Raw genomic sequence first — 57,239 nt, 5'->3', positions numbered from 1 at the left:
CCGGCGGTCGCCAGCAGGGGGCGCAGCGGGTGCGCGGCGGCCGTCCACACCTTGCCGGTGTGCCCGGTCAGCCGGTGGGCGACCGTCCCGTCCCGCCAGATCACCGCCTGCCCGTCCCAGGAGGCGCTGGCCAGCCAGGAGCCGTCGGGCGCGAACGCGACCGCGTACACCCGGTCGGCGTGCCCGTCGAGGACGGCGGTGACGCGGCGGGCGGCCAGGTCCCAGATCCGCACCTTGCGGTCGTCGCAGCCGGTGGCGAGGACCGCCCCGTCGGGCCGGAAGGCGATGGAGCGGACCCGGCCGTAGTGCTCGGTGACGGTGACGACGTGGGCGCCGGTGGCCCGGTACCAGAGCCGTACGGTGTCGTCGTCGTTGGCGGTGGCCACCAGCCTGCCGTCCGCGCTGAACGCCTCGGCCCACACATGGTCCGTCTCGACGTCCATCTCGCGCTGGTACTCGCCGGTCCCGGCGTTCCACAGGTACAGGTCGCCGTCGCTGCTCGCGGTGGCCAGCAGGGCGGGATCGGCCGGGCTGAACGCGGCGGAGACCAGGCGGTCGCTGTGCCCGGTCAGTTCCCGCAGCCGCCGCCCGGTGCCGGCGTGCCAGATCCGGACGTGGCCGTCGTTGCCGCCGGCCGCCAGCAGGGAGCCGTCGGCGTTGAAGGACAGGCTGCCGATCCGCCGCCCGTGGCCGCGCAGGATGCGCCGGCCCTGGCCGGTGGCCGGGTCCCACAGGCGTACGACGCCGTCGTTGGCGCCGGTCACCAGCAGGGAGGCGGCCTCCGGGGCGGGCGCGTCGCCGTGCGGGCGGAACTTGCACACCCAGACCGAGCCCCGGTGCTCCGCGGGCTGCCGGCCGAGGGGCACGGCGACCGGGTCGGCGTCCGGCGCGACGCGCCACAGCCGGACGACGCCCTGGCTGTCCCCGGCGGCGAGCAGTGTCCCGTCGGGGTCGAACAGCACCTGGTACACCGCGCCCCGGCAGCCGCCGAGCAGCCCCGCGCCGGCCCCGGCGGCCAGGTCCCACAGCCGCACCTCGCCCTCGGTGTCGCCGCTCACCAGGAACCGGCCGCCGGGATGGAAGTCCAGCGTGTAGACGCGCCCCGCGTGTCCGGTGAACGTGTGCAGCACCCGCCGCCCGGCCACGTCCCACACCCGCACCGTGCCGGCCCGCCCGGTGCCCATGTCGCCGGTGGCGAGCAGGGTGCCGTCCGGGCTGAACCGGGCCCGGAACACCGCGCCCCGGTGGCCGGGCAGTTCCCCGGCCGGCCGGCCGTCGGCGAGGTTCCACAGCCGTACGGTGGCGGAGGCGTCGCCGGTGACCAGGGTGGCGCCGTCCGGCCCGAAGGCGACCGTGTAGACGGGCGCGGCGTGCCCGGGCAGCCGGTGCAGCGGTTCGCCCGTGGCCGTGTCCCACAGGGTGACCACGCCGTCGGCGTCGCCGGTCGCCAGCAGCGCCCCCTCGGCGTCGAGGACGACCGGCCAGACGCCCGCCGGGTGGATCTCCAGCCGGTGCCGGCACACGCCGGACACCGGGTCCCAGAGCCGTACGGTCCCGTCGGCGCTGCCGGTGGCCAGCACCCGCTCGCGGAACTTGACGGCGTAGACGCGGTCGGTGTGGCCCTTCAGGGTGCGCAGGGCGGTGCCGGTGACGGCGTCGCAGACCAGCACTCCGCCGTCCTCGCTGCCGACGGCGAGGAGTTCGCCGTCGGGGCTGTAGGAGATGGGTTCCGGCAGCCGGCTGGTGCGCATGTCGAAGCCGTACGGCACGCCGACCGCGGAGGGCCGGAAGCCGGAGTCGACGGCCATGCCGGGGGCGAGGGCGGCGGCCGCCAGTTCGGGGGTGCCGGGCAGGCCGGGGCCGCAGGTCGCCGCGACGAGCGCCGCCCGCCGCCACCGGCCGCCCTCGACCCGGGCGCCGGTCAGGTCGGTGCGGATCAGCCGGGCCCGCCGCAGGTCGGCGCCGCGCAGGTCGGCGCCGGTGAGGTCGGCGCCGTCGAGGCGGGCGCCGGTCAGCCGGGCGTCGCGCAGCACGGCGCCGGAGAGGTTGGCGCCGACCAGGCGGGCGTCGGTGAGGTCGGCGCGGGTGAGGTCGACGCCGGAGAAGTCGCGGTAGGACAGGTCCTCGCCGGCGAGGGCGGCGCCGCGCAGGTCGGTGTGGGCGGGGACGCGCAGCCGGGCGAGGATCTTCACCGCGTTGGCGCGGGCGGTCTCCTCGCCCTCGTCGCCGCCCAGGGCCCGTTCGGCCCACTCCTGGCAGGCGCGGTGGTCGGCGAGGTCGCACAGGAACTCCACGGCCAGCCGGCTCAGCGGCCGCCTCGCCAGCAGCGCGGGGTCCCCGGCGGCCAGCCGCAGCGCGCAGGCGCGGGCGACGAGCCACTCCGTCACCGAGCCGTGGATGAACCGGAACACCCCCTCGTCGCTGCGCACCAGCAGGCTGCCGGAGCCGACCGCGTGGGCGGCCTGCGGCACGGACAGCCGGCTGTCGGTGAGCCCGCCGAGGGTCTCGGCGACATCGGTGAGCTCGTCCAGGCGCAGCGAGTCCTGGCCGCTCTCCCACAGGCGCAGGGCGAGCGCGGTGACCGCGCTCCACAGCTGGTCCAGGCCGAGTCCGGGGGCCCGGCCGGGGCCGCCGGCGCGCTGGGCCTCGAAGCCGAGCCAGGCGGTGAGGACCTCCTCGTACAGGCCGGCGGGGCTGAGCGCCCGGCCGGCTCCGGCGACCGCGCGGAGCTGGTCGTCGTCGAGGTCGGCGACGAAGCCGAGCAGCCGGGGGTTGCGGCACAGGGCGAGCAGGTCGGGGATGGCGTCGAGGAGCCGCACCCGGCGGTCGGCGGCGCGTTCGTCGCCGTCGTAGCGGTTGACCAGGTAGGCGTGGATCTGGCGCGGGGTGAACTCCTGGACGGCCAGCACCCTGCGGTGCGGCAGGAGGCCGACGCGTTCGCCGAGGGCGGTCAGCACCTGGCCCTGGGAGCGGAAGTGCTGGGTGCGGCTGCTGACGACGATCTTCGCGCTGTCGACGGCGGAGTCCAGCAGGACCTGGAGCCGTTCGGCGGCGCGGTCGTAGGTGACCTGGGTGACCAGTTCGTCGAAGCCGTCGAAGAGCAGCACGATCCGGCCCTGCTGGAGCATGTAGCGGAAGGCGCGCAGGTCGATGGTGTCGACGCCGTGGGCGGCGAGGTGCGCGGCGACCAGGCCCTCGAAGGAGTAGGCCCGGTCCAGCGCGTTCAGCTCCACCAGCAGCGGGACCAGGTGGGGCAGTTCGGCCGGGACGCGGCGGGCCAGCTCGCGCAGCGCGAAGGTCTTGCCGTGTCCGAAGTCGCCGAGGAGCAGCAGGAAGCGGCCCTGGTCGGAGTCGAGGAGGCGGAGCATGGCGTCGACCAGGCCGTCGTGCTCCTCGGAGCCGAGGCGCTCCACCTCCCGGTACCGCTGCGGCAGGTACATGCCCGGGGGGTAGCGGGGGTCGGTGCGCAGCCGCTCGCTCTGGGCGGCGACGTAGCCGCGCAGGTCGAGCAGGCCCTGGAACTCGGTGAAGCTGCGGACCCGGACGCCTCTGCGGCGGGCCTGGTCGCGCAGTTCGCGGGCGGGCGGCGGGCCGTCGTGGACGAGTTCGGCCTCGGTCTCGGAGTCCGCCGCGTGGACCAGGGCGACGACCCGGTCGACGTCCTCGGCGGTCGGGGTGCCGGTGTGCACGGCGACCCGCTGCTGGCGGACGAAGCCCGACTGCTCCCAGGTGACGAGGAGTTGGGGCACGGCTCCGGCCACCGGGCGGATCTGGGCGCCCTCGTGCCGGGTGCGGCAGACCTCGGCGACGCGGTCGAGCAGCAGCTCGGCCGGGGACTGGAGGGCGCGCGGCTCGGGGTCGGCGGGGAGGTCCGGGTCCGCCGGGAGGTCCGGTCCCGGTACCTGGCCGTCGGGGCTCGGCCGGTCCGGTCCGGCGCCGAACACGCCGTGGGCCCGCCGCCACCGCGTCTCGCGCCGTTCCGGCTCGCGGGGTCCGTCCCAGAGGACCAGCGCGTCGCCGCCGATGTGCAGCAGCCGGTGCCGGCCGGGTCCGGCGGCGCCGAGGAGCGGCGGTTCGCCGGAGGAGGTGGTGAGGCCGGGGCGGGTGCCGGGGTCCGCCGGGCCGTGCAGGAGCAGGTGCAGCCGGGGCGCGGTGAGCCGGGCGAGGACGTCGGTGTCGCGCAGCGGGCCGTCCCCGTCGGCGGCGCCGCCCCGCGCCGTTCCGGGCGGGTGCCGCAGCGCCCCGATGCGCAGCCACCCCTCCTCCTCGTACGGGCGCAGCGCCTGGGCGAACCAGGCGGCCTGCTCGGGTCCGACCAGGCCGTACCGGTCGTCGAGGCGGTGGCTGTGGGCCATGGACGAGTTGAGCCCGGCGACGACGGTGCGCAGTTCGGGCACGGGGAACAGGGTCCAGGGCTGGTCGCTGTCGAAGACGGTGTCGAGGCCCTGGTACAGCTCCTGGAAGAGCCGGGCGAAGTGCCGCCACTTGGGCCAGTACGGCGGCCGGGGCGGCATCTCGTCGGCCTCGCAGGTGCTGAAGTAGGCCTGGCAGGCGGCCTGGTTGACGTCCCGGCCGCCGGGGACGACGGCGACCCGGTGCGGTTCGAGGCCGAGGAGCGCGCGCAGACCGGTGAGGAAGGCGAGCGCCTGGTCGACCTCGCGGGGGCTGCCGGAGGCGGTCAGGTCGCCGGTCACCACCAGCAGGTCGGGGGCGGGGGCGCCGGCGTCGGTCAGCTCGACGAGGTCGCCCCAGATCGCCGCCTGGAGTTCGGCCGGGTCCTGGCCGCGTCCGAAGGCGGGGCCGGCCAGGTGGAGCACGGTGACCGCCTCGCGCCCCCGGGCGCCCTCGGCCGCCGGCGGGTACGCCGGTGGCGCCGCCGGTCTGCGCCGGCCGGCCCAGCCGGGCCGCCCGAGGGGCCGGCCCGGCGGCGGGGCGGACGGCGCCGGGGCGGCCGGGGACGACGGACCGTTCCCGCCCGGGTAGTCCGGCCGCAGGCTGGGCCGGGCGCGGCCGTCGAGGGCCTGGCGGACCCGGGTGAGGAGCAGCTCGCGGGCGGCCGCCGGATCGGTGACGGGCACCAGGTCGACGTAGGTGATGGTGGCGAGCAGGCCCTCCACCGGGATGTCCTCGACCCGTACGGTGAGCAGCCGGCGCTCGGGGACGTCGGGGTCGGCGCGCAGGGCCGCCTGCCACTCCATCCGGCCGTAGCGGGACCGCTCGTAGTTGCGCGAGAGGACGGCGATGACGGCGGCCGACTCGCTCACGCCCCGGTCCATGAAGTCCACGAAGTTGGTGCCGGGGACGAAGTCCCACGCCTGGAGGACCGTGCGGTAGCCGGCCTCCTCCAGGGTCCAGGCGATCCAGGACGCCCAGCGTTCGTCGGCGGGCGAATAGCTGACGAAGAAGTCCAACGGCGCTGTCGGTGCGGTGCTCTGACGCTCCCCCATGTATTCATAGTGCAGTGAGTGAGCGTCGATATGCACCGGTTTCCCGGTCAGAGTACCGGCCGGAGTACCGGCCGGAATCCCGGCCGGGGGACTCCGGTGGCGGAACCGCCGGGAAGGGGGCCCCGGTCACAGGGGGGCACGAGTGTGCGAACCTGTCCCCCGTGCGTGGTCTTCGACGTCTGCATGTGCTGGACCGGCTGGCGATCGGCCTGCTCGCGACCGGACTGGTGTGCCTGGCCACAGGGCTGCTGCCCACCGCTTCGGCGGCCGACGCGACGGCCCGTGTCGCCCCGCTGCTGGCGTTCCTCGGCACGGTGATCGTGCTGGCCGAACTGACCAGCAGGGCCGAGGTGTTCGACGTGGTGGCGGCCCGGGTCGCGCGCGCCGGCCGGGGCAGCTACCCGCTGCTCTTCCTCCTCTGCGTGGCCTTCGCCTCGCTCACCACGATCGCCCTGAACCTGGACACCACGGCGGTCCTGCTGACCCCGGTGATGCTGGCCCTCGCCTCCCGCGTCGGCATCGCGGCCGTCCCCCTGGCGATGACGACGGTCTGGCTGGCCAACACGGCGAGCCTGCTGCTGCCGGTCTCCAACCTGACGAACCTGCTCGCCGCCGACCGGGTGGCGCTGTCCCCGCTGGGCCTGGCGGGCCGCATGTGGGCGCCGCAGCTGGCGGCGATCGCGGTGACCATGGCCTGTCTGTGGGTCTTCTACTGGCGCCGGGGCCGGCGGGGCGCCGGCCCGTCCGCCCCGGCGGGCCCGCACGGCGTGGGCGGCGGCCCGGGGGCGGCGCGCGAGGGGGACCTGCGGGGGCCGGCGGACGTACGGGAACGGGACGCCGTACGGGAACGCGCGGACGTGCGGGGGCCGGAGAGCGCCCCGGCGGGGAGCACCGCGGGGGCACCGGCGCACGGCCTGTCAGGGGACGCCGTAAGGGGGCCGCAGGACGGCCCGGCGGGGAAGGACGTCCGGGCGGTGGACGCCGACCGCTACGTGCCGCCCGGTCCGCACCGGCCCGCCGACCCGGTGCTGTTCCGGGCCTGTGCCCTGGCCTGCGGCGGCTTCCTGCTGGCGATCCTGGTCGCGGACGTCGAGCTGTGGATCGCGTCCGCGACGGCCACGGCGGTGGTGGTCGCCGCGTACGCGGTCCGCGACCGCTCCGCGCTGCGGCTCTCGCTCGTGCCGTGGCGGCTGCTGGTCATGGTCCCCGGCATGTTCCTGGTGGTCGAGACGGTCAACGCCAACGGCCTGCACGACCTGCTGGCCGCCGCGGTCGGCGACGACGACGGCCTCGTGGGCATGCTCCGCGCGGCGGGGGTGGGCGCCGGCCTGTCGAACGCCCTGAACAACCTCCCCGTCTACCTGGCCGGCGAGTCCGCCGTCCCGCTCGGCCACCACGACCAGCTGCTCGCGCTCCTCGTGGGCACCAACGTCGGCCCGGTGGTCACCCCGTGGGCCTCGCTGGCCACGCTGCTGTGGTACGAGCGGTGCCACGCGTACGGGGTACGGGTGCCGGTGGCCCGGCTCATGGGGACGGGCGCCGTCCTCGCGGTGGCGGCGGTCACGGCGTCGGTGGCGGCGCTGGCGGTGACGGGCTGAGGCCGGTCGCGGTCACCGCCCGGCCCTCCCCGGCGCCCGCGCCCGCCGCCAGCTCCAGCAGGTACGGCAGGGTCTCCGGCCGTCCCGCGACGAAGGAGCGCTCCGTGTCCGGCGCCCGGAAGTCCCCGCCGAACTCGCGCCCGTCGAGGTGCCGTACGGCGACCCCGGCCTCGCGGGCCAGGAGCGCCCCCGCCGGCAGGTCGATCGCCTCGGCGCGGTAGCCGACGAAGCCGTCGATGTCCCCGCGGGCCAGCAGGGTCCAGGCCAGCAGCGGCGCCCAGAGCTGGAGCAGCCGCCGGGAGCCGAGTTCCAGGGTGTGCCGCAGGGTGCGGGCGGCGCGGTCGTCGCGGCGGACCGCGTGTCCCTGGGTCCAGGCCAGCACCGGCCCGGCGGCGGACGGCGGCCGGCCGCGGCCGGCCGGCGCGAGCCGTCCGCGCGGCCCGTACGCGCCGCACCCCAGCCGCGCCGACCAGGTCCGCCCGCTCACCGGTTCGTGCACCACCCCCACCACCGGCGCCCCGTCGACGCACAGGGCGACGCCGACCACGTAGACGGGCAGCCCGATCACCACGTTGTTGCTGCCGTCGAGCGGGTCCACCAGCCAGGTGCGGCCGCCGCCGTCGCCGCCCGGCTCCCCGGCGGCGGCCTCCCCCGACTCCTCGGCGAGGATCCGGTCGTGCGGGAACCGCTCCCGGATGCGGCCCACCACGATCCGCTCGGCCAGCAGGTCCAGGTCGGTGACGACGTCGCCGAGTCCGCCCTTGGGACGGGCGGCGAAACCGTCCGGGAAGCGGGACCGCAGCAGCGTCCCGGCCTCCTCGGCGGCCGCCACCGCCGTACGGCACTCGCGGGCGTAGGGGGCCGCGGGGTCAGTCGGGCGGGTCGGGTTCTGGCTCATGGATCCTCCTGAGGGCGGCCCGGGCGATCCGGGCGGTCTGGGCCGCGTCGCAGGTCCTGCGGACCATGCGGCGGCCCGGGGCCCGCAGCGGGCCCAGGGAGAGGTCCGCCCGGCCGGGCAGTGTCCGCCCCAGCACCAGGGTGGCGGCCGGACGTCCGTCCGGCACCACGGTGGTGTGGAACTCGCCCGCCGGAAGGTCGTACGTCTGGCCGCGCGCGCTGGTCTGCTCGACGCCCGGCAGACAGCGCACCAGCCGGTCGGTGGGCCGCAGTTCGTCCACGCCCGAGGGGTCGCTGCGCACCTCGAACACCCGGTGGGTGGGGTGCGCGGTCTCGTCGTGGACGCGTATCCGCCGGTTGCCCAGCCGCCCGTACAGCACGGTGCTCGTCAGGTTCCAGCTGTGCGAGTGCACCTGATGGTCCGTCGGGCCCGGGTCGGCCGGGCCGAAGACGTGCACGCACACGCCGTCCGCGCCGTCCCGCAGGACGGGCAGGCAGACGAAGCCCAGCGGATGGCACACCGCGCGCAGCGCCCGCCGGCCGGTGACGACCTCTTCCAGCTCCGCCGCGGCCTGCCGCATCACCTCGCCGGCGGCGCCCCGCCGGGCGGCCCGTTCCAGGGCCGGGTAGTCCATCGTTCCCCCCTCGCCCACAACAGCGGCGCTACCGTCGGTACGGGTCCTCCGCCCGCAGCGCCTTGTCGATGATGTCGCCGACGTCACGGTCGGTGAAACTCGCCGGCAGCGGCAGTCCGAGCCGGTCGAGCAGGCGTCTGACCTCGTCGACGGTCGGCTCGTCGCTCAGCGCGGTGGCCTCCCGCAGATCCAGCTTGACCGCCTGTTCCCGGCTCTGGTGCAGCTCGGTGACGTAGTAGTCGTACAGCGGCCGTCCCCGCTCCACGCAGAGGCTGACGCGGCGCGGGTCGTCCTGGGTGATGATCAGGCAGGTGTCGGACAGGTCGAAGCGCAGGGTCGGCGCCACCGACGACAGGTGGACGTCGATCTCCAGCGTGTCCAGCCGCTGCCGGTGCCAGGCGGCGGCGACCACGGTGGCGTAGGACTCCTTCCGGGTGCGCTCGGGGGTCCACGCCGTGTACGCGCCGCCCTCCTGCCGGTGGCCGAAGGTGCGCCGGAAGCGGGCGTAGGCCGCGCAGACCCGGTCGTCGGCCGGGTTCACGATGTCGATCTTCACACTGAGGGAGCGCCGCTGCCGCCGCGCCTCCAGCACGCACTCCGGCAGGGTGACGGCGCGCAGATAGGTGCCCGTGCCGCCCTTGAACACCCAGCGGGCGGTGGAGCGCCGGGCCTGCTCGTGCGCGAGCCCCACCTCGGGACCGGCCAGGGTGCGCACCATGGAGAGGTCCTCGATCGCCCGGCTCGTGCCCGCGGTCGCGTCCCTGATGTCGGCCAGCCGCCGCCGTCGCTCCGCCAGCGAGCCGTAGACCAGCGCCGCGAGAACCAGCAGGATGGAGCCGGTGACGATGTTGTTCTCGAAGTCCTTGTCCAGGATGTCCATCAGGCCGACGACCAGGGCGACCCCGATGGCCACCACACCGTCGGCGTTCCTGACCGCCCAGGCGATCGATTCCTCCAGGCGGCGCCCGGACGGCTGTTGCGGTGCGGTGCGGCTCACGTCCACCCTCCCCCGACGGCGGCTTCCAGAGTAGGAGCAACGGGCCTTCCGCAGCTACGGGGCGAGATCCGGCCTCATGGCCGCCGGCCGGTCGGCGCCGCCGGCAGGCCGGCCGCGGGCGGGGCGAATGGGGCCGGCGGCCGCGGGCGGGGCGAGCGGGGTTGTCGGCCGCGGACTACAGTCGGCGCCGCCGCACACGCCGCCGGCCCGCGGCGCCGCACGAGGGGAGCCGTCATGCCGCCGTACAGCCTCGAGAACCGCCTGGTCATCGGGATCGCCTCCAGCGCGCTGTTCGACCTGGCGGAGTCCGACGCCGTGTTCCGGCGGGAGGGCGAGGAGAGTTACCGCACCTACCAGCGCGACAACGTGGACAACACACTGCGTCCCGGCGTCGCGTTCCCCTTCATCCGCCGCATCCTGTCCCTGAACGACCTGGCCCCCGAGGACGACCCGCTGGTCGAGGTGATCATCCTCTCCCGCAACGACCCCGACACGGGCCTGCGGGTCATGCGGTCCATCAAGGCGCACGGACTGCCCATCAGCCGGGCCGTCTTCATGCAGGGGCGGGCGCCGTACCGGTTCATGCGGGCGCTGCACATGTCGCTGTTCCTGTCGGCGGACGAGAACGACGTCCGGGAGGCCGTGGCGTCGGGGCTGCCGGCGGGCCGGGTCCTCGGCTCCGCCGTGGCCGACGACCCCGAGGACCAGGACCTGCGGATCGCGTTCGACTTCGACGGCGTCCTCGCGAGCGACGAGTCGGAGCGCGTCTTCCAGCAGGACGGCCTGGAGGGCTTCCGCGCCCACGAGTCCCTGAACGTCGCCACCCCGCACGACGCGGGCCCCCTACGGGACTTCCTGCGCGAGATCAACACGCTCCAGCGCCGGGAGGAGGAACGGCGCCGGGAGGACCCGGACTACGCGATCCGCGTGCACGTCTCCATCGTCACCGCCCGCAACGCCCCCGCGCACGAACGCGCCGTCCTGAGCCTGAACAACTGGGGGGTGACCGTCAACGACGCCTTCTTCCTCGGCGGCGTCGACAAGAGCTCGGTCATGGACGTGCTGCGCCCGCACATCTTCTTCGACGACCAGGTGAGCCACCTGGAGGGCACCTCCCGGACCACCCCGAGCGTCCACATCCCGTTCGGGGTCGTCAACCAGGGGGAGCTGCCGGGCGTTCCGTAGGGGCGAGGTCGGTGCTCGCCGCCGGGTATCTCCCGGGTCGGCCCGCAAGCGGTCCGGCACCGAATTCGTTACCGAAGCAGAACGCGGAAGCCGTTCCGACGGACGTGCCGTGGTCGCCATAGCACGCGAAGTGGTGGCCGCTACCGGGTGGCTGCCGAGCGCCTCCGGCTAGGTTCTCCGCCGCTCAGTGTCGGGTGCGGATGAGGACGGCAGCGAGGTGGGGTGCCGCCCGGTAGGCGATGGCGAGCTTGTCTGTTCGCAAGGCCGGCCCGCGCCACTGCTTGAGCCGGACGCTCTGTCCGGTGCGGCCGGTTCTTCCCGGAGAGGCCGAGGGGCATGCCGACGACCGCCGGCCTACGCACCATCGCGCGGCACCGCCGGCCCACGGGGACGACGGCACCCCACCGTCACAACCCCACGATCCCGTTCCACCGCCTGGCGAACTCCAGCCGCTCCGTCGACGTGATGTCCCGTGCGACCGCGAGCCGTTGCCGCATGCCGGCGTCGGGGAAGATCAGCGGGTTCTCGGCGAGCGCGGCGGTCTCCTCGTCGTCGGAGTCGGCGAGGACGGCCTGCGCCGCGGGCACCGGGCAGACGTAGTTGACCCAGGCGGCGAGTTCGGCGGCGGCCTCGGGCTCGTAGTAGTAGTCGATCAGCCGCTCGGCGTTGGCCTTGTGCCCGGCGAGGTCGGGGACCATCAGGGAGTCCGACCACAGCTCCGCGCCCTCCTCGGGCACGACGAAGCGGATGTCGGGGTTGTCCGCCTGGAGCTGGATGACGTCGCCGGAGTACGCCTGGCACGCCAGGACGTCGCCGCTGACCAGGTCCTTGGTGTAGTCGTTGCCGGTGAAGCGGCGGATGTGGCCGGAGTGGACCTGCCGTTCCACCTGATCGCACACGGTGTGGAAGTCGTCCGCCGTCCAGCGGGTGATGTCGACGCCGTTGCCCTGCATCAGCAGCGCGAACGCCTCGTCCAGGCCTGACAGGAGGGTGACCCGCCCCTTCAGGTCGTCGGCCCACAGCTCGGAGACGTGCCGTATCTCGCGGCCCAGCCGGCGCCGGTCGTAGGCGATGCCGGTGATGCCGGACTGCCAGGGCACGGTGTACCGGCGGCCCGGGTCGAAGGCGGGCGAACGCAGCAGCGGGTCCAGGTACTTCGCCACGTGGGGCTGGCGGGCCCGGTCCATCTCCTGCACCCAGCCGAGCCGCACGAACCGCGCGCACATCCAGTCGCTGATGACGATCAGGTCGCGGCCGGTCGGCTGGTGGTTCATCAGCGCGGGGCTGATCTTGCCGAAGAACTCGTCGTTGTCGTTGATCTCCTCGGTGTAGCCGACGGAGATGCCGGTGCTCTCGGCGAAGGCGTCCAGCGTCGGCCGCCGTGTCGGGTCGTCGTCGTCCGTGTCGATGTAGAGCGGCCAGTTCGCCCAGGTCAGCCGCTTGTCGGAGGCGGAGAGGTCGGTGGCGGCGCGGTCGCCGGGCTGGACGTAGGCGGGTTGCACCCCGCACCCGGCGAGCACGCCGAGCGCGGCGCCGAGACCGGACGCGCGCAGCACGGAGCGACGGGACGGCGAGGGGGGCTTCGCGGGAAGCGGGACGGGGAGGGGCATGGGCGCAGCCTGCCCCGCCCCGCCGTGCGCGGGCAATCGACGTCACGTCGAGCGTGGCGGGCCGGCCACGACACCCTGTCGACCTCCGCGCGGACGCCGGCACCCGATCAGCCTCCACGCGGACGGCGACACACCCGGCCGGCCTCCGCACGGACGCCGGCACCCGGCCGGCCTCCGCACGGACGACGACACACCCGAACGGCCTCCGCACGGACGGCGACACCCGATCGACCTCCGCGCGGACGGCAGGCCCTTTCGGCGTCGACTGCCCGCGCCCACCGCGTGGTTACGCGTCCAGCGACGTCATCACGTGCTTGATCCGCGTGTAGTCGTCGAAGCCGTACGCCGAGAGGTCCTTGCCGTAGCCGGACTTCTTGAAGCCGCCGTGGGGCATCTCGGCGACCAGCGGGATGTGGGTGTTGATCCACACGCAGCCGAAGTCGAGCTTCTTGGACATGCGCATCGCGCGGCCGTGGTCCTTGGTCCACACCGAGGAGGCGAGGGCGTACTCGACGCCGTTGGCCCACTCGACCGCCTGGTCCTCGTCGGTGAAGGACTGCACGGTGATGACCGGGCCGAAGACCTCCTTCTGGATGATCTCGTCGTCCTGCTTCAGGCCGGAGACGACGGTCGGGGCGTAGAAGTAGCCCTTGTCGCCGACCCGGTGGCCGCCCGCCTCGACCTTGGCGTGGGCGGGGAGGCGCTCGATGAATCCGGAGACCTGCTGGAGCTGGTTGGGGTTGTTCAGCGGGCCGAACAGCACGTCCTCGTCGTCCGGCTGGCCCGTCTTCGTCTCGGACGCGGCCTTGGCGAGCGCCGCCACGAACTCGTCGTGGACGGCCTCCTGGACGAGGACGCGGGTGGCGGCCGTACAGTCCTGGCCGGCGTTGAAGAAGCCCGCGACGGAGATGTCCTCGACGGCCTTGGCGATGTCGGTGTCGTCGAACACGACGACCGGGGCCTTGCCGCCGAGCTCCAGGTGGACCCGCTTGAGGTCCTTGGACGCCGACTCGGCGACCGACATGCCGGCGCGTACCGAACCGGTGATGGAGGCCATCGCGGGGACGGGGTGCTCGACCATCAGGCGGCCGGTGTCGCGGTCGCCGGTGATGACGTTGAAGACGCCCTTGGGCAGGATCGAGCCGATGATCTCGGCGATCAGGACGGTGGAGGCGGGGGTGGTGTCCGACGGCTTGAGGACCACCGTGTTGCCCGCCGCGATCGCCGGGGCGAACTTCCACACGGCCATCATCATCGGGTAGTTCCACGGCGCGACCTGCGCGCAGACGCCGACCGGCTCACGGCGCACGATCGAGGTCAGCCCCTCCATGTACTCGCCGGCGCTGCGCCCCTCCAGCATCCGGGCCGCGCCCGCGAAGAAGCGGATCTGGTCGACCATCGGAGGGATCTCCTCGGTGCGGGTCAGCCCGACCGGCTTGCCCGTGTTCTCCACCTCCGCGGCGATCAGGTCCTCGGCGCGCTCCTCGAACGCGTCCGCGATCTTCAGCAGGGCCTTCTGACGCTCGGCCGGGGTGGTGTCCCGCCAGCCCGGGAAGGCCGCGGCGGCGGCCCGCATGGCGGCGTCGACGTCCGCCTGCCCGGACAGCGGCGCGGTCGCGTACGCCTCGCCGGTCGCGGGGTTGACCACCTCGGTGGTCCGTCCGTCGACGGCGTCCCGGAACTCACCGTCGATGTAATTGCGCAGACGACGCAGCTCGGTGCTCACTGCCGGCCTCCTGTCAAGGTCGAACTGTCCAATCGCTGAGACACCCACCCTAATCGGCGACGCGACGTTTTCAACACCCCCGGTCGCACAGTTACTGCGAAATCCGCAGGATGCGATCACGTAAACAACGGATTTCATCGCACCGGCCTTGCGGAACCATCGATCCGTCGTGCACAGTGAGGCCGTGGCCAGTCGAAGCGCAGAGCACCGGGACTCCCGCGAGTCCAAGAACGGCACCCCGCACCTGGATGCCGTCAGCCTCGCCATCATCGAGCAGCTCCAGGAGGACGGCCGCCGGCCGTACGCCGCGATCGGCAAGGCCGTCGGCCTGTCCGAGGCGGCCGTGCGCCAGCGCGTCCAGAAGCTGCTCGACCAGGGCGTGATGCAGATCGTCGCCGTCACGGACCCGCTCACCGTGGGCTTCCGCCGGCAGGCGATGGTCGGGATCAACGTCGAGGGCGACGTGGAGTCCATAGCGGACGCGCTCACCGACATGCCGGAGGTCGAGTACGTGGTGATGACCGCGGGCTCGTTCGACGTCCTCGCCGAGATCGTCTGCGAGGACGACGACCACCTGCTGGACGTCATCAACAAACGCATCCGTGCCCTGCCCGGCGTGCGCTCCACCGAGAGCTTCGTCTACCTGAAGCTGAAGAAGCAGACCTACATGTGGGGAACCCGATAACCGTGAGGACCCGATAACCGTGAGCACCAAGGACCTCAGCCGCAGCGCGTACGACCACCTGTGGATGCACTTCACCCGCATGTCGTCGTACGAGAACTCCCCGGTCCCCACCATCGTCCGGGGCGAGGGCACCTACATATACGACGACAAGGGCAAGCGCTACCTCGACGGTCTCGCCGGCCTGTTCGTGGTCCAGGCCGGCCACGGCCGCACGGAACTGGCGGAGACGGCCTTCAAGCAGGCCCAGGAGCTGGCGTTCTTCCCGGTCTGGTCCTACGCCCACCCCAAGGCCGTGGAGCTGGCGGAGCGCCTCGCGCACCACGCCCCGGGCGACCTGAACAAGGTCTTCTTCACCACCGGCGGCGGTGAGGCGGTCGAGACCGCCTGGAAGCTCGCCAAGCAGTACTTCAAGCTGGTCGGCAAGCCCACCAAGTACAAGGTCATCTCCCGCGCGGTCGCCTACCACGGCACCCCGCAGGGCGCCCTGTCCATCACCGGCCTGCCGGGGCTGAAGGCCCCCTTCGAGCCGCTGGTCCCGGGCGCGCACAAGGTCCCGAACACCAACATCTACCGCGCCCCGATCCACGGCGACGACCCCGAGGCCTTCGGCCGCTGGGCCGCCGACCAGATCGAGCAGCAGATCCTCTTCGAGGGCCCGGACACGGTCGCCGCGGTCTTCCTGGAGCCGGTGCAGAACGCCGGCGGCTGCTTCCCGCCCCCGCCCGGCTACTTCCAGCGGGTCCGCGAGATCTGCGACCAGTACGACGTGCTGCTCGTGTCGGACGAGGTCATCTGCGCCTTCGGCCGCCTCGGCACGATGTTCGCCTGCGACAAGTTCGACTACGTGCCGGACATGATCACCTGCGCCAAGGGCATGACCTCGGGCTACTCCCCGATCGGCGCCTGCATCGTCTCCGACCGCCTGGCCGAGCCGTTCTACAAGGGCGACAACACCTTCCTGCACGGCTACACCTTCGGCGGCCACCCGGTCTCCGCGGCCGTGGGCCTCGCCAACCTCGACCTGTTCGAGCGCGAGAACCTCACCCAGCACGTCCTGGACAACGAGGGCGCCTTCCTGTCCACGCTCCAGAAGCTGCACGACCTGCCGATCGTCGGCGACGTCCGCGGCAACGGCTTCTTCTACGGCATCGAGCTGGTCAAGGACAAGGCGACGAAGGAGTCCTTCAACGACGAGGAGACCGAGCGCGTCCTGTACGGCTTCCTGTCCAAGGCCCTCTTCGACAACGGCCTGTACTGCCGTGCGGACGACAGGGGTGACCCGGTCGTCCAGCTCGCCCCGCCGCTGATCTCCGACCAGAAGACGTTCGACGAGATCGAGCAGATCCTGCGCGCGACCCTGACGGAGGCGTGGACGAAGCTGTGACCTCCGGGCGGACCCGCCTCCCCGCGGTCCGCCCCACGGTCCGCTTCCCGCAGTGACCGACACCGGCCCCGGCGCCGCCCGTTCGAGTGAGAAACGGGCGCCCGGGGCCGTGTGCTGTCCGGATGCCCGTCATGAGCTGCCTAGCGTGCCAGTGACCGATCGGCCCTGCCTTCGTTCCCCCGGACGGGGGAAAGCGCACGGGAACCACAGATCTGAACCGAGGTGTACGCCCATGGAGGCCCCGCCGGACAACGACGTGCTGTGGGCACGGTCCCTGCACTTCACGCACCACGACGGCTCCCCCGCCCTGGGCGGGGTCTCGCTCGGTGTGCGGGAGGGCGAGATCCTCGCCGTGACCGGCCCGCGCGGCAGCGGCAAGACGACCCTGCTGCACTGCCTGTCCGGCCTCGCGCCCGCCCAGCGCGGCGAGGTCTGGTTCAACAGCGTCCCCGTGCACACGATGGGCCCGATGGCCCGGGAACGGCTGCGCCGCGACCGCTTCTCCTGGATCGACCCGGCCCCCGTGCTCGTCCCCGAACTCACCGTCTGGGAGAACACGGCCCTCCCCCTGATGCTGCGCGGCACCAGCCGCCGCCGCGCCAAGGCCTCCGCCCTGGAGTGGCTGGACCGTCTCGACGTGGGCGAGCGGGCCGGCCGCCGGCCGCACGAGCTGACCCAGGCCGAACGCCAGCGCGTCTGCATCACCCGCGCCCTGGCCCCCGCCCCCTCGGTCCTCTTCGCCGACGAGCCGACCGCCCCCCTGCACCGCGCGGACCGCTCCCACGTCCTGCGCACCCTGACGACGGCGGCCCGCTCGCACGGCATCACCGTCGTCCTGGCCACCCACGACGCGGAGACGGCGGCCCTCGCCGACCGCACGGTGTCCCTCCTGGACGGCCGGCGGGTGAACACGGTCCACCTGCCGCCCGTCACCGCCGAGACGGAAGGCCGGGCGGCGTGCTCGCTCTCCGCCTGACCCGCAGCGCCCACCCCGCCGTCCAACTGCGCCGCCTGCTGGTGGCGACGGCCTCGGCGGGCACGGGCTTCCTCCTGCTGTGCACCCTCGGCAACGCCCTCGTCCACCCCGGTACCCCGGCCGCCTCCACCCTCCGGCTGGCCTGGTGCGTGGTCCCCGTCGCGGCGACGGTCCAGCTCGCCCTGGCGGTGGCCCGCACGGACCCCGGCACCCGCCCCCGCCCCGGGCTGGCGGCCGCCGGCCTCGGTCCCGCCCGGCTGATGGCCGTCTCCGCGACGACGACCGCCCTGTCCACCACCGTCGGCTCCCTGCTGGCCCTGCTGGTCTTCCTCCACCTCCGCGGCGACCTCACCGGCATGCCCTTCGACCGGGCGGCCGCGGGCTTCCTGGCCGCGGGGGTCCCCCTCCCGCTCCCGGCGGCCCTGACCCTGCTGGCCCTGGTCCCGGCGACGGCCTCCTCGGCGGTGGCGTGGTCCCTGCGCCCCCGGGACGCCCGGCCGGCGAACCCCCGGGGCGCGGTGCGGGCGCTGCGGCGGTTCGCGACGGGCGCGCGCACGCCCGGCGAGACGTTCGGAGCCTACGGACGGTTCCGGGCGCGGGCGACGGTCCGCCCCGCCGCCGACGGCCGGCCGTCCCGCCCGGCCACCCCCGCCGCCACGGTCACCACGGGCGGCCGCGCCACCGCCGTGACGGCGATCCCCCCGCTCCGGCTGAACCGGACACCGGCGAGGACGGACGGCACGACGGGCGGCCCGCACGACGGTCCCCCGGCGCCGGACGGCACGGCCGCCGCCCCGCCGGCTCCGGACGGGGCCACCCCCGCCCCGGCCGCAGCCGACGCCCCGGCCGACGCGCCCGGTCAGGTCCCCGAGCCCCCGGCTCCGCACCCCACCGCCCTGCCCTGGGGCGCGGCCCTCCTCGCCACCGGCCTCGCCGTGGAGGCCTACGCCACCCAGACCACGGACGGCACCCGCCTCGCCCTCCCCGGCGGCCCCACCGGTCCCGCCGCGGTCCTCGTGGGCTGGGCCCTCACCGCCGTCGGCCTCGCCCTCGCGGGCCCCGGCCTCACCCACCTCTGCGGCCGGCTGCTGCAAGCCGTCCGCCCCGGCGCCCTGCGCCTGCTGGCCGGCCGCGGCCTGATGCAGGAGGCCTCCCGCATCGGCCGCCCGCTGGGCATCGTCAGCGCGGTGGCCTCGGGCGCGTACGCCCTGGCCGCCCTGGACCACCCGGCCGACCCGGCCGCCGGACCGCTCACCACCCTCGGCGCGCTCCTGGTCGCCGGCTGCGCCCTCGCCACCCTGCTCACCGCGGCCGTGGAGGCACGTCAGGCGCGCGCCGAGACCACCGCGGCCCTGCTCCGCCTCGGCGCCCCGACGACGGTGCTGCGCAGCGCGGCCGCCCTGCGCGCCGGCGCGCTCGCCGTGCTCTTCGTCCCGCTCACCCTGCTCGTGGCCGCGCTCGCGTCCCTCCCCCTGGACCGCTGAGCCCTCCCGCCGGGAACGCGCGAAAAAAGAGCTCCGGACTCCGATGAGTTCCGCGCGGCCCGCCGGTCAACTTCCACGAACAGCACGCACACCCCGCACGAGCCGCACGCGGGCCCCGCACGGGCCGCGCTCGGACCGCACGCACCGATGGGAGAGACCGATGACCGCCTCCGCCTACCAGCAGATGATCTTCGTCAACCTGCCCGTGGACGACCTCGAGGCCTCGAAGAAGTTCTTCACCGGGCTCGGCTACTCGATCAACCCCCAGTTCAGCGACGAGAACGCGGCCTCCGTGGTGATCAGCGACACGATCGTCGCGATGCTGCTCACCAAGCCGTTCTACGCGACGTTCACCAAGAAGGAGATCGCGGACGCCACGAGGACCAGCGAGGTCCTGGTCGCGCTGAGCGCCGAGAGCCGCGAGAAGGTCGACGAACTGGTCGACCGCGCGCTGGCGTCGGGCGGCACGCCCAGCGGCGACACCCAGGACCACGGCTTCATGTACGGCCGTTCCTTCGACGACCTGGACGGCCACACCTGGGAGGTCGTCTGGATGGACCCGGCGTCGATCGAGGGCTGACCGGCCGCCGGGACGGCGGGCACGGGACCGTAGGCGAGGGGAACGAGGGGGAAGGGAACCGGAGGCGCTGAAACGTATCGCCGGTTAATAAGCGGGCAAAGCCGGGAGTGCCGAACCATCAGCACGTTGACAGTGCTTATGGAACGCTTATAGACCTGTGAGCCTCCCGGGGATGTCGTCGCCCGCCCTGTCAGGGGCGTCAACTCCCCGGCCACCCCCCTCAGTTGCGCATCACGTAAGGACAAACGTGTCCCCATCCCGCCGTACCGCCGCCCGTCCGGTGCGCATGCTCGGTGTCGCCGCCGCGGCGGCCGCCCTCGTCCTCGGGGCGTCCGCCTCCGCGTCGGCCTGCGACATCGCGGACTTCTCCGCCGCGGCCTCCTGCGACGGCGCCGAGGGCGTCATCACGGTCATCGACAAGGACCCGACGGCGACCCCCGCCGTCGTCACCGTCTACCTCCAGAACAACAACGCCGACCTGAGGCAGGTCGGCGAGCAGGAGGTCACCGGCTCGGCCGCGGGCGTCACCGTCACCTTCCCCGAGGACTGGCAGCCGAACGCCGAGTACCGGATCCACGTGACGGCCGGCGACGACGTCAACGCGGACATCACGCCGAACCTGAAGACCCCGGCCAAGGCCTGCACGGCCGACGACACCGCCACCACCCCGACGCCCTCGCCGTCGCCGTCGGACTCCTCCCCCGCCCCGGACGAGTCCGCGTCCGGGGCCGCCACGCCGGCCCCGTCGTCCCCGGCGGCCTCGGCCTCGGCCTCCGGGAGCGAGAGCACCGCGGCCGCGGACTCCGGCGCGAGCAACGCCCCCTCGCCCGCCGTCGGCGAGTCCCACCTCGCCGAGACCGGCGCCGACTCCCACACCGGGCTGATCGTCGGCCTCGCCGTCGTCCTGGTCGCCGTGGGCGGCGGCGCGGTCTTCCTCGGCATGCGCCGCCGGGGCACGAGCCGCTGACCCCGCACGGCCCGCCTCCTCCGGAAACCCCGGCGGAGGCGGGCCGTCGGCGTCCGCGGCCTTCGGAGACCGGCCCGGGTCAGTCGAGCACGACGACGTCGGCCGGGTCGAACACCACGCCCACCACGTCCCCGACCTCCGGCGCCAGCCGCAGCGCGCACGCGGCCTCCAGGCGCGGCGCGTCCTCCGGCTGGAGGTGGACGGCGACATGCGTGCCCTTGAAGGTGCGGGCGGCGACCGTGCAGCGCAGGCCCTCGCCCGCGTCGGCCAGCCGCACCCCGGCCGGCCGGACGAGCAGGGTGCGCGTCCCCTGCGGGGAGCCGGCCGGCACCGGCACCTTGCCCCACGGGGTGACCGCGGCCTCCCCGGCGACGCCCGCCTCCACCACGTTGTCGAAGCCGAGGAAGCGGGCGACGAACGCGTCCGCCGGCCGCTGCCACACCTCCAGCGGCGTACCGGACTGGGCGATGTGTCCTTCCCGCATCACCACGACCCGGTCGGCCAGCGCGAACGCCTCGCCCTGGTCGTGGGTGACCGCCAGCACGGTGGTGCCCAACCGGCCGAACAGCTCCCGCAGTTCGACGACCAGCCGCTCCCGCAGCGACCGGTCGAGCTGCCCGAGCGGCTCGTCCAGCATCAGCAGCCGGGGCCGGGGCGCGAGCGCCCGGGCCAGCGCGACCCGCTGCTGCTCACCGCCGGAGAGCGCGGCGACGGCCCGGCGGGCGTCCCCCGGCAGCCCCACGAGATCGAGCAGCTCCGCCACCCGCTCCCGCTGCTGCCGCCCGGGGACGCCGTGCATCCGCAGCCCGAAGGCCACGTTGCCGCCCACGTCCCGCTGCGGGAAGAGCTGGTGGTCCTGGAACATCAGCCCGAGCTCCCGCCGGTGCGCGGGCACGCCCGCCTGGTCGCGCCCGTCGAGCAGCACCCGCCCGGCGTCCAGGGGCTGGAGCCCGGCCACCGCCCGCAGCAGGGTCGACTTGCCGCTGCCGCTCGGCCCCAGCACACACACCACCTCGTGCTCGGCGACGGCGAGGTCGACGGCGTCCAGCACCGGCCGCCCGCCGCCGAACCGCACGGTCGCACCCTCGAGCCGCAGCAGCATCTAGAACTCCCCCGTCCGGTCGGTCCGCAGCCGCTCCAGCACCAGCAGGGCCACCGCGCACACCAGCATCAGAATCGTCGAAAGGGCCATCGCCTGGCCGTAGTTGAGCTCGCCGGCCCGGCCCAGCAGCCGCGCCACGGCGACCGGCAGCGTCGGGGCGTCGGGCCGCGCGATGAACACCGTCGCCCCGAACTCCCCGAGCGACACCGCGAAGGCGAACCCGGCCGCGACGAGCAGCGCCCGCCGCACCATCGGCAGGTCCACCTCCCGCCACACCCGCCACGGCGACGCCCCCAGCACCGCCGCCGCCTCCCGCAGCCGTCCGTCCACCGCGCGCAGCACCGGCAGCATGGTCCGTACGACGAAGGGGACGCCGACCAGCGCCTGGGCCAGCGGCACCAGGATCCAGGTGCCGCGCAGGTCCAGCGGGGGCTCGTCCAGCGCGATCAGGAACCCGAAGCCGACGGTCACCGCGGAGACGCCGAGCGGCAGCATCAGCAGCGCGTCGAACCCGCGGACGAGGCGTCCGGCGTCCCGGCGGGTCAGCGCGGCGGCCGCCAGAGCACCGATCACCACGGCGATCGCGGTGGCGGCGAGCGCGTACTGGAGGGAGTTGCCGATCGCGTCGATCGGCGGGACGAGGAAGACATGGCCGTCGTCGCCGGTCAGCGCCCGGTAGTAGGCGAAGTCCGGCGCGTCCAGCGAGCGCTGGACCAGGACCGCCAGCGGCAGCAGGATCAGCACGGCGACGGTGGCCAGGACGCCGGCCAGCAGCGTCCACTGCCCGGCCCCGCGGGGCCGCCGCGCCGTCAGGGAGGCGTCCACCAGCCGCAGCGCGCTCTCCCGCCGCCGTACCGTCCAGGCGTGCACGGCGAGGACCGCGCCGACGGCGGTGAACTGGACGATCGTGAGGACGGCCGCCGTGGACAGGTCGAACAGCTCCGACGTCTGCCGGTAGATCTCGACCTCCAGGGTCGAGAAGGCGGGCCCGCCGAGGATCTGCACCACGCCGAAGGAGGTGAAGGTGAACAGGAACACCATGAGCGCGGCCGCGGCCACGGCGGGCGCGAGGGCCGGCAGGGTCACCCGGCGCCACGCCCGCCACGGCGACGCACCCAGCATCCGCGCCGCCTCCTCCTGCCGCGGGTCGAGCTGCGCCCACAGCCCGCCCACCGTCCGCACCACGACCGCGTAGTTGAAGAAGACGTGCGCGGCCAGGATCGCCCACACCGTGGTGTCCAGCCGTACGCCCCACAGCTCGTCGAGGAGTCCGCCGCGCCCGACGAGCGCCAGGAAGGCCGTCCCGACGACGACCGTCGGCAGCACGAACGGGACGGTGACGACGGCCCGCAGGACCTGCTTGCCGGGGAAGGAGAGGCGGGCGAAGACGTAGGCGGCGGGCAGGGCGACCAGCAGGGTGAGCGCGGTGGAGGCGAGCGCCTGCCAGGTGGTGAACCACAGCACGTGCCGGATGCCGGGGTCCCCGAGCACGTCGAGCAGGCGCCCGGCGTGCCACGTCCCGTCGGAGCCGAGCCCGCGCGCGACGATGGCGGCGACGGGGTAGGCGAAGAAGACCCCGAAGAACGCGACGGGCAGGGCCATCAGCCCGAGCCGCGCCGCGCTCCCGGAACGGCCCGTGCGGGCCGCCGCGCCACCCGCCTTCGTCACTTCAGTACGAGTGAGGTCCACGACGTGACCCACTGGTCGCGGTGGGCGGCGATGTCCGCCGGGGCCATGGTCTCGGGGTCCTCGGCGGCGGGCCCGTACGCGGTGAACTCGGCGGGCACGGCCGCGCCCTTCAGCACCGGGTAGACGAACATGTTGAGCGGCATGTCCTCCTGGAAGCGCTTCGAGATCAGGAAGTCGATCAGCGCCTTGCCGCCCGCGCTGTTCTTCGCGTTGCTCAGCAGCCCCGCGAACTCGACCTGCCGGAAGCAGGTGCCGGTCGCGACACCGGTCGGGGCGGTGGTCGGCTTGGGGTCCGCGTAGATCACCTCGGCGGGCGGCGAGGAGGCGTAGGAGACGACGAGCGGCCGGTCGCCGCCGGCCTTCTTCCCGCCGGCCGAGCCGGAGAACTCCTCGTTGTAGGCCTGCTCCCAGCCGTCGACCACCTTCACGCCGTTGGCCTTCAGCTTCTTCCAGTAGGCCTGCCAGTCGTCGCCCCCGTACCTGGCCGCTGTGCCGAGGAGGAAGCCGAGGCCGGGCGAGGAGGTGGAGGCGTTCTCGGTGACGAGGAGGTTCTTGTAGGCGGGCTTCGTCAGGTCGTCGAAGGAGGTGGGCGGGGCCAGCTTGTGGTCGGCGAAGTACTCCTTGTCGTAGTTGACGCAGATGTCGCCGTAGTCGACGGGCGTGACCCGGTGCTTGTCGCCGTCGAGCCGGTAGGCGGCGTCGACCTGGTCGAGCCCCTTCGCCTCGTACGACTGGAAGAGGCCGTTGTCGAGGGCGCGGGACAGGAGCGTGTTGTCGACGCCGAAGAAGACGTCGCCCTGCGGGTTGTCCTTGGTGAGGACGGCCTTGTTCACGGCCTGCCCGGCGTCGCCGTCGGTGAGGACCTTCACCTGGTAGCCGGACTGCTTCTCGAACTCCGCGAGCACGTCCTTGGAGACGGCCCACGAGTCGTGGCTGATCAGGGTGACGGTGGTGGAGCCGGAGCCGGACGCGGAATCGTCCGACGATCCGCACGCCGACAGCGTGACGAGGCCGAGGCCGACGGCCGCGGCGACGAACGTCCTGGTGTGCACTGGTTTTCCTCCTGGGGTTGACCAGGAAGAGACGCGGCCCCGCCCGGCGGACCCGGGCGGGGCACAACAGCTTGAGCGGTGACCGAACTTCCTACCCAGAATGACCTGGGCGAGGTTCAGAGGGTCTGCGGCCTGGTGCCGCACTCTCAGCGCTGTGGCGCTCCCCTGTCGGAATATGAAGATGTCGTCAGATCTACAGATGTCGGATGATGTGAAGATGTCGTACGGCGCTCAGACTACCGCTCGGTGGCCGCGAGCTGACCGCAGGCCCCGTCAATCTCCTGGCCCCGGGTGTCCCGGACGGTCACCGGCACCCCGTGCGCGGCGATGGCCTCGACGAACGCCTTCTCGTCCTCGGGCCGGGACGCGGTCCACTTCGAGCCCGGGGTCGGGTTGAGGGGGATCAGGTTGACGTGCACCGGTCGGCCCTTGAGGAGGCGTCCGAGGCGGTCGCCGCGCCAGGCCTGGTCGTTGATGTCACGGATCAGGGCGTACTCGATGGACAGCCGCCGGCCGGACTTCTCGGCGTACTCGAACCCGGCGTCGAGCACCTCGCGCACCTTCCACCGGGTGTTCACCGGGACGAGGGTGTCGCGCAGCTCGTCGTCCGGGGCGTGCAGCGAGATGGCGAGCCGGCACTTGAAGCCCTCGTCGGCGAACCGGTGGATGGCCGGCACCAGCCCGACGGTCGACACGGTGATCCCGCGCTGCGACAGCCCGAGCCCGTCCGGGGTGGGGTCGGTCAGGGCGCGGACGGCGCCGACGACCCGCTTGTAGTTGGCGAGGGGCTCGCCCATGCCCATGAAGACGATGTTGGACAGCCGGGCCGGCCCGCCGGGGACCTCCCCGTCCCGCAGGGCCCGCATCCCGTCGACGATCTGGTGCACGATCTCGGCGGTCGACAGGTTCCGGTCGAGCCCGGCCTGCCCGGTCGCGCAGAACGGGCAGTTCATCCCGCACCCCGCCTGCGAGCTGATGCACATGGTCACCCGGTCCGGGTAGCGCATCAGCACCGACTCCACGAGCGTGCCGTCGAAGAGCCGCCACAGCGTCTTGCGGGTGGTGCCCTGGTCGGTCGACAGATGCCGCACGACCGTCATCAGCTCCGGCAGCAGCGCCTCGCGCAGCTTCTCGCGGGCCCCCGCGGGGATGTCGGTCCACTCCGCCGGGTCGTGCGCGTACCGCGCGAAGTAGTGCTGCGACAACTGCTTCGCCCGGAACGGCTTCTCCCCGATCCCCGCCACCGCCTCCTTCCGCTCGGCGGGTGAGAGGTCGGCGAGGTGCCGCGGCGGCTTCTTGGCTCCGCGGGGGGCGACGAAAGTGAGTTCTCCGGGCTTAGGCATGGCCTTACCAGTGTCGCAGATCGACTCGGGTGCCCCGGCTCGCCGTCATGGCGCCCCGCCAGGGGCCGTGACGGCGGCGAGCCCCCGTCCGCCGGGGACGGGGGCTCGCTCGACGCGGGTGGGGGTGAGTCCCGTCAGGACGATCCCACGAAGAGCACCAGCAGCAGCCACACCACCGGAGCCGTGGGCAGCAGGGAGTCGAGACGGTCCATGATGCCGCCGTGGCCCGGCAGCAGGGTGCCCATGTCCTTGATGCCGAGGTCCCGCTTGATCATCGACTCGCCGAGGTCGCCGAGCGTGGCGCTGGCGGCGACCGCGAGGCCGAGCAGCAGGCCCTGCCACCAGGTGCCGCCGTCGATGAGGAACTGCATGCACAGCGCGCCCGCGACCATCGCGAACGACACCGCGCCGAGCAGGCCCTCGCGGGTCTTGCCGGGGCTGATGCGCGGGGCGAGCTTGTGCCTGCCGAAGCGCCAGCCGACGGCGTACGCGCCGGTGTCGCTGACCACCGTCAGGAGCAGGAACGTCAGCACGCGCTGCGCCCCGTCCTCGGCCGTGAGCATCATGGCGACGAAGGTGGCCAGGAACGGGACGTAGAAGGCCGCGAAGAGACCGGCCGTGACGTCCTTGAGGTAGCCCTCCGGCGGTTCCGTCATCCGCCAGACGAGGACCGCCAGAGCGGTCAGGGCCATGGCAAGCCAGGCGCCCTCGGCCCCCCGGACGTACCCGGCGACGACCATCGCCGCACCGCCGAGCGCCAGCGGCACCAGGGGCGCCTTGATGCCCTTGCGCTCCTGGAGCCGGCTGGTGAGCTCCCACAGGCCCACCACGACGGCGATCGTTATGACGCCGATGAAGACGGCCTTCACCACGAACAGCGAGGCGACGATCACCGCGCCGAGTCCGACGCCCACCCCTATCGCCGCACCGAGGTCCCGGCCCGCGCTCTTCTTCTGCGGGGCGGGCGCCGGCTGCGGGGCGTCGGGCATGGGATCCGGATTCTGCGGCACCGCCGCAGGGGGCAGCGCCGACGGGGTCTCGTCGTGGAACGGCTCGTTGCGGAACGTCTCCTCGCGGAACCCCCCGCCGGGGGGCATCCCGCCGGGGAACGTCCCGCCCGGGGGCGGCGTCCCCCCGCGGTACGGCTCGCCGTGAGTCGCCTCACCGGGAGCCGGACCGCCGCGGAACGTCTCGTCCCGGAACAGGGGGCCACCCCTCCGAGCGGCCCCCCGGTCGTCATCCTGGTGTCCGTCGTCGGCGGGGACGTCGGGGACGATGGGCATGGGGCGAGTCTGCTGCGCCTCAGGCGCATCGTACGCGGGACCCGCCGGGGAAGCCCCCTGGACAGGCCCCTGGTGAGTGGGCCCCCAGTACCCGGTCGGTGAACCGGCGTGCGGCGGAGCGCCCCAGGAAGAGTCGTTCATCAGACCTCGAGCAGCTCCGATTCCTTGTGCTTGAGGAGCTCGTCCACCTGGGCGACGTACTTCGCGGTGGTGTCGTCGAGCTCCTTCTCCGCACGGCGGCCCTCGTCCTCGCCGACCTCGCCGTCCTTGACGAGCTTGTCGATCGCGTCCTTGGCCTTGCGGCGGACGGAGCGGATGGACACCTTGGCGTCCTCGCCCTTGCCCTTGGCGACCTTGATGTAGTCGCGGCGGCGCTCCTCGGTGAGCTCGGGGAACACCACTCGGATGATGTTGCCGTCGTTGCTCGGGTTGACGCCCAGGTCGGAGTCGCGGATCGCCTGCTCGATGTTGCGCAGCGCGCTCTTGTCGAACGGGGTCACGACCGCCATGCGCGGCTCCGGCACGGAGAACGAAGCCAGCTGGTTGATCGGCGTCGGCGCGCCGTAGTAGTCGGCCACGATCTTGTTGAACATCGCCGGGTGCGCACGGCCGGTGCGGATCGCGGCGAAGTCCTCCTTGGCGACCACGACGGCCTTCTCCATCTTCTCCTCGGCCTCGAGGAGGGTCTCTTCGATCACCACTTGCTCCTGCGTGTCTTGAGTAGGCCCGGCTGCGGTTCCCTGTCGGTGGCGGCGGCCGGCTGCGTCGCGTCTTCTTCCTGCACGGTTCCCGACCGGCAGGACATTGTCCATCCCCCGACCAGGCTCCGTCCCCCGGTCGGATGTTGTCGTACGAACCGGGGCCCTCGACCGTGGGACCGGGGGGTCCTGCGGTCAGGCCCGGCTGACTTCGTCACCCACCAGCGTGCCGATCTTCTCACCCTTGACGGCCCGCGCGATATTGCCCTCGGCGAGAAGCTCGAAGACGACGATGGGGAGCTTGTTGTCGCGGCACAGCGTGACCGCGGTGGCGTCGGCGACCTTCAGCTCGCGGGTGATGACCTCGCCGTAACCGAGGGCGTCGAACTTGACCGCCTCCGGGTTGGTCTTCGGGTCGGAGTCGTAGACGCCGTCCACGCCGTTCTTGCCCATCAGCAGCGCCTCGGCGTCGATCTCCAGGGCGCGCTGCGCGGCGGTGGTGTCGGTGGAGAAGTACGGCATGCCCATGCCCGCGCCGAAGATGACCACGCGGCCCTTCTCCAGGTGGCGCACGGCCCGCAGCGGGATGTACGGCTCGGCGACCTGGCCCATCGTGATGGCGGTCTGGACCCGGCTGTCGATGCCCTCCTTCTCCAGGAAGTCCTGGAGGGCGAGGCAGTTCATCACGGTGCCGAGCATGCCCATGTAGTCCGAGCGGGCCCGGTCCATGCCGCGCACCTGGAGTTCGGCGCCGCGGAAGAAGTTGCCGCCGCCGATGACGACCGCGATCTGCGCGCCGTCGCGCACGACCGCCGCGATCTCGCGGGCGATCTTGTGCACCACGTCGGGATCCACTCCCAGGCCGCCACCGCCGGAGAATGCCTCTCCGGACAGCTTCAGCAGGAACCGGCCGCGTACCTTGCCGTCGTCGCTCTTCTGGGCCTTGGTGGTCATGGGAGATCCCGCCTCTTTCACGTGGTGCACATACGAAGAAGGCCATTGCCGGTGGGGTGTCGTTCGCAACCCGTGCGCGGCAATGGCCTCCTCGTCAGATCTGCTGTCGTCCGTCACACGTCCCGTGACGACGTACGCGGACGACTGCTGCCGACCCTATAGGGGCCGGGCGTCCGTCGCGGTACGGACTCAGATGCCGACCTTGATGCGCGCGAAGCGCTTCAGGCTGACACCGGCCTCGTCCAGGACCTTCTGGACCGACTTCTTGTTGTCGAGCGCGTACGGCTGGCCGAGCAGCGTGGCGTCCTTGAAGAAACCGTTGAGGCGACCCTCGACGATCTTGGCGATCGCGGCCTCGGGCTTGCCCTCGGCGCGGGTGGTCTCCTCGGCGATGCGGCGCTCGGACTCGACGACCTCGGCCGGCACGTCCTCCTTGGAGAGGTACTTCGGCGCGAAGGCGGCGATGTGCTGGGCGACGCCCTTGGCGACCTCGGCGTTCGGCTTGTCCAGCTCGACGAGGACACCGATCTGCGGGGGCAGGTCGGGCATCGTGCGGTGCATGTACGCGATCACGTAGCCGTCGGTGAACTGCGCGAAGCGGTCCAGGACGATCTTCTCGCCGAGGTTGGCGTTGGCCTCGTCCACGAACGCCTGGACGGTCTTGCCGGCCTCGATCTCGGAGGCGAGCAGGGCCTCGATGTCGGCCGGAGAGGTCTTGGCGACGTGCTCGGCGATCGCGGTGGCGACGCTCTGGAACTTCTCGCCCTTGGCGACGAAGTCCGTCTCGCACTTCAGCTCCACCAGGACACCGGAGGAGTTGTCGTCGGCGATGATCGAGACCACGGCGCCGTTCTCGGCGGAGCGGCCCTCGCGCTTGGCGACGCCCTTCTGGCCCTTGATGCGGAGCGCCTCGACGGCCTTGTCGACCTGGCCGTCGGCCTCGTCCAGCGCCTTCTTGCAGTCCATCATGCCGGCGCCGGTGAGCTCACGGAGCTTCTTGACGTCGGCGGCGGTGTAGTTCGCCATGAGTCTGTGAATCTTTCTCGAAGTCTGGAAGATCGGAGATCTGCACGGTCTGCGATCTACATGGAGATGTAGATCTCCGACTCTGCGCTGACCTACGGGTGAACGGCGGGAGCGGATCTCATGTCACCACTCCCGCCGTCGACGCTGACGGGACGGTCAGGCCTGCTCGCCCTCGGCGGCCGGAGCCTCCGCGGCCGGGGCCTCGGCGGCCGGGGCCTCAGCGGCGGGCGCCTCGGCGGCCGGAGCCTCGTCGGCCTTCTTCTCACCCTCGAGCAGGTCGCGCTCCCACTCGGCGAGCGGCTCGCCCGCGGCCTTCTCACCCTTGTCGCCGGTGGCGACGCCGGAGCGGGCGATGAGGCCCTCGGCGACGGCGTCGGCGATCACACGGGTGAGCAGGGTGACGGAGCGGATCGCGTCGTCGTTGCCCGGGATCTTGTAGTCGACCTCGTCGGGGTCGCAGTTGGTGTCGAGGATGGCGACGACCGGGATGTTGAGCTTCCGGGCCTCACCGACCGCGATGTGCTCCTTCTTGGTGTCCACGATCCAGACGGCGCTCGGGACCTTGGACATCTCGCGGATACCGCCGAGGGTCTTCTCCAGCTTGGCCTTCTCGCGGGAGAGGACCAGGAGCTCCTTCTTCGTCAGACCGGACGCGGCGACGTCCTCGAAGTCGATGAGCTCGAGCTCCTTGAGGCGCTGCAGACGCTTGTAGACGGTCGAGAAGTTGGTGAGCATGCCGCCCAGCCAGCGCTGGTTGACGTAGGGCATGCCGACGCGGGTGGCCTGCTCGGCGATGGCCTCCTGCGCCTGCTTCTTCGTACCGACGAACATGACCGTGCCGCCGTGGGCGACGGTCTCCTTGACGAACTCGTAGGCGCGGTCGATGTACGACAGCGACTGGAGCAGGTCGATGATGTAGATGCCGTTGCGCTCGGTGAAGATGAAGCGCTTCATCTTCGGGTTCCAGCGACGGGTCTGGTGACCGAAGTGGACGCCGCTCTCCAGCAGCTCCCGCATCGTGACGACGGCCATGGCCGTTCTCCTTGGGTTTCTCGGTTGTGCCGCGAGAGCCGGACGGCTCCCGCGCCTGACGCCCGCGGTGCGCCGAGCCACGAAGGACCGAGGGGCGCGGGTACCGGCGGACCGAGCGTGTCGGCCCTGGTACCGGGGCGTGCGAAGTCGACCCGGTGACCCGGATCGCCAGAAGAAGTGTACGGGACCCGGGGGGCGCCGGGTGACGCCGCCGTCCACAAGCGGAGGGTTGTCCACAGGTTCCGGCCGTGATCGGCCGCATCACGACACCCTTTCCCCATGCACCCGAAGCGCTGTACGGCCCTGCTGCTGGGGCTCCTGATCACCGTGACGGCCCCCGTGGCGTGGGCGAATCCGCCCCCGCCGCCGCGCGCCGCCCCTCCCCCGCCGGCCCCGGCCCCGCCCATCGGCCGGTCCTGGCCGGTGGGCGCGCGCCCGACGGTGGTACGCGGCTGGGAACCCCCGGCGACGGCGTACACCCGCGGCCACCGGGGCGTGGACCTCACCACGACACCCGGCGCACCGGTGCGCGCGGCGGCGACCGGCCGCGTGTCGTACGCGGGCCGGGTCGCGGGACGGGGCGTGGTGTCCGTGGAACTGACGGGCACGGACCTGCGCACCACGTACGAGCCGGTACGGGCGTCCGTCACCAGGGGCGACGACGTGGCGGCCGGCGAGGTCATCGGCACCGTGGAACCCACCGGCTCACACTGCACGACGCCGTGCCTGCACTGGGGACTGCTGAGGGGCCGGACCTACCTCAACCCGCTCACACTGCTGCCGCCAGAGCTGCTGAGAAAGGGCCCGCCGCGGCTGCTGCCGGTGCTGGGGGTACCGCTTCCGTAGGGGGCGGGCATGGCTGGCGGTTCGGGTGCGGGGCTTTGGGGGGTGGGATGGGAGGAGGGGGTGGGGGGAGGGGAGGGGGGAGGGGGCCCGTGGGCGGGGACAGGGTGCGGTGGCCCCACCGCAAGGGCGTCCCCGCCACCCTGCCCGGCCGTCTCAGCCGGCGACCCCCCGCAGCACCATCGCGACCGCCGCGTCGGTGATCACCGCGGGATCTTCCGCGGCTCCCAGCTCGATCCGGCGCACGGCCGCGTCCACGATGCCCTGGAGCAGCATCGCCGCCAGCCGGGGCTCCGCGTGCCCCATGTCGCCCAGTGCCTCGACGATCATCGCGACGAGTCCGCCGTGGGCGGCGCGGATCTTCTCCCGCGCCCCCGCGTCCAGCTCGCTCGCCGAGATCGCCACGACGGCCCGGTGCCGCCGGTCGCCGACCAGGGCCAGCTGCCGCCGTACGTACGCCTCGACCTTGGCCGCCGGCGTGTCGGCCGCGGCCATCGCCGCCTCGACCTCCGCCGCCCACACGGGGAAGTCGACCTCGCACAGTTCCTCGACCACGGCGGCGCGGGACCGGAAGTACTCGTACACGGACGAACGGGCGAGCCCCGTCCGCTCGGCTAGGGCGGGGAAGGTCAGCGCCTCCGTCCCGCCCTCGGACAGCAGCGAGCGGGCCGCGTCCAGCAGGGCGGCTCGCTGCATCGACCGGTGCTCGGCCACGGAGGCCGCTCGAATCCTTGGCACGTCGACCACTTTACGGACGCCGCACCGCCGACGGGAGTGACTCCGCTCCCACTTCCGTCGTCCGGCCAGGTCAACGACCGAAGCTCGCCAGTTTCGCGCGCAGCTGGAGCACCGATTTGGTGTGGATCTGGCTGACCCGGCTCTCGGTCACCCCCAGTACGTTGCCGATCTCGGCGAGGGTCAGCCCTTCGTAGTAGTAGAGCGTGACCACCGTCTTCTCGCGGTCGGGCAGCGTGTTGATCGCCCGTGCCAGGAATCTGCGCAGCTCCCGGTCCTCGGCCACCTCCACGGGGTTGTCCGCGGCGGTGTCCTCCAGCGTGTCCATGACGCTGAGACCGTCCCCGCTCTCGCCCCCGACGTGCAGCAGCTCCTCGAGCGCCACCACGTTGGCCAGCGACAGCTGGCTGAACACCGTGTGCAGTTCATCGACCGCGATGCCCATCTCGGCGGCGACCTCGCACTCCGTCGGCGTCCGCCGCAGCCGCGCCTCCAGCGTCGCGTACGCCCGCTCCACGTTGCGGGCCTTCTGCCGTACGGACCTCGGGATCCAGTCCAGCGCGCGCAGCTCGTCGATCATCGCGCCCCGGATCCGGGTGATCGCGTACGTCTCGAACTTGATCTCCCGGTCGATGTCGAACTTCTCGATCGCGTCGATCAGCCCGAACACCCCGGACGACACGAAGTCCGCCTGCTCCACGTTGGGCGGCAGGCCCACGCTGACCCGGCCGGCGACGTACTTCACCAGGGGCGAGTAGTGCAGGATCAGCTGCTCCCGCAGCCGGTCGTCCCCCGTCGCCTTGTACGAGCGCCACAGCTCCTCGAGCGTCGAGGGAGCGGGCGGCCGCGCGCTGCCACCGTCGCGGGCGGCTGGGGGGATCGCCGCCCGGTCGGACCCGGAGGTGTGCTGGGGCATTCGTCGCCTTGTGCCGTTCTGCCGTGACGTACGGGGGGTCGGAGGGGTACGGGGTGAGCTGTCGTCGTTGCTCCGTCTGCTGCCGTCTGGTGCCGGGTGGTGCCGAGTGGTGCCGTCCTGCGGGAAGTGGGCGGTGGGTGCCGTTCTGTACCGGAATCCTTGTGAGCGTAGCGTGACTGGAGTGTCGCGGTGCGCGAAGAACCGGGTCGGACCTGTCCGCGGAGGCGTCCCCGGGGGCGGCGGGCCGGGGCGGGACGGTCGCCGCGGCTCACGGCCGGGACGCGTCAACTGCGGTCGTTTGCAAGGGGTTCGGCGTTCCCCCGGACGGCCGAACCCGTCGGTCAACACGGGTGTCGCCCTCCTCGGACGGAGAGCATCGCCTGGCGTGTCAACTTCCAGCCGTCGCCATGTCGTTCGACGTAGCCGAGTGCCCTGAGTTCGTACAGTTTCGCGATCGCGTCGTCCGGGGTGGTCCAGGCCTCGCGGGCGATCTCGTCGGCCGTCGCGGCCCGGTGGCCGGGGAGGGCGGCGAGGATCCGCCGGGCGCCGGCGTGCAGGAGGTCGCGCGGCAGCACCGGCCCGCGCCGCTCCGGCGCCAGTTCGCCCATGTCGCCGACCAGCTCGACGACCTCCGCGGCGTCGGTGACCAGCACCGCTTCCTGCCGCAGGAGCTCGTGCACCCCCGCGGACAGGGCGCTGGTGGCGGGTCCGGGCACTCCCATGGTGTGCCGGCCGAGCCGCAGGGCCGCCCGTGCGGTGACCAGCGAGCCGCTGCGGTGGGCGGCCTCGACCACCACCGTGCCGCGGGTGAGCGCGGCGATCACCCGGTTGCGCTGGACGAACCTGCTCGGTGTCGGGTGGTCGCCCGGTGGCAGTTCTCCCACGACCAGCCCCTGTGCCGCGATCCTGCCGATCAGTTCCGTGTGGCCGCGCGGGTAGGGCCGGTCGACCCCGCAGGCGAGGACGGCCACGGTGGCGCCGCCCGCGCCGAGGGCGCCCCGGTGGGCGGCGCCGTCGACGCCGTACGCGCCGCCGGAGACCACCACCCAGCCGCGTTCGGCGAGACCGGCGGCGAGGGTGACCGCCATGTGGGCGCCGTATGCGGTGCAGGCGCGGGCGCCGACGACCGCGACCGAGCGCAGCGCCCACATCCGCAGGCTGGGCCCGCCGCGGACCCACAGGCCCAGGGGACGGGCGTCGCCGAGGTCGTCCAGGGGGCTGGGCCACTCGACGTCCCCCGGGCACACGAACCGGACGCCGGCGTCCCGGGCGACGGCCAGGTCGCGCTCCGGTTCGGCCCGCGCGGCCCGCGCGAGGAGTCCGGCCCACTTGCGCGCCGTGACGCCGGGCAGGGGTTCTCCGCCGTCCCGGAGCCGCCGGGCCACCTCGGCGGGTCCGCGCTCGCGCACCCACCGCCCGCCGGCCTCGTCACCGGGCTCGACGACCCGGGCCAGGTAGACCCGGGCGAGCCGCTCCTCGTCCGGGTCGCCGGCACCGGTCACGTCGGGGCCCCCAGCGCCATCGGCACCCCGCGCGGCACGCCCGTGCGCAGTTGCAGCGCCAGGGCGACGTCCGAGGCGTCGGGGCGGTCATGGCCGACGAGGTCGGCGACGGTCCAGGCGACGCGCAGGACCCGGTCCAGGCCGCGGGCGGTGAGCACGCCGCGTTCCAGGTTCCGTTCCGCCTCGTCCATCGCCCCGGCCGCGGGGCGGAACCGGCTGCGCAGCTCCCGTCCGGGCACGTCGCCGTTGGTCCGCCAGGGGGTGTCGGCGAGCCGGGTCGTCGCACGCTGCCGGGCGGCTCGCACCCGGTCGGCGACGGTCGCCGTGGATTCGCCCCCGGGACCTCGGTGGGCGAGTTCCGCCCTGCCGACCGGGTCGACCTCGACGCGCAGGTCGACCCGGTCGAGCAGCGGCCCGGAGAGCCGGGCCTGGTAGCGGCGGACCGCTGAGGGCGGGCACTCGCACAGGGTGTCCCGCTGGGAGAAGCGACCGCACGGGCAGGGGTTGGCCGCGAGCACCATGAGGAACCGTGCGGGGAACCGCACCACGCCGGCGCTGCGCGCGATCACGACGTGTCCCGCCTCCAGGGGCTGGCGCAGGGCGTCGAGGGCCCGGCTGCTGAACTCCGGGGTCTCGTCCAGGAAGAGCACCCCTCGGTGCGCCATGGAGACGGCGCCCGGGCGGGCGATGTTCGCGCCGCCCCCGACGAGTGCCTGCATGGTGGCGGAGTGGTGCGGGGCGCAGTAGGGGGGAACGTCGATGAGGGGCTTGCCGGGTGGCAGGAGTCCTGCCACCGAGTGGACGGCCGTGACCTCCAGGGACTCCTCCCGGGTGAGCCGGGGCAGCACGGCGGGGAGGCGTTCGGCGAGCATCGTCTTGCCCGCGCCCGGGGGGCCTTCGAGGAACAGGTGGTGTCCGCCGGCCGCGGCGACCTCCACGGCCGTCCGCGCCGAGCGCTGGCCGACGACGTCGGCGAGGTCGAGGCTGTGGTCGTGCCCGCCCGCGCCGAGCATGCCGGTGGCCGCTGCCGTGCCGGGCATTCGCAGGCCGGCCAGGAGCGGGTCCGGCCGGTCCGGGTCGTCCCGTTCCTCGTCCGGTACGGGCTCGTCGGCCAGGACGGCGATCAGCTGCCGCAGACTGCGTACCCCGAGCACGGAGACCCCCGGCACCAGCGATGCCTCGGCGGCGGCGCACTCCGGCACGACCACCTGCGCGTAGCCGGCCTCGGCGGCGGCCAGTACGGCGGGCAGCACGCCCCGCACCGGCCGTACGCGTCCGTCGAGCCCCAGTTCCCCGATCATCACGATGTCGGCGAGCACGCGGGGGTCGATCCGCTCGCTCGCGCCGAGCACGGCGCTGGCGATGGCGAGGTCGAATCCGCTGCCGCCCTTCGGCACCGAGGCGGGGCTGAGGCCGACGGTGAGTTTCTTCTGCGGCCACTCGGCTCCCGAGTTCACCACCGCCGCCCGCACCCGGTCCCGGCTCTCGGTCAGGCTCTTGTCGGGCAGCCCTACCAGGGTGAAGGCCGCCACTCCGGGCTCCAGGTCCGCCTGGACCTCGACCACGACCCCCTCGACGCCCACCAGTGCGACCGAGCACGTCCGTGCGAACCCCATCTCAGGCCACCCCCCGCGCGTGCTCGACGACGGGGGCTCCGCGGGTCGGCAGGACGACGCCGACCAGGTCGATGCGGACGCCGCCCGGCGGTGCTCCCCCGTGTGCCTGGATCCAGCGTTCGGCGAGGCCGCGCAGGCGCCGGGCCTTGGTGGGTGTCAGGGCCGCCATGGGGTGCTGGAAGCCGCCGTCCCTGCGGGTCTTGACCTCGCAGACGACCAGGACGTCGCCGTCCCGGGCGACGATGTCGATCTCTCCGGTCCTGCCGCAGCGCCAGTTGCGCTCCAGGACCGTCATCCCGGCCTCGGCCAGCCGTCGGGCGGCCAGTTCCTCGCCGTACCTGCCGAGCGCTCCTCGCGCCAGATCCGTGCTCATGTGGGCACCACCTCCGGTGCCCACGTTCACGCGTCCGCGGCGAAGAGATGGATCTTGGTGCGCAACTCGGCGTCTGTGGAAAACCCTGTCACCCACATGAGTGAGCAGCTACCCGTACGGGGGAGCCCGTCACCCGCCCGGGAGCTCCAGGTCGCTCTTGTTCAGCTCCTCGATGTTCACGTCCTTGAACGTAAGGACGCGTACCTGCTTCACGAACCGGGCCGGCCGGTACATGTCCCACACCCAGGCGTCCGCCATCGATACCTCGAAGAACACCTCGCCCTGGACCGAGTGCACCTGCATCTCGTAGTCGTTGGTCAGGTAGAAACGCCGCTCGGTCTCGATCACGTATTTGAACAGACCGACGACGTCGCGGTACTCCCGGTAGAGCTTCAGCTCCATCTCGGTCTCGTACTTCTCGAGGTCCTCGGCGCTCATGGCATGTTCCCCTTCAGCCGTGCGATCTCCCCATTGTGCGCCCGTCCCGTGAGCCGCTAGACGATTTCCGTGTCGAGGGTTTCGGGGCGGGCCGGGGGACCTTCGTCGAGCAGCCGTTGCAGCAGCTCGGCGAGTCTGGTCGGATACACCGTCTCATGTGTCCGGGCGAGTTCCCGACACGTCCACCAGCGCGCTCCGGCGACGCTGCGCCGCTCCAGCTCGGTCAGGGCGGTGGCCCCGGTCACCGTCACGGCCGTACGGGCCAGGTAGTACCACTCGTCCTGGTCCCAGCGGCGGCCCGCGAACGGGAAGGAGCACCTGCGCCGCCACACCACCGGGCCGAGGTCGACGTCGGTGATGCCCGTCTCCTCGGCGAGTTCCCTCAGCGCGGCCTCTTCACGGGTCTCGTCGCCCTCCACTCCACCGCCGGGCGTGAACCACCAGTCGTCGGCCGGATCGTCCGGCTCGTGGCCGTGCAGCAGCAGGATGCGGTCCTCGGGGTCGAGCAGGACCACCCGGGCGACCCTGCGCAGCCCGCCCTGGTACGAGTCGGTGCTCGCGCGGCTCGTCTCAGCGGTCACCGGCGGACTCCGGAGGACTCCGGCCGGGAACGACGGCTGACGCGCTGGGCGATCGGGCCGTACGCGCCGCCGCCGAGGACGAGGGCCGCGCCGACGACGATCAGCCAGCCGATCGTGCTCAGCGGGCCCGGCCGGGAGAGCGCGCCGAGCGGCTCGAAGCCGGTTGGGCGTTCGAGCATGCCCTCCATGGGCCAGACGACGGCGTCGACGCGGGCCTTGACGGCACCGCGCGCGACCGTGCCGGCGGCCGCGTCCGTGAGGTGGGCGGTGGAGTCCAGTGAGCCCTGGCGCTCGTCGCCGAGCAGGAACAGCCGGCCCTCGGGGACCTCCACGGTGGCGAAGTTCTTGATCTCGGCGGGGCTCCCCTCGGGCAGGTAGGACTCCTCGATCTGCCGGCCGTTGACGGTGAGCTTGCCGTCGGTGCAGCAGGAGACCGTGTCACCGCCGACCGCGACGACGCGCTTGACCACGGGCGCGTCGTCCGCCCAGGTCTTGTCGGTGAAGACCACGACGTCCCCGCGCCGTACCTCGTCGCCGTCCACCACCTGGGCCAGCACCCGGTCCCCGGCGTCGATCGTGGGGGCCATGGAACCGGTGGGCACGGTGTACGGCCGGTAGGTCAGCACGGCCCACCCGAAGCCGGCGAGGAACAGCACGAGGCCCAGCGCGACCGCCGCACCGGACAGACGCTGTCCGGTCCGGCTGCCCACCGGGCCACTGCTGGTGCCGCCGCCGCTGTGCGGGGCCGTACGTGTCGTGCTCTCACCGCCCATGGATCCGCACCCTACCCGGCGGTACCGAGCCGGGTCAGCCGTTCGCCCCCGGCCGTGGTCGCAAGCTTGGGAAAGGGTTTGCCGAGCGGGTACGGCGGGGGCGGGCGACGGGTCAGCGGATACGACGGGCCGGGCGGCGGGTCAGCGGGTCCCGGACACCTGTGCGCGCCGGCGCCGCCACAGCGCCAGTGGGACGACGCCGGCGAGGGCGAGGCCCTCCGGGGCGACCGTCAGGGCGGTGGAGGCGGCCGACCGGGCGTCGAGGCCGCTCTGGTCGAAGGTGTCCGGCACGGGCAGCGTGCCCCAGCGGTTGATGGGCCAGGCCTTGACGACGGCGCGGCCGACGACCTCGTCGACGGGGACCATGCCGTGGTGCTTGTCGGACTGGTTGTAGCGGGAGTCCCGCGAGTTCTGGCGGTGGTCGCCCATGACCCAGATGTAGCCCTCGGGGACCTTCACCGTGAACTGGCCGCCCTGGTCGTCCATGCTGCACGGCGTGTTGCCGGGGTACACGTACGGCTCGTCGAGCGCCTTGCCGTTGACCTTCAGCGGGCCGGTCTTGCTACAGGAGACGGTGTCGCCGCCGACGCCGATCACCCGCTTGATGAGGTCCTTCTCCTCCGCGGACGGCATCAGGCCGATCCAGCTGAGGACGGTCTGCACGGCGTTCGGTTCGAGGGTGGGCTCGCCCGCCAGCCAGTTGTCCGGGTCGTGGAAGACCACGACCTCGCCGCGCTCGGGCTCGGAGCCGAACCACGGCGTCAGCTTGTCGACCAGGACGCGGTCACCCTCCTGGAGGGTGTTCTGCATCGAGTCGGAGGGGATCGAGAACGCCTGGACCAGGAACGTCTTGATCAGCAGGGCGAGGACGAGGGCGATGCCGATGAGGATCGGCAGTTCCTTCCAGAAGGAGCGCGGCTTCTTCGCCTGGGGCGCCCCGTCGTCCGGCCCCGGCCCGGTCGTGCGGGGCGGCCCGTCGCCGGGTCCGTCTCCTCCGGCCGCCGGGCCGTCATTGTCCGAGGTCACGATGTCGTCGGACACCGGGTCGGCCGCGTCCACGGGACGTCCGCGGTGCTCCTCGCCGTCGTGCCCGGACCGTGCGCCAACCGCCACATCCCCCACGCCAACTCCTCACTCTGTGCCGCTGCCTGCCCCAGGTACGACGCAGGCCCACCACTCCCATAACGAGCGGGAGTTCCGCAGGGCTCGGGAGTCGGATCGTTCCGTTCGGATCGTCGGGATCAACCCTATGCGACGTCTGGGAGGACGCCGCCGTCCCGGCGACCGCGTCGGTCACCGAAGAGAAGGTTTGCGGTTCCTTGAGGGTGTTCCAGTGGCCCAGCGGCCAGGCGATGACCATGGCCCGCCCGACCACCTCGTCCTCGGAGACGGTGCCGCCGTAGTCGGTGTTCTGGTGGGCTCGGGAGTCCGCGGAGTTGTCCCGGTGGTCGCCCATCACCCACAGCCGTCCCTGGGGGACGGTGATGTCGAACGAGGTGCCGGAGGGGGCGTTGCCGGGGTAGAGGTAGTCCCCCTCGTTCAGGGGAACGCCGTTGACGGTGACCCGCCCTTGCGTGTCGCAGCACTTGACGCGGTCGCCGCCGACGCCGACGACCCGCTTGATGAGGTCCTTCTCGTCGTCGGACGGCAGCAGGCCGATGAAGGTGAGGGCCTCCTTGACCTGTTTGACGCCGACGGGGTCGTCCTTCTTGGCGGTGGTCTGCTCGTCGTTGAGCCAGCCACCGGGGTCCTTGAAGACGACGACGTCGCCGCGCTCCGGCTTGGAGCCGAACCACGGCGTGAACTTGTCGACCAGGACGCGGTCGCCGATCCGGATGGTCTGCTCCATCGAGCCGGACGGGATCACGAAGGCCTGCACGAGGAACGTCTTCAGCACCAGGGCTATCAGGACGGCGACCCCGACGAGGAGCGGGATCTCCCGGACGGCGCCGCGCCTGCGCTTGCGCTTGACCTTGCGCTGGAGCTTGCGCCGCTCCGCGCGGGTGCGGCCGGCCGAGGGGCCGGAGGCGCGCCGGGCTCCGGTGGGCAGGAGGGTGTCCGCGGGGCTGCTGGGGACGCCGCGGGGCTTGCCGCGGTTACCCATGGGCGTCCGCCCTGTCCGCCGGGGTGCCCGCCACGACGGGACGGGCACCTGCTGCGACGGTACGGGTGCCCGCTGCGACGGTACGGGTGCCCGCCGCGTCCGTCCGGCTGATCACCGCGCCCTGGGCGGTGACCACCGCTCCCGCAGGGGTGATCACCACACCCACAGGGGTGATCACCGCACCCTTACGGGTGACCACCGCGCCCGCAGAGGTGACCGCTACGCCCGCAGGGGTGACCGCTCCACCCGCAGAGGTGACCACCGCACCCTCAGAGGTGCCCGCCGCGTCCGTCGGCGCACCCGCCGCCGCGGGCACGCGCGCGTAGGCGTCCGGGCGGTGCAGGCGGGTGACGTCGACGACAGACCGCACGATCCAGTCGGCGCGGCCGATCACGTCGTCGACGGGGATCATGCCGCCGCCCGGCGAGCCCAGGTGGTCGCGGGAGTCGCTGGAGGCACTGCGGTGGTCGCCGAGGACGAACAGGGTGCCGTCGGGCACCTCCACGTCGAAGGGCACCGTGGACGGGCTGTCGCCCGGATACAGGTACGTCGACTCGTCGACCGGCCGGCCGTTCACCTGGATCCTCCCCTCGTCGTCGCAGCAGACCACGTGGTCTCCCCCCACACCCACAACGCGTTTGACGTAGTCGGCGTCCCCGAAATATCCGGTGCCGTCGAACACCACCACGTCACCGCGGCGCGGCTCCGCACCGAAACGGTACGCCAACCTATTTACGAGAACGCGGTCGCCGATCCTCAATCCGTTCTCCATGGATCCGCTGGGTATCTGGAACGGCTTGACCACGAAAGCGTTCAGGAGCAGCAGGAAGAGCAGGCAGATCAGCAGGGTGAGGCTGATCCGGCCGCCCGGGAGCAGGTCGGTGATCCGCGCCGCCAACGCGAAACGCGACCGTCCCTCCGGCCCGTCCGGTCCCACGGCCTGCTGCGAGGCGTCCGTGGTGTCGGAAGGGCGGGAGGAGCGGTCGCGCTCCGTCGACTGTGCTTCGGTGTCCATCGGGGCCAGATGTTATCCGGCCCCGCTCTGAACTCCCGAGCGCGCTCAGTTGTCGCGCTTCTCCTTGATCTTCGCGGCCTTGCCGCGCAGCTCGCGCAGGTAGTACAGCTTGGCGCGACGCACGTCACCGCGGGTCACGAGCTCGATCTTCTCGACGATCGGGGTGTGCACGGGGAAGGTGCGCTCGACGCCGACGGAGAAGGAGACCTTGCGGACCGTGAAGGTCTCGCGGACACCGGCGCCCTGGCGGCGGATGACGACGCCCTTGAACTGCTGCACACGGGAGCGGTTGCCCTCGATGACGCGGACGTGGACGTTGACGGTGTCGCCCGGGCGGAAGGCCGGGACGTCGCTGCGCAGCGACGCGGCGTCGAGGGAGTCGAGCAGGTGGGACATGTCGTCTGCTTTCTTCGCTGATGCCACAGGTCATCAACGGGAACTAGATGTACGGGGAAAGGGGCGTGCGCGTCGGGGCGGGCGTCGTGTCCCCCTGTGGCAGGGGCGCATACCGGACGGCGCACAACAGCGGCCTATTCTTCCACGCTCTCGGTCCTGCGCCAAAATCGGCCGTACGCCTCGCCCTCGGGGTCCGGCGCCCAGCCCAGGATGGAGAGCATCTCGCGGTCCTTCTTGTCGAAGGCCCTGGGGTCGCAGCGCTCGATCAGGTCGGGCCGGTGGGCCGTGGTCCGGCGCAGGGCCTCGTCACGGCGCCAGCGGGCGATCTTCCCGTGGTGGCCGCTGAGCAGCACCTCGGGGATGTCCCGGCCGCGCCAGGCGGGCGGTTTGGTGTAGACGGGGCCTTCGAGGAGGTTGGCCATGGTGCCGGGCGCGAAGGAGTCGTCGCGGTGGGACTCGGCGTTGCCGAGCACGCCGGGCAGCAGCCGGGCCACGGCCTCGGTGACGACCAGGACGGCCGCCTCGCCGCCGGCGAGGACGTAGTCGCCGATGGAGACCTCGTAGACGGGGATCCGGGTGGCGTACTCGTCGACGACGCGACGGTCGATGCCCTCGTAGCGGGCGGGCGTGAAGATCAGCCAGGGGCGCTCGGAGAGTTCGACGGCGAGTTCCTGGGTGAACGGGCGGCCGCTGGGGGTGGGCACGACGAGCGCGGGGGCGTGCGCGCCGGTCTCGTAGCCGTCGGCCAGGACCGAGTCGAGGGCGTCGCCCCACGGCTCGGTCTTCATCACCATGCCGGGGCCGCCGCCGTACGGGGTGTCGTCGACGGTGTTGTGCCGGTCGTAGGTCCAGTGCCGCAGGTCGTGCACGTGGACGTCGAGCTGTCCGCGCGCGCGTGCCTTGCCGACCAGGGAGAGGTGCAGGGGGTCGAGGTACTCGGGGAAGATCGTGACGACGTCGAGGCGCATCAGGCCTCGTCCCCGGACGCGTCGCGCGCGGAGGCGATCTCCGCGCGGTCGTCGATGAGGCCGGGCGGCGGGTCGATGACCGCGCGCTGCTCCTTCAGGTCGATCTCGGTGACGATCTCCTCGACGAAGGGGATCATCACCTCGCTGCCGTCGGCCCGCTCGACGATGAGGAGGTCCTGGGAGGGCAGGTGGGAGATCTCGGTGATCCGGCCGACCTCCACGCCGTCCTCGGTCACCACGTCGAGGTCGATGAGCTGGTGGTCGTAGTACTCGTCCTCGTCCTCGGGGAGTTCCTCGGGATCCACCTCGGCGATCAGGAGGGTGTTGCGCAGGGCCTCGGCCGCGGTGCGGTCGGTGACGCCCGCGAAGCGCAGGAGGAGACGGCCGCTGTGCACCCGGCCGGTCTCGATCGTGAGCGGCCCCGCCGTGGCGGGGTCCGTGGACAGTACGGCGCCGGGGGCGAGCCGCAGTTCCGGCTCGTCGGTGCGGACCTCCACGGTGACCTCGCCCTTGATGCCGTGGGCGCGGCCGATCCGTGCGACTACGAGCTGCACTGTTCGAAGATCTCCTGTCGTCACGACGTCGGGCCGGGGACGGCCCAGTGGCCCTCCCCGGCCCGAGCCGGTGCTGCGAATTGCGTCAGCGGACGTGGTCGACGTCGACGAGGTCGACACGGACTCCACGGCCGCCGATGGCGCCCACGACGGTGCGCAGGGCACGTGCGGTGCGGCCGTTGCGGCCGATCACCTTGCCGAGGTCGTCGGGGTGGACCCGGACCTCGAGCACCCGCCCGCGGCGCAGGTTGCGCGAGGCGACCTGCACATCGTCGGGGTTGTCGACGATGCCCTTCACGAGGTGCTCAAGCGCCTCTTCGAGCATGCTGCTCAGGCCTCGGTCGACTCGGACTCGGCAGCGGCCTCGTCCTTCTTCTCAGCCTTCTTCTTCTGGGTGATGGCCTCACCCTTGCCCTCGTCGTCGCCACCGAGCGCCTCGAACGACACACGTGCCTTCTTCGGCTCGGCCACGAGCAGCGGGGCCGGGGCGGGCTCGCCCTTGAACTTCTGCCAGTCGCCGGTCTTCTTCAGGATGGCGAGCACGGGCTCGGTCGGCTGGGCGCCGACGCCGAGCCAGTAGGCCACGCGGTCGGCGTCGACCTCGATGATCGACGGGTTGTACGTCGGCTGGTACTTGCCGATCTCCTCGATCGCACGACCGTCACGACGGGTACGGGAGTCGGCGACGACGATGCGGTAGTGAGGCGAACGGATCTTGCCCAGACGCTTCAGCTTGATCTTGACTGCCACGGGAGTGGGTTCTCCTGGATTGACGTGGTGGGGCACGGCGGGACGCCGCGTGGGGTTGCGGTACCCGAGTGCCCGATGGACGCGTCAGCCGGAGGAGAGAGGGGTCCTGTGCGGCTGTCGAGTACAGCCAGCCATTCTGCCACACGCTCCGGTCCGCTTCCGGACGAGGGTGCGGGGGGGAGCCGCCCGGGCACGCCTGTGAGGCACCCGGCGGTTCGGGTGCCTCACAGGCGTGCCCGGGAGCGGGGCGCGGGGAAGTGCGCGATCAGTCCCCACGCGCCCGCGGCCGGTGCCGGCCCCCTGCCCCGCGGACCCGGCAGCCACGAGATGCCGGTACACGACGGGCGGGCCGCGACGGCCCTCGGGTCATGCCGCGCCGGCCACCTCGGGGATGCGGAACGGCTTGCCGCACCCTCCGCACACGATGGGGGCCTGGGCGAGGACCGACGGCACCACCCGGACGTTGCGGCCGCAGTCGCAGACCGCCTTGACGCGGACGCCGCCGCCGGAGGAGCCGTGGCGGGCGGCCGGGCCGCGGAAGGCGCGGGTGGTGTCGGCGGAGGTGGCCGCGGTGTGGGCCTTGAGGGCCCGCTGGAGGCGCTCGATCGTCGGACGGTAGCGGCGCTTGGCCTCGGGATTGAGCGTGACCAGCGAGAAGCCGCTGCTGGGATGCGGTTCCTCGGGGTGGTCCAGACCCAGTTCCTCGGCGATCGCGAGGAATCTGCGGTTGTGGTATCGGCCGGCGCGGGAGGTGTCGCGGACGCCGCGCGCGGCGGCGATCCCGTGGACTGCCTCATGGAGCAGTCGCTCGAAGGAGAGCTCGTGACCGCAGGCGGACGACGACTCCCCGATCAGGGACTCTGGCGCGGCAAGGTCCGGCAGCTCGGGGTGGTACCGCTGAATGTCGGCCCACGCCTGCGCCAGCTCTGCGGCGAGAACAGGTGGTGTCTGTGTCGTGCTCACGTAATGACAACGAGCGGGGGTGCCCCTGTGTTCCTATTCCGGGGCATCCCAAATAATTTGCACGTACCCGTCAGTTGCCGCTGATGCGTCCTGACGAGGGCGGGTGCGCTGATCTGCGGAGAAGCCCGCACAGCTCGTGCCAAGGTGGTGCGTAGTCCGCCATACGCCTTGGGGCCGCCCCTTCTGCCCCGGCGCGTAGACGATGCCCGCGCGCCGGGGTGCAGATGTGCGGCGGGGGCGCAAGAGGTGTTTCGGCCGCCGCCTCGCCGGAGGGTGTCGTCTCAGTAAGCGCGCGCGACGATCGCGACGTTACCGGGCGCGTCGCCGTCCTCGGGCACCGACCCGTCCTCGGCGACCAGACACCGTACGGTCACCGCGTGGTCGGCGAGCCTGGCCTCGCCCTCCTCGCCGAGCGTCGCCCACGGGATGCGCGCCCAGCCGCCGGCGGTGGCCGCCTCGACGGCCTCCTCGACCGTGGTCACGTCCGCCGTACGGGACTCGCGGCGCTCGCGGGACTGCCGCAGCAGCAGGGCCTGGTCGTCCTCGAGGACCTTGGGCAGCACGTCGGCCAGCGCGTCCAGGGCCACCGGCTCCTTGCCTCCCGGGATGCGGCGCGCCAGCATCGCGGTGCCGTTCCCCAGGTCACGGGGGCCGATCTCGATACGGACGGGCACGCCCTTGAGCTCCCAGTCGACCGCGCGCCGCCCGAAGGGCACGTCGGTGCGGTCGTCGACCCGGACGCGGATCCCGGCCGCCTCCAGCCGGTCGCCCAGCTCGTGGGCCTTGGCCAGTACCGCCTCGTCGCCCTTGACCGCCAGGACGACGGCCTGGACCTGCGCCAGCCGCGGCGGCACCCGCAGGCCGTCGTCGTCGCCGTGCATCATCACCAGGGCGCCGATCATGCGTGTGGTCGAGCCCCAGGAGGTCTGCCAGACCAGCTCCTGCGTGCCGTCCTTCGACAGGTACGAGGTGTTGAAGGCCCGGGCGAAGTTCTGCCCCAGCTCATGGCTGGTGGCCATCTGGAGGGCCTTGCCGTCGCCCATCATCCCTTCGAGGGTGAGGGTGTTGACCGCTCCGGCGAACCGCTCTCTGGCGGTCTTGCGGCCGGCGACGACGTCCATGGCGAGGACGTCCACCATGAAGTCCTCGTAGACGCGGCGGTGGATGCGGGAGGCGAAGTCGCGCGCGTCCTCGCGGGTGGCGTGCGCGGTGTGGCCCTCCTGCCAGAGGAACTCGGTCGTGCGCAGGAAGAGCCGGGGCCGCAGCTCCCAGCGCACCACGTTCGCCCACTGGTTGATGAGCAGCGGAAGGTCGCGGTAGCTCTGCACCCACTTCGCGAAGGACGCGTTGATGATCATCTCGGAGGTGGGGCGGACCACCGCCGGCTCCTCCAGCTCCTTGCCGCCGCCGTGCGTGACCACCGCCAGCTCGGGCGCGAACCCCTCGACGTGGTCGGCCTCGCGCGTGAGGTACGACTGCGGGATCAGCAGGGGGAAGTACGCGTTCTGGGCGCCCGTCTCCTTGATGCGGGCGTCCATCTCCGCCTGCATCCGCTCCCACAGTCCGTACCCGTACGGTCGGATCACCATGGTGCCGCGCACCGGTCCGTTGTCGGCCAGCTCGGCCTTGGCGATCAGATCCTGGTACCAGCGGGGGAAGTCGTCCGCCCGCGGGGTGAGAACGGGTGCCGTTGCCATGGCGCGATGGTACGGCCCCAGGTTGCCGCCATGTGAAATCTCGCCACTCGCACGGGTGGACCGCACTCCGGGCGCCGCAACCCCTGGACGCGGGGTCGGGTGGGGAGTTACCTGACATACGGGGGGAGTGCGGACGACTGACGGGGGCCATATGCAGAACCGGCACAGCGGCAACTCTCGGCGGATTGGGGCGCTTTTCCATGACACCTACGCTCGTGCGGCAGCACCTTCCTCACACGGGGCCGGTGCCCCGCGCGGATCCGGGTGCCCGCGCGCGTGACTGGTCCGAGATCCAGGAGCGGATGCTGGTCCCGCTCTACGAGGCCGTCCACGAGCGACTGGAAGTGGGCCCCGGCACACGGCTGTTGGGTCTCGGCTGCGGATCCGGGCTGGCCCTGCTGATGGCGTCCTCCAGAGGCGCCGCCCTGACCGGCGTCGAGACCCGGCACCCCGAGCGGCTGGCCCTCGCCCGCCGGCGGCTGCTGCCGGAGACGCCGGGCGGACCCGCACCCGCCGGCATCCGGCTCCTGGACGGCACGCCCGAGGACGCGGCCGGCACCGCCGACGCCGGGGAACCCGCGTACAACCTGGTGACCGCCTTCGAACCCATCGGCTGCCTCGCGGGCGACTCCGAGGGCCTCGGCGACCTGCTCGCGGCCGCCACACCGCTGGCCGAGCGGGGCGCGCCCGTGGTGCTCGTCGGCTGGGGTCCGCCGGAGCGCTGCGCCACCTCCGCCGTGCTGCGGGTCGCCGCCAAGCTGGCCGATCCCCTGCACGCCGGCGGCAGTTGGCGCCCCGCCCGGCGCGACGACCTGGAGGACGTCGCGCAGCGGGCCGGGCTGAAGCCGGACGGTTCCGGACGGGTGGCCTGCCCCTTCGGGTACGCGGGGGTCGACAGCGCCCTGAGGGGTCTGCTGTCCACCGGCCTGTTCGACGCGGCGATCGCCGCGACCGACCAGGTGCAGGTGGAGAAGGAGGTGACCGAGGCGCTGCACCCGCACCGGCGCGAGGACGGCACGGTCTGGATGCCGAACGTGTTCCGGTACCTGATCGCCCGGACTCCCTGAGCGGGAAGCCTGAAGGGGGCCTCTGAGCGGGACCGCTGAGCGGGACCGCTGAGCGGGACCGCTGAGCGGGACCGCTGAGCGAGAGCTCCGAGCGAGAAGCCTGATCGGGACTCATGAGTGAGAGCTCTGAGCGAGACCCCTGCGCGAGACCCCTGACCGGGACCTCCGGCGGGGCTACGCCTCCCTCTCCCCCTCGCCCTTGGTCAGCCGGGTGATCCCCGCGACGCGGTACGCGTGCGCCTCCTCCAGCGTCTCGTGCTCCAGCAGCGCTTCGGCGAGGGCGTCCAACTGGCCGCGGTGGTCGCGGAGTTTGCGGCACGCCTCCTCGTAGCACGCCTCGACGACGCGGCGCATCTCATCGTCGATGACGTCGAGGGTCCGCGGGGCGGCGGCGAGGCCGTACGCCTGCTGGGCGTCGCCGGGCAGCGCGGAGAGGCGGCCCACGCGCTCGCTCATGCCCCACCGCGCGACCATGCCGCGCGCGATGTTGGTGACCTGTTCGAGGTCGTTCTCGGCGCCGGTCGTGACGACCCCGTAGATCACCTGCTCGGCCGCCATCCCGCCGAGGGCGCCGATGATGCGGCCGCGCAGGTACTCCTCGGAGAGCGCGTACCGCTCCACCTCGGGCGTCGACATGGTCACCCCGAGCGCCCGGCCGCGCGGCACGATGGTGACCTTGCGGACCGGGTCGGCGCCGGGCTGCAACATGCCGAGGAGGGCGTGCCCGCTCTCGTGGTAGGCGGTGCGACGGCGGTCCTCCTCGGGCATCACGAGCGTGCGCTCCGCCCCCAGCTGCACCTTCTCCAGCGCCTCCGACAGGTCGGCCGACGTCACCCGCTCCTGCTTGCGCTTGACGGCGAGCAGGGCGGCCTCGTTGGCGAGGTTGGCCAGGTCCGCGCCCGTCATCCCCGGGGTCGTGCGGGCCACCCGGGCCAGGTCGACGTCCGGGGCGAGGGGGATGTCACGCGTGTGGATGCGCAGGATCGCCTCCCGGCCGGCGCGGTCCGGCGGGGACACGTTGACCACCCGGTCGAAGCGGCCGGGCCGGGTCAGTGCCGGGTCGAGGATGTCGGCGCGGTTCGTCGCCGCGATGACGACGACGCCCTCCGAGCCGGTGAAGCCGTCCATCTCGGTGAGGATCTGGTTCAGGGTCTGCTCGCGCTCGTCGTGTCCGCTCACCGACGCGCCGGCGCCGCGGGCCCGCCCGATGGTGTCGATCTCGTCGATGAAGATGATCGACGGCGCGACCTTGCGGGCCTCGGCGAACAACTCACGGACCCGGGACGCGCCGACGCCGACGATCATCTCGATGAACTCGGAGGCGGAGGCCGAGAAGAACGGCACGCCCGCCTCGCCCGCCACCGCGCGCGCCAGCAGCGTCTTGCCGGTGCCGGGCGAGCCCGCCAGCAGCACGCCGCGGGGCATCTTCGCGCCCATCCTGCGGTAGACGTCCGGGTGCTCCAGGAAGTCGACCACGTCGTCGAGCTCCCCCTTGACCTCGTCGATCCCGGCCACGTCGGCGAACGTGGTGCGCCCGGTGCCCGACCGCAGCTCGACCGGCCGGGGCGGCGCCTTGCGGCCGAGCATGCCGCCCGCGCCACCCAGGCCGCCGCGCAGCCGCCGGGCGAAGAACACCCACACCGCGACCAGGACGACGATCGGGACCAGCGAGATCAGCAGGTTGGCCAGCAGACCGCGCTCCTGGACGACCGGCCGCGCGGTCACCGTGACGTCGTGCCTGCTCAGGTTCTGCCAGAGGGCGTCGTCCGCGAAGGCCGGGCGCTGCGTCCGGAACCGGGTGTACTCGCCGCCGCCCTCGGGATTGTCCCGTGCCTGTTTGAGCCGGCCCTGGATCGCGTCGCCCTTGGAGTAGATGGTGTCGACGTTGCCCCGGTCGACCTGCCGGCTGAACTCCGTGTAGGAGATCGTCGGCTCGTTGCCCCGGCCGTAGAAGTGCAGCCCGCCGTAGACCAGCAGGAAGACGATCACGGCGGTGACGGCGAGCGCCCACCAGCGGGCGCGCGGTCTTCTGCCGCCGGACGGCCGTGGTGCCTCGTCCGGGGTGCCCTCGGTGCGCCATGGCTGGTCGGGAGCCCTGCGCCGGGGAGCGGAATCGCTCATATCTGGACGTTACGGCACACCACGGGCCTCGGCACGCGCTGAGGGCGCCCACCCGTGCGGGTGGACGCCCTCGGTGCCGTACGGCTCGGAGCGGGTCAGCCCATGAACTTCTTGAACTCGTCCGGGAGCTCGAAGTCCTGGCCGGCCTGCTGGCCCGGCAGGCCGAAGGCGCCGCCGGGAGCGCCGCCCTGGGCACCGGCCGCGCGGCGGGCGGCCTCCTCCTGCTCCTGCTGCTTGCGCTTCATCGGGTTGCCGGAGCGCTGCTTGCCCTTGGCCTTCTTCGGCTGCTTCTTGGTGCGGCCGGGGCCGCCGCCCATGCCCGGCATGCCCGGCATCCCCGGCATGCCGCCGCCCTGGGCCATGCGGGACATCATCTTGCGGGCCTCGAAGAACCGCTCGACCAGGCCCTTGACCGCGCTGACCTCGACACCGGAGCCCTTGGCGATACGGGCGCGGCGCGAGCCGTTGATGATCGTGGGGTCCTGGCGCTCGCCCGGGGTCATCGACTTGATGATCGCGGCGGTGCGGTCGACGTCCCGCTCGTCGAGGTTGTTGATCTGGTCCTTGATCTGCCCCATGCCCGGCAGCATGCCGAGCAGCTTGGAGATCGACCCCATCTTCCTGACCTGCTCCATCTGGGACAGGAAGTCGTCCAGGGTGAAGTCCTGGCCCTTCTTGGACGCCAGCTTGGAGGCCATTTTCTCGGCCTCTTCCTGGCTGAACGTCTTCTCCGCCTGCTCGATCAGGGTGAGCAGGTCACCCATGTCGAGGATGCGGGAGGCCATCCGGTCGGGATGGAAGGCGTCGAAGTCGTCGAGCTTCTCGCCGTTCGACGCGAACATGATCGGCTTGCCGGTGATCTGGCGGATCGACAGGGCCGCGCCGCCGCGGGCGTCGCCGTCGAGCTTGGAGAGCACCACGCCGTCGAAGCCGACGCCGTCGCGGAAGGCCTCGGCGGTGTTGACCGCGTCCTGGCCGATCATCGCGTCGACGACGAAGAGGATCTCGTCGGGCCGGGTCGCGTCCCTGATGTCCGCGGCCTGCTGCATCATCTCCTGGTCGATGCCGAGGCGGCCGGCGGTGTCGACGACGACGATGTCGTGGACGCGGGACTTCGCGTACTCGATGGAGTCCTTGGCGACCTGCACCGGGTCACCGACGCCGTTGCCCGGCTGCGGGGCGTACACGGCAACGCCGGCACGCTCGGCGACGACGCTGAGCTGGTTGACGGCGTTGGGGCGCTGGAGGTCACAGGCGACGAGCAGCGGCGAGTGGCCCTGCTCCTTCAGCCAGCGGCCCAGCTTGCCCGCGAGGGTGGTCTTACCGGCGCCCTGGAGACCGGCCAGCATGATCACGGTCGGCGGCTGCTTGGCGAAGCGCAGGCGCCGGGTCTCGCCGCCGAGGATCGTGACGAGCTCGTCGTTGACGATCTTCAGGACCTGCTGGGCGGGGTTCAGCGCCCGGGAGACCTCCGCGCCGAGGGCGCGTTCCTTGACGTTCTTGATGAACGTCCGCACGACGGGCAGGGCGACGTCCGCCTCGAGGAGGGCGATGCGGATCTCGCGCGCGGTGGCGTCGATGTCCGCCTCGGAGAGCCGTCCCTTGCCGCGCAGGTTCTTGAAAGTCGCTGAGAGGCGATCGGAGAGAGTATCGAACACGGCGGCGTCGGTCCTCGGGGGTCGGGAGCAGTCTGAGCGTCTTCCAGGGTATCCGGCCGCGCAAGGCATTCGTCCCCGCCTGCTGATTTCGGCGGGCGGGGGCGGCGGAACCCCGGCGTCGGCCGGGGAGCGGCCGGGCCGCCGCGTCGGCGGGGACGGCCGGGCTCGCCGCCACGTCAGCGCGGACAGCCGGACTCGTCGCCACGTCGGCGCGGACGGCCAGGCTCGTCGCCACGTCAGCGCGGACGACCGGGCTCGCCGCCACGTCAGCGCGGACGGCCGGGCTCGCCGCCACGTCGGCGCGCACAGCCGGACTCGCCGCCACGTCAGCGCGCACAGCCGGACTCGCCGCCACGTCGGCGCGCACAGCCGGACTCGTCGCCACGTCGGCGCGGACGGCCGGGCCAGGTGGCACGGCACACGTCCGCCAGGACCGGCCGGGGGGCCACCGGGACCGCCCGGGACCGCCCGGGCCCGGCGGCACCGGACTCGTCGGTGGCCGGATCGCTCCCGCCAGCCGGATCGCTCCCGCCGGGGCGGGGCCGCGAGCCCCGGTCGGCGGGGAGCACGCGGCCTCGCAGAGCCGCCCGTTGCCGCCCGGCGGACCACCCCCGCCACGGCGGGGGAGGACACCGGGTCTACACATGACATGACCGCCAGGTCACGCCCGCAGCATCTCCTCCAGCTTCCGGGCCACCGCCGTGGCCTCGTCCCCCGGCAGTGGCGCGCCCTCCGGCCCGGTGACGTAGAAGGCGTCCACGGCGTTGGCGCCGAGTGTGCTGACGTGCATGCTGCGCACCCGGACCGTCGCGTCCTCCAGCGCGGTCCCGATCCGGAACAGCAGCCCCGGCGCGTCCTGGGCGCGGACCTCGATCACGGTGGCCAGACGGGAGGCCGCCGGGGCCACCGTCACGCGCGGCGGGGGCGCGACCACGCCGCGGCGCCGCGGATAGGCCGCGTCGCGCTCCGCCAGCCGGTTCGCGATGTCCAGGGTGCCGTCCAGGGCGCGGACGAGGTCGGCGCGGAGCCTGGCGGCCTGGGGCAGTGAGCCGTACTCGGCGGCGACCCGCCAGTTCAGCAGCAGGACGGAGCCCTCCACACCGGCCGGCAGGTCCAGGGCCCGCAGTCCGGCGGTGCGCACGGTCAGCCGGTGCATGGCGAGGACGCCGGCCACCGCGGGCAGCACGCCCGCCTGGTCGGGTACGGCGATGAGGAGTTCCACGCCGAGCGGCTCGGGGCCGCCGGCCGGCGCTTCCGCCTCGGGCCCGGGCTGCGGCTCGGTCTGCGCGCGCAGTGCCAGCACCGGGCTGCCGGTCGCGACCGCCTCGATCGCCAGCCGCTCCTGTTCGGCGGTGGCCGCGGCGGCCACCGGCTCCTCGGGGGTCTCCCCGGCGAGCACCGCCGAGACCCGTCGGACCAGGTCGGCGACGAGCGAGCCGCGCCAGGAGGACCAGGCGGCCGGACCGGTGGCCTGGGCGTCCGCCTCGGTGAGCGCGTGCAGCAGCTCCAGCGTCCCCTGCGCGCCGACCGCCTCGGCGACCGACCGCACGGTGGCCGGGTCCTCCAGGTCGCGCCGGGTGGCCGTCTCGACGAGCAGCAGGTGGTGGCGGACGAGGGTGGCGAGGACGGCGACGTCCGCGCGGTCGAAGCCGATGCGGGCGGCCACGTCCCGGGCGATGATCTCGCCGGCCACGGAGTGGTCGCCGGGCCAGCCCTTGCCGATGTCGTGCAGCAGTGCGGCGACCAGGAGGAGGTCGGGCCGGCTGACGCGGCGGGTGAACTCGGAGGCGCGCACGGCGGTCTCGATGAGGTGCCGGTCGACGGTCCAGACGTGCACGGCGTTGCGCTGCGGCCGGCAGCGGACCCGCTCCCAGTCGGGCAGCAGGCGGGTGATCAGGCCCTCGGCCTCCAGTGCCTCCCAGACCTCGATCGTGGGCCGGCCGGAGCCGAGCAGGGTGACGAGTTGTTCGCGGGCCTCGGCGGGCCAGGGGGTGGGCAGGGGGCGCACGGTGGCCGCGAGGCGCCGTACGGCGTACAGGGAGAGCGGGAGGCCGGCCTGGGCGGCGGCGGCCGCGGCGCGCAGGGGGAGCACGGGGTCGCGTTCGGGGCGTGCGGCGCGGGCGAGCACCACCTCGCCGTCCTGCTCCACCACGCCTTCGGCCAGCGGGGAGCGCTCGGCGACCGGCTTTCCGCCGCCCAGCATGGCGCGCAGCCGTGGCCGCACGGCGCGCGACCGGAGCACCCGCCCCACCTCGCGCCAGGTGACGTCACTGGCGTAGGAGACGACGCGGGCGGCCTCGTAGACCTGGCGCAGGAGGGTGTCGGCGTCCAGGAGGCCCAGCTCGGCCGCGACCTGGTCCTGCTCCTGGAGGGCCAGGCGGTCGGTGGCGCGGCCGGTCGCCAGGTGGAGGGCGTCCCGGACGTCGAGCAGCCGGCGGCGGGCGTCGTCGAGGCCCTCGCGCGGGGCGTCGGCGAGCCAGGAGGCGGCGACGGCGCGCAGGGCGGTGGCGTCGCGCAGGCCGCCGCGGGCCTCCTTGAGGTCGGGTTCCAGCAGGTACTGGAGTTCGCCCTGGCGTTCGGCGCGCTCGGCGCAGAGTTCCTGGAGTTCGGGCAGGCGCTTGGGCGCCTGGTTGCGCCAGTCGGCCAGGACGGCCGTACGCAGTCCGGCGGTCAGTGCGAGGTCGCCGGCGAGGTGGCGGGCGTCCAGCAGGCCGAGCTGGACCTTCAGGTCCTCGCCGGCCGTTCTGCGGGCCTCCGCCGGGGTGCGCACGGAGTGGTCGAGCGCGAGGCCGAGGTCCCACACCGGGTACCAGAGGCGGTCGGCGAGGGCGGCGACCGCCTTGGGGTCGGTGCCGTCGTGCAGCAGGAGGAGGTCGAGGTCGCTGCGCGGGGAGAGCTCTCCGCGGCCGTAGCCGCCGACGGCGACCAGGGAGACGCCCTGCGGGACCTCCCGTCGTCCGCCCGCTTCCTGGCGGGGGAGCCGGCCGGCGCCCTCCTCGTCCCGGGCGCCCGCGGTGAACAGGCCGGCGAGCCAGTCGTCGGTCAGTTCGGCGAGGGCCGCACGGCGCGGCGGCCCGGACCGCGCCCCCTCGGTGAGGAGGCGCAGCCGGGCCGCCGCGTAGCCGCTGGGTCCCGAGTCCTCTGCTTCGTTGCGCACGTCCGTACTCGTCACCCAGCGACTCCTGTTCTCTTCTTCGCTCAGAGCGCGTCCGGGCCGCGCTCGCCGGTGCGGACCCGTACGGCGGTCTCGACCGGCAGGGACCAGACCTTGCCGTCACCGATCTTGCCGGTGCGGGCCGCCTTGACGATGACGTCGATCAGCTGCTCGGCGTCGTCGTCCTCGGCCAGCACCTCGATGCGGATCTTGGGGACCAGGTCGACCGTGTACTCGGCACCGCGGTAGACCTCGGTGTGTCCCCGCTGACGACCGTAACCGCTGGCCTCCGTGACCGTCAGGCCGTGGACGCCGAAGGCCTGGAGTGCCTCCTTGATCTCGTCGAGCCGGTGGGGCTTGACGACGGCGGTGATGAGCTTCATGCGTCCACCTTCTTGCTCGCAGTGTCGGCGACCGGGGCCGGGACGGCCGTGGTGCGGGCGGCTCCGCCACCGGCACCACTGAAGTCGTATGCGGTCTCGGCGTGCTCGGCCTGGTCGATGCCGGCCACTTCCTCGTCCTCGGAGACGCGCATCCCGATCGTCTTGTGGAGGACGAAGGCGAGGATCGCGGAGACCACCAGCGAGTAGGCGAGGACCGCGAAGACACCGGCGCACTGCTTCCAGAACTGGTCCAGGCCGCCGCCGTAGAAGAGGCCCGCGACGTCGGACTGGCCCTTGCCGGTGGCGAAGAAGCCGATCAGCAGGGAGCCGACGACACCGCCGACCAGGTGGACGCCGATGACGTCGAGCGAGTCGTCGTAGTTGAACTTGTACTTGAGGCCGACGGCCATGGCGCACAGCAGGCCGGCGATGGCGCCGACGGCGATCGCGCCGAGCGGGGAGACCGCGCCGCCCGCGGGGGTGATGGCGACCAGGCCGGCGACCGCGCCGGAGGCGGCGCCCAGCGTGGTGAACGCGCCGTGGCGGATCTTCTCGTAGACGAGCCAGGCGAGCATGGCGGCGGCGGTGGCGACCTGCGTGTTGACGAACATCAGCGCGCCGACGCCGTCGTCGTTGCCGAGCCACGAGCCGGCGTTGAAGCCGAACCAGCCGAACCACAGCAGGCCCGCGCCGAGCATGACCAGCGGGAGGCTGTGCGGGCGCATCGGGTCCTTCTTGAAGCCGACGCGCTTGCCGATGACCAGGATGACGCCGAGGGCGGCGGCACCGGCGTTGATGTGGACGGCCGTACCACCGGCGAAGTCGATGACGCCGAGCTCGAAGGCCCAGCCGCCGGCACCCCAGACCCAGTGGGCGACGGGGAAGTAGACGACGGTGACCCACAGGGCGATGAACAGCGCCCAGGCGCTGAACTTCACCCGGTCCGCGAGGGCGCCGCTGATCAGGGCGGGCGTGACGATCGCGAACATCAGCTGGAAGACCAGGAAGACGAAGACGGGGATGGTGTAGCCGTCCCACAGCTCCGTCAGGCCGATGTCGCTGAGGCCGACCCAGTCGGAGTTCCATCCGATGATGCTGCCGGAGTCCGTACCGAAGGCCAGGGAGAAGCCGTACAGCACCCACAGGATGGTGACGATGCCCAGGCTGATGAAGCTCATCATCAGCATGTTGAGGGTGCTCTTGACGCGGACCATGCCTCCGTAGAAGAAGGCCAGCGCCGGTGTCATGAGCATCACCAGGGCGGAACAGATGAGCATGAAGCCTGTGTTGGCGGACGACAGCGTGGGTGCGTCCGCCGCAAGCGTGATGGCAGCTGCCATCGGCGTCTCCTCGTCGTAGGTACGGCCCCGTGCGGGCGAAGCCTGAGCGGATTGAGGGGTGGGCCGGTTATGCGCCATGAGATTGGCGCAGCGCGGTTTCCGTCGAAGCCCCTCGTTGTTTCGCGGCCGTGACGAAGGCACCGTGCGTGTTACGCGTCGATGAACTGGCGGATATCGCCCGCGCCGATCGTTATCGTGGCGCAACCTTCACCGGGGGAAGGGAACCGGCCGCGGTCGGCCTTCCGATGACCTGGCTGGGGGAGCCGAGTCGGGCAGTTCGGGAGGGCCGGCCGCGGCCGGGGCTCTGGGGACGCTCGCCGGGTCACACCGCTTCCGCGGTCTCCGGCAGTTCGACGGCGAGCCGGTCGGTGAGATCGACGACCTCGCTGAGGTCCCCGAAGTCGCGTACGGCGGTGTCGACGGTCTTTCGGATACGAGTGTTGACGCGTTCGGAGCGGACCTTCTTGGCTTCTTTCATCGCCTGCGCGGCGAGGACCGCGCTCTGCTCGGGCTCGCGCCGCAGCAGGTGGACGGTGGCCATGCCGATCAGGTTCAGCACGTACGACCGCTGGTGGTCGGGGTCCTCGGCGAACAGGTCGACGGCCCGCTGCATCAGGGGCTGGGCCAGCGAGGCGTAGGTGGGGCTGCGTCCGGCGACGTAGGCGAGGTCGCGGTAGGAGTGGGAGTTCTCGCCGTGGAGTTCGGCCTCGGAGAAGAAGCGGATCCAGTCGGGGTCGGGCTCGTCCCACTCCTCCGCGTCGGCGAAGGTGTCCTCGGCCATCCGTACCGCCCGCTTGCACCGGCCGGGCTGTCCCATGTTGGCGTAGGCGCGGGCCTCCATCGCATACAGCATGGCCTGGGTGCGCGGGCTCGCGCAGTCACGGCTGCCGTACTGGGCGAGGTGGATCAGCTCCAGGGCGTCCTCGGGCCGCCCGAGGTGGA

Annotated in this window: 48 protein-coding genes and 2 pseudogenes (2 of these 50 only partly in view); 10 read left to right on the top strand and 40 right to left on the bottom strand. The window is 72.8% G+C overall.

What is annotated here, in order from left to right:
* Positions 1 to 5,447, bottom strand: partial view of a WD40 domain-containing protein gene (locus tag ACZ3KJ_RS29680; protein ID WP_467531456.1) — the 5' portion only. It extends 367 nt beyond the left edge of the window; 5,447 of the gene's 5,814 nt are visible here — the first part of the coding sequence; it begins with the start codon at positions 5,445 to 5,447; the stop codon falls past the left edge of the window.
* Positions 5,448 to 5,608: 161 nt separating this feature from the next.
* On the opposite strand from ACZ3KJ_RS29680, the gene ACZ3KJ_RS29675 reads away from it, so the two are divergent.
* Positions 5,609 to 7,045 carry an SLC13 family permease gene (locus ACZ3KJ_RS29675; RefSeq protein ID WP_467531454.1) on the top strand — a complete coding sequence of 479 codons (1,437 nt, stop codon included), beginning with the start codon at positions 5,609 to 5,611 and terminating at the stop codon, positions 7,043 to 7,045.
* Here the strand turns inward: ACZ3KJ_RS29675 and ACZ3KJ_RS29670 are convergent.
* Genes ACZ3KJ_RS29670 through ACZ3KJ_RS29660 form a run of 3 tightly spaced genes read right to left on the bottom strand, consistent with a single transcriptional unit; the run spans position 7,008 to position 9,574 of the window.
* Complete coding sequence (locus ACZ3KJ_RS29670) at positions 7,008 to 7,943, bottom strand: inositol monophosphatase family protein (RefSeq protein WP_467531453.1); 936 nt, start codon at positions 7,941 to 7,943, stop codon at positions 7,008 to 7,010. The two genes, ACZ3KJ_RS29675 and ACZ3KJ_RS29670, sit on opposite strands and share 38 nt — an antisense overlap.
* Positions 7,915 to 8,577 (bottom strand): hypothetical protein, encoded by a 663-nt coding sequence (locus tag ACZ3KJ_RS29665; protein ID WP_467531451.1) that lies wholly within the window; start codon positions 8,575 to 8,577, stop codon positions 7,915 to 7,917. Before ACZ3KJ_RS29665 ends, ACZ3KJ_RS29670 begins: the two co-directional genes overlap by 29 nt.
* A 28-nt stretch (positions 8,578 to 8,605) precedes the next feature.
* The gene (locus ACZ3KJ_RS29660; protein ID WP_467531449.1) at positions 8,606 to 9,574 is read right to left on the bottom strand and encodes a hypothetical protein; all 969 of its coding nucleotides are present in this window, start codon (positions 9,572 to 9,574) and stop codon (positions 8,606 to 8,608) included.
* A gap of 234 nt (positions 9,575 to 9,808) precedes the next feature.
* On the opposite strand from ACZ3KJ_RS29660, the gene ACZ3KJ_RS29655 reads away from it, so the two are divergent.
* On the top strand, positions 9,809 to 10,759 hold the full coding sequence (locus ACZ3KJ_RS29655; protein WP_467531447.1) for a 5'-nucleotidase: 951 nt from the start codon (positions 9,809 to 9,811) through the stop codon (positions 10,757 to 10,759).
* A 184-nt stretch (positions 10,760 to 10,943) separates the two neighbouring features.
* Here the strand turns inward: ACZ3KJ_RS29655 and ACZ3KJ_RS29650 are convergent.
* From ACZ3KJ_RS29650 to ACZ3KJ_RS29640, 3 genes and pseudogenes are all read right to left on the bottom strand, one after another.
* Positions 10,944 to 11,048, bottom strand: a pseudogene (locus tag ACZ3KJ_RS29650) (IS5/IS1182 family transposase); the annotation flags it as partial.
* A 118-nt stretch (positions 11,049 to 11,166) separates the two neighbouring features.
* Entirely contained in the window at positions 11,167 to 12,369 is a 1,203-nt protein-coding gene (locus ACZ3KJ_RS29645) for a polyamine ABC transporter substrate-binding protein (protein WP_467531445.1), read from the bottom strand.
* 286 nt (positions 12,370 to 12,655) lie between these two features.
* Entirely contained in the window at positions 12,656 to 14,095 is a 1,440-nt protein-coding gene (locus tag ACZ3KJ_RS29640) for a gamma-aminobutyraldehyde dehydrogenase (protein ID WP_467531443.1), read from the bottom strand.
* 169 nt (positions 14,096 to 14,264) lie between these two features.
* Here ACZ3KJ_RS29640 and ACZ3KJ_RS29635 point away from each other — a divergent pair, with 169 nt between their 5' ends.
* The 6 genes from ACZ3KJ_RS29635 to ACZ3KJ_RS29610 all read left to right on the top strand — a co-directional run bounded on the left by ACZ3KJ_RS29635 (position 14,265) and on the right by ACZ3KJ_RS29610 (position 20,171).
* On the top strand, positions 14,265 to 14,780 hold the full coding sequence (locus tag ACZ3KJ_RS29635; RefSeq protein ID WP_389520219.1) for an Lrp/AsnC family transcriptional regulator: 516 nt from the start codon (positions 14,265 to 14,267) through the stop codon (positions 14,778 to 14,780).
* A 19-nt stretch (positions 14,781 to 14,799) separates the two neighbouring features.
* Positions 14,800 to 16,164, top strand: coding sequence for an aspartate aminotransferase family protein (locus tag ACZ3KJ_RS29630; RefSeq protein ID WP_401691750.1), 1,365 nt, complete (start codon positions 14,800 to 14,802; stop codon positions 16,162 to 16,164).
* Positions 16,165 to 16,396: 232 nt separating this feature from the next.
* A complete protein-coding gene (locus ACZ3KJ_RS29625) occupies positions 16,397 to 17,140 on the top strand; it encodes an ABC transporter ATP-binding protein (protein ID WP_389520223.1) in 744 nt (247 codons plus the stop codon).
* Positions 17,122 to 18,624 (top strand): hypothetical protein, encoded by a 1,503-nt coding sequence (locus tag ACZ3KJ_RS29620; protein ID WP_467531441.1) that lies wholly within the window; start codon positions 17,122 to 17,124, stop codon positions 18,622 to 18,624. Before ACZ3KJ_RS29625 ends, ACZ3KJ_RS29620 begins: the two co-directional genes overlap by 19 nt.
* A 160-nt stretch (positions 18,625 to 18,784) precedes the next feature.
* Positions 18,785 to 19,204: a VOC family protein gene (locus ACZ3KJ_RS29615; protein ID WP_389520226.1), complete on the top strand. Its 420-nt coding sequence runs from the start codon at positions 18,785 to 18,787 to the stop codon at positions 19,202 to 19,204.
* 247 nt (positions 19,205 to 19,451) lie between these two features.
* Positions 19,452 to 20,171 (top strand): LAETG motif-containing sortase-dependent surface protein, encoded by a 720-nt coding sequence (locus ACZ3KJ_RS29610; RefSeq protein ID WP_467531439.1) that lies wholly within the window; start codon positions 19,452 to 19,454, stop codon positions 20,169 to 20,171.
* 79 nt (positions 20,172 to 20,250) lie between these two features.
* On the opposite strand, the gene ACZ3KJ_RS29605 is transcribed toward ACZ3KJ_RS29610, so the two are convergent.
* From ACZ3KJ_RS29605 to rpsB, 9 genes are all read right to left on the bottom strand, one after another.
* Positions 20,251 to 21,273 (bottom strand): ABC transporter ATP-binding protein, encoded by a 1,023-nt coding sequence (locus ACZ3KJ_RS29605; protein WP_467531437.1) that lies wholly within the window; start codon positions 21,271 to 21,273, stop codon positions 20,251 to 20,253.
* The gene (locus ACZ3KJ_RS29600; protein WP_467531511.1) at positions 21,274 to 22,875 is read right to left on the bottom strand and encodes an ABC transporter permease; all 1,602 of its coding nucleotides are present in this window, start codon (positions 22,873 to 22,875) and stop codon (positions 21,274 to 21,276) included.
* 62 nt (positions 22,876 to 22,937) lie between these two features.
* Positions 22,938 to 24,014, bottom strand: coding sequence for a thiamine ABC transporter substrate-binding protein (locus ACZ3KJ_RS29595; protein WP_467531435.1), 1,077 nt, complete (start codon positions 24,012 to 24,014; stop codon positions 22,938 to 22,940).
* A gap of 236 nt (positions 24,015 to 24,250) precedes the next feature.
* Entirely contained in the window at positions 24,251 to 25,357 is a 1,107-nt protein-coding gene (gene rlmN, locus ACZ3KJ_RS29590; RefSeq protein WP_467531433.1) for a dual-specificity RNA methyltransferase RlmN, read from the bottom strand.
* A gap of 134 nt (positions 25,358 to 25,491) precedes the next feature.
* Positions 25,492 to 26,781: a phosphatidate cytidylyltransferase gene (locus ACZ3KJ_RS29585; RefSeq protein ID WP_467531432.1), complete on the bottom strand. Its 1,290-nt coding sequence runs from the start codon at positions 26,779 to 26,781 to the stop codon at positions 25,492 to 25,494.
* Positions 26,781 to 27,338 (bottom strand): ribosome recycling factor, encoded by a 558-nt coding sequence (gene frr / locus ACZ3KJ_RS29580; RefSeq protein WP_389520238.1) that lies wholly within the window; start codon positions 27,336 to 27,338, stop codon positions 26,781 to 26,783. Before frr ends, ACZ3KJ_RS29585 begins: the two co-directional genes overlap by 1 nt.
* Positions 27,339 to 27,533: 195 nt before the next feature.
* On the bottom strand, positions 27,534 to 28,292 hold the full coding sequence (pyrH, locus tag ACZ3KJ_RS29575) for a UMP kinase (protein WP_389520240.1): 759 nt from the start codon (positions 28,290 to 28,292) through the stop codon (positions 27,534 to 27,536).
* A 189-nt stretch (positions 28,293 to 28,481) separates the two neighbouring features.
* Positions 28,482 to 29,318, bottom strand: coding sequence for a translation elongation factor Ts (gene tsf, locus ACZ3KJ_RS29570; RefSeq protein ID WP_467531430.1), 837 nt, complete (start codon positions 29,316 to 29,318; stop codon positions 28,482 to 28,484).
* 156 nt (positions 29,319 to 29,474) lie between these two features.
* Positions 29,475 to 30,350 (bottom strand): 30S ribosomal protein S2, encoded by an 876-nt coding sequence (gene rpsB / locus ACZ3KJ_RS29565; protein WP_467531428.1) that lies wholly within the window; start codon positions 30,348 to 30,350, stop codon positions 29,475 to 29,477.
* Between the two features lie 279 nt (positions 30,351 to 30,629).
* On the opposite strand from rpsB, the gene ACZ3KJ_RS29560 reads away from it, so the two are divergent.
* The gene (locus ACZ3KJ_RS29560) at positions 30,630 to 31,196 is read left to right on the top strand and encodes a murein hydrolase activator EnvC family protein (RefSeq protein ID WP_467531426.1); all 567 of its coding nucleotides are present in this window, start codon (positions 30,630 to 30,632) and stop codon (positions 31,194 to 31,196) included.
* Between the two features lie 153 nt (positions 31,197 to 31,349).
* Here ACZ3KJ_RS29560 and ACZ3KJ_RS29555 read toward each other — a convergent pair whose 3' ends face one another.
* The 18 genes and pseudogenes from ACZ3KJ_RS29555 to proS all read right to left on the bottom strand — a co-directional run bounded on the left by ACZ3KJ_RS29555 (position 31,350) and on the right by proS (position 46,574).
* On the bottom strand, positions 31,350 to 31,907 hold the full coding sequence (locus ACZ3KJ_RS29555; RefSeq protein ID WP_467531509.1) for a TetR/AcrR family transcriptional regulator: 558 nt from the start codon (positions 31,905 to 31,907) through the stop codon (positions 31,350 to 31,352).
* Positions 31,908 to 32,001: 94 nt separating this feature from the next.
* Positions 32,002 to 32,844, bottom strand: coding sequence for an RNA polymerase sigma factor WhiG (whiG, locus tag ACZ3KJ_RS29550; protein WP_389520245.1), 843 nt, complete (start codon positions 32,842 to 32,844; stop codon positions 32,002 to 32,004).
* 341 nt (positions 32,845 to 33,185) lie between these two features.
* Positions 33,186 to 34,346: a DNA-processing protein DprA gene (gene dprA / locus ACZ3KJ_RS29545; protein WP_467531424.1), complete on the bottom strand. Its 1,161-nt coding sequence runs from the start codon at positions 34,344 to 34,346 to the stop codon at positions 33,186 to 33,188.
* Complete coding sequence (locus ACZ3KJ_RS29540) at positions 34,343 to 35,962, bottom strand: YifB family Mg chelatase-like AAA ATPase (protein WP_467531422.1); 1,620 nt, start codon at positions 35,960 to 35,962, stop codon at positions 34,343 to 34,345. The genes dprA and ACZ3KJ_RS29540 overlap by 4 nt, the downstream gene beginning before the upstream one ends.
* A 1-nt stretch (position 35,963) precedes the next feature.
* Positions 35,964 to 36,365: a YraN family protein gene (locus tag ACZ3KJ_RS29535; protein WP_467531420.1), complete on the bottom strand. Its 402-nt coding sequence runs from the start codon at positions 36,363 to 36,365 to the stop codon at positions 35,964 to 35,966.
* 99 nt (positions 36,366 to 36,464) lie between these two features.
* The gene (locus ACZ3KJ_RS29530) at positions 36,465 to 36,773 is read right to left on the bottom strand and encodes a DUF2469 domain-containing protein (protein WP_003965949.1); all 309 of its coding nucleotides are present in this window, start codon (positions 36,771 to 36,773) and stop codon (positions 36,465 to 36,467) included.
* Positions 36,774 to 36,829: 56 nt separating this feature from the next.
* A complete protein-coding gene (locus ACZ3KJ_RS29525) occupies positions 36,830 to 37,354 on the bottom strand; it encodes an NUDIX hydrolase (RefSeq protein ID WP_467531418.1) in 525 nt (174 codons plus the stop codon).
* Positions 37,351 to 38,127, bottom strand: a complete 777-nt coding sequence (lepB, locus tag ACZ3KJ_RS29520; RefSeq protein ID WP_467531416.1) for a signal peptidase I — start codon at positions 38,125 to 38,127, stop codon at positions 37,351 to 37,353. The genes ACZ3KJ_RS29525 and lepB (ACZ3KJ_RS29520) overlap by 4 nt, the downstream gene beginning before the upstream one ends.
* Positions 38,128 to 38,268: 141 nt before the next feature.
* The gene (gene lepB, locus ACZ3KJ_RS29515) at positions 38,269 to 39,249 is read right to left on the bottom strand and encodes a signal peptidase I (RefSeq protein WP_467531414.1); all 981 of its coding nucleotides are present in this window, start codon (positions 39,247 to 39,249) and stop codon (positions 38,269 to 38,271) included.
* Entirely contained in the window at positions 39,137 to 40,231 is a 1,095-nt protein-coding gene (gene lepB / locus ACZ3KJ_RS29510; RefSeq protein ID WP_467531412.1) for a signal peptidase I, read from the bottom strand. Before lepB (ACZ3KJ_RS29510) ends, lepB (ACZ3KJ_RS29515) begins: the two co-directional genes overlap by 113 nt.
* A gap of 295 nt (positions 40,232 to 40,526) precedes the next feature.
* Positions 40,527 to 41,246: pseudogene (lepB, locus tag ACZ3KJ_RS29505) on the bottom strand (signal peptidase I); the annotation flags it as partial.
* A 45-nt stretch (positions 41,247 to 41,291) separates the two neighbouring features.
* Positions 41,292 to 41,642, bottom strand: coding sequence for a 50S ribosomal protein L19 (gene rplS / locus ACZ3KJ_RS29500; protein ID WP_264936867.1), 351 nt, complete (start codon positions 41,640 to 41,642; stop codon positions 41,292 to 41,294).
* Positions 41,643 to 41,776: 134 nt separating this feature from the next.
* The gene (trmD, locus tag ACZ3KJ_RS29495; protein WP_467531410.1) at positions 41,777 to 42,610 is read right to left on the bottom strand and encodes a tRNA (guanosine(37)-N1)-methyltransferase TrmD; all 834 of its coding nucleotides are present in this window, start codon (positions 42,608 to 42,610) and stop codon (positions 41,777 to 41,779) included.
* Complete coding sequence (gene rimM, locus ACZ3KJ_RS29490) at positions 42,610 to 43,164, bottom strand: ribosome maturation factor RimM (protein ID WP_467531408.1); 555 nt, start codon at positions 43,162 to 43,164, stop codon at positions 42,610 to 42,612. The genes trmD and rimM overlap by 1 nt, the downstream gene beginning before the upstream one ends.
* Positions 43,165 to 43,249: 85 nt before the next feature.
* Entirely contained in the window at positions 43,250 to 43,489 is a 240-nt protein-coding gene (locus ACZ3KJ_RS29485; protein WP_003973401.1) for an RNA-binding protein, read from the bottom strand.
* Between the two features lie 5 nt (positions 43,490 to 43,494).
* Positions 43,495 to 43,914: a 30S ribosomal protein S16 gene (rpsP, locus tag ACZ3KJ_RS29480; RefSeq protein ID WP_467531406.1), complete on the bottom strand. Its 420-nt coding sequence runs from the start codon at positions 43,912 to 43,914 to the stop codon at positions 43,495 to 43,497.
* A gap of 366 nt (positions 43,915 to 44,280) precedes the next feature.
* Complete coding sequence (locus ACZ3KJ_RS29475) at positions 44,281 to 44,877, bottom strand: hypothetical protein (protein WP_389520263.1); 597 nt, start codon at positions 44,875 to 44,877, stop codon at positions 44,281 to 44,283.
* Positions 44,878 to 45,158: 281 nt separating this feature from the next.
* Positions 45,159 to 46,574 carry a proline--tRNA ligase gene (gene proS / locus ACZ3KJ_RS29470; protein ID WP_467531404.1) on the bottom strand — a complete coding sequence of 472 codons (1,416 nt, stop codon included), beginning with the start codon at positions 46,572 to 46,574 and terminating at the stop codon, positions 45,159 to 45,161.
* Positions 46,575 to 46,774: 200 nt separating this feature from the next.
* Between proS and ACZ3KJ_RS29465 the strand changes: the two genes are divergently transcribed.
* Positions 46,775 to 47,641, top strand: a complete 867-nt coding sequence (locus ACZ3KJ_RS29465) for a type 1 periplasmic-binding domain-containing protein (protein WP_467531402.1) — start codon at positions 46,775 to 46,777, stop codon at positions 47,639 to 47,641.
* 174 nt (positions 47,642 to 47,815) lie between these two features.
* Here ACZ3KJ_RS29465 and ftsH read toward each other — a convergent pair whose 3' ends face one another.
* From ftsH to nsdA, 6 genes are all read right to left on the bottom strand, one after another.
* A complete protein-coding gene (gene ftsH, locus ACZ3KJ_RS29460) occupies positions 47,816 to 49,762 on the bottom strand; it encodes an ATP-dependent zinc metalloprotease FtsH (RefSeq protein WP_467531400.1) in 1,947 nt (648 codons plus the stop codon).
* A gap of 95 nt (positions 49,763 to 49,857) precedes the next feature.
* On the bottom strand, positions 49,858 to 51,420 hold the full coding sequence (ffh, locus tag ACZ3KJ_RS29455; RefSeq protein ID WP_467531398.1) for a signal recognition particle protein: 1,563 nt from the start codon (positions 51,418 to 51,420) through the stop codon (positions 49,858 to 49,860).
* 661 nt (positions 51,421 to 52,081) lie between these two features.
* Positions 52,082 to 54,592: a [protein-PII] uridylyltransferase gene (locus ACZ3KJ_RS29450; RefSeq protein ID WP_467531396.1), complete on the bottom strand. Its 2,511-nt coding sequence runs from the start codon at positions 54,590 to 54,592 to the stop codon at positions 52,082 to 52,084.
* Positions 54,593 to 54,618: 26 nt separating this feature from the next.
* A complete protein-coding gene (locus tag ACZ3KJ_RS29445) occupies positions 54,619 to 54,957 on the bottom strand; it encodes a P-II family nitrogen regulator (protein WP_003997576.1) in 339 nt (112 codons plus the stop codon).
* Entirely contained in the window at positions 54,954 to 56,297 is a 1,344-nt protein-coding gene (locus ACZ3KJ_RS29440; protein WP_467531394.1) for an ammonium transporter, read from the bottom strand. The genes ACZ3KJ_RS29445 and ACZ3KJ_RS29440 overlap by 4 nt, the downstream gene beginning before the upstream one ends.
* Before the next feature lie 322 nt (positions 56,298 to 56,619).
* A protein-coding gene (nsdA, locus tag ACZ3KJ_RS29435; RefSeq protein WP_467531393.1) for a transcriptional repressor NsdA crosses the window boundary here: on the bottom strand, positions 56,620 to 57,239 show its end. It continues 874 nt past the right edge of the window; only the last 620 of its 1,494 coding nucleotides appear in the window; its start codon lies beyond the right edge, outside the window — the gene reads right to left on this strand; the stop codon is at positions 56,620 to 56,622.

It is taken from the genome of Streptomyces sp. NPDC003248, assembly GCF_055563235.1.
This window is presented reverse-complemented; position numbering and strand designations above follow the sequence as displayed.

Excerpts from the sequence above, each read along its gene's own strand:
- ACZ3KJ_RS29605 (WP_467531437.1), bottom strand. The coding sequence starts at position 21,273 with ATGCTGCTGCGGCTCGAGGGTGCGACCGTGCGGTTCGGCGGCGGGCGG.
- ACZ3KJ_RS29540 (WP_467531422.1), bottom strand. The coding sequence starts at position 35,962 with ATGGGGTTCGCACGGACGTGCTCGGTCGCACTGGTGGGCGTCGAGGGG.
- ACZ3KJ_RS29645 (WP_467531445.1), bottom strand. The coding sequence starts at position 12,369 with ATGCCCCTCCCCGTCCCGCTTCCCGCGAAGCCCCCCTCGCCGTCCCGT.
- ftsH (WP_467531400.1), bottom strand. The coding sequence starts at position 49,762 with ATGAGCGATTCCGCTCCCCGGCGCAGGGCTCCCGACCAGCCATGGCGC.
- ACZ3KJ_RS29625 (WP_389520223.1), top strand. The coding sequence starts at position 16,397 with ATGGAGGCCCCGCCGGACAACGACGTGCTGTGGGCACGGTCCCTGCAC.
- ACZ3KJ_RS29485 (WP_003973401.1), bottom strand. The coding sequence starts at position 43,489 with ATGCTCGAAGAGGCGCTTGAGCACCTCGTGAAGGGCATCGTCGACAAC.
- rplS (WP_264936867.1), bottom strand. The coding sequence starts at position 41,642 with ATGTCCCACCTGCTCGACTCCCTCGACGCCGCGTCGCTGCGCAGCGAC.
- lepB (WP_467531416.1), bottom strand. The coding sequence starts at position 38,127 with ATGGGCGGTGAGAGCACGACACGTACGGCCCCGCACAGCGGCGGCGGC.
- ACZ3KJ_RS29440 (WP_467531394.1), bottom strand. The coding sequence starts at position 56,297 with ATGGCAGCTGCCATCACGCTTGCGGCGGACGCACCCACGCTGTCGTCC.
- ACZ3KJ_RS29445 (WP_003997576.1), bottom strand. The coding sequence starts at position 54,957 with ATGAAGCTCATCACCGCCGTCGTCAAGCCCCACCGGCTCGACGAGATC.
- ACZ3KJ_RS29615 (WP_389520226.1), top strand. The coding sequence starts at position 18,785 with ATGACCGCCTCCGCCTACCAGCAGATGATCTTCGTCAACCTGCCCGTG.
- lepB (WP_467531412.1), bottom strand. The coding sequence starts at position 40,231 with ATGGGTAACCGCGGCAAGCCCCGCGGCGTCCCCAGCAGCCCCGCGGAC.
- trmD (WP_467531410.1), bottom strand. The coding sequence starts at position 42,610 with ATGCGCCTCGACGTCGTCACGATCTTCCCCGAGTACCTCGACCCCCTG.
- ACZ3KJ_RS29655 (WP_467531447.1), top strand. The coding sequence starts at position 9,809 with ATGCCGCCGTACAGCCTCGAGAACCGCCTGGTCATCGGGATCGCCTCC.
- ACZ3KJ_RS29560 (WP_467531426.1), top strand. The coding sequence starts at position 30,630 with ATGCACCCGAAGCGCTGTACGGCCCTGCTGCTGGGGCTCCTGATCACC.
- proS (WP_467531404.1), bottom strand. The coding sequence starts at position 46,574 with ATGGCAACGGCACCCGTTCTCACCCCGCGGGCGGACGACTTCCCCCGC.
- rlmN (WP_467531433.1), bottom strand. The coding sequence starts at position 25,357 with ATGCCTAAGCCCGGAGAACTCACTTTCGTCGCCCCCCGCGGAGCCAAG.
- ACZ3KJ_RS29465 (WP_467531402.1), top strand. The coding sequence starts at position 46,775 with ATGACACCTACGCTCGTGCGGCAGCACCTTCCTCACACGGGGCCGGTG.
- tsf (WP_467531430.1), bottom strand. The coding sequence starts at position 29,318 with ATGGCGAACTACACCGCCGCCGACGTCAAGAAGCTCCGTGAGCTCACC.
- pyrH (WP_389520240.1), bottom strand. The coding sequence starts at position 28,292 with ATGACCACCAAGGCCCAGAAGAGCGACGACGGCAAGGTACGCGGCCGG.
- ACZ3KJ_RS29665 (WP_467531451.1), bottom strand. The coding sequence starts at position 8,577 with ATGGACTACCCGGCCCTGGAACGGGCCGCCCGGCGGGGCGCCGCCGGC.
- ACZ3KJ_RS29585 (WP_467531432.1), bottom strand. The coding sequence starts at position 26,781 with ATGAACGACTCTTCCTGGGGCGCTCCGCCGCACGCCGGTTCACCGACC.
- ACZ3KJ_RS29600 (WP_467531511.1), bottom strand. The coding sequence starts at position 22,875 with ATGGCCCTGCCCGTCGCGTTCTTCGGGGTCTTCTTCGCCTACCCCGTC.
- rpsB (WP_467531428.1), bottom strand. The coding sequence starts at position 30,350 with ATGGCCGTCGTCACGATGCGGGAGCTGCTGGAGAGCGGCGTCCACTTC.
- ACZ3KJ_RS29530 (WP_003965949.1), bottom strand. The coding sequence starts at position 36,773 with ATGAGCGCCGAGGACCTCGAGAAGTACGAGACCGAGATGGAGCTGAAG.
- ACZ3KJ_RS29670 (WP_467531453.1), bottom strand. The coding sequence starts at position 7,943 with ATGAGCCAGAACCCGACCCGCCCGACTGACCCCGCGGCCCCCTACGCC.
- whiG (WP_389520245.1), bottom strand. The coding sequence starts at position 32,844 with ATGCCCCAGCACACCTCCGGGTCCGACCGGGCGGCGATCCCCCCAGCC.